Consider the following 51166-nt stretch of genomic DNA (forward strand, 5'->3'; position numbering starts at 1 on the left):
CCTGCTTGTAAGGCAGATGCTCTCCCAACTGAGCTAATCCTCCAAAAGTGACCCGTGCGGGATTTGAACCCACGATACCAGCGTGAAAGGCTGGTGTCTTAACCACTTGACTAACGGGCCATATTAAATTAATTAAAAGCGGGTAACGAGAATCGAACTCGCGACAACAGCTTGGAAGGCTGTGGTTTTACCACTGAACTATACCCGCATATCAGCGACGAATATTATATTATCAAGTTATCCTATAAAAAGCAATACTTTTTTTAAAAAAGTTTATTTTATTTCAAAAAACTAATTAATGGCTGCGTTAGTACTGCTTGTTACAAAATAAAAATCAAATTTTGACTATAAAAAAACAGCTAAGAAGATTAGCTCTTAGCTGTTTAGCCAGATCGGGAAAACAGGATTCGAACCTGCGACCCCCTGGTCCCAAACCAGGTGCTCTACCAAGCTGAGCTATTTCCCGAAATAGTGCCGAGGACCGGGATCGAACCGGTACGGTTATCACTAACCGCAGGATTTTAAGTCCTGTGCGTCTGCCAATTCCGCCACCCCGGCATAATAGAACTGACTAAGCGGAAGACGGGATTCGAACCCGCGACCCCCACCATGGCAAGGTGATGTTCTACCACTGAACTACTTCCGCAAAAGTGACCCGTGCGGGATTTGAACCCACGATACCAGCGTGAAAGGCTGGTGTCTTAACCACTTGACTAACGGGCCATTTTTAAATATATCAAACAATTTTTCTCAAAATTGTTAACTCGTCTTTCACAACGTTATTAATAATAACAACTGATCTATAAAATAGCAAGAACTTTTTTTGATTTTTTCTAAAAAGTTCTTGCTTTTGTTATGTTTTCCTTCTAAAAGACAGCAAAAAGACTGAAAAAATTTCATTTCTCAGTCTTTAAAATTTATATTTTTAAATCAAATGCACCCCCTTATCAACATAAATAGTATCGCCAGTGATTCCGGTTGATAAATTGCTCATTAAGAATGCACACACATTCCCAATTTCGCTAATAGTCACATCTTCTCCGTCAACAGTTCTTGCTTGAGACATCTTTAAAAGTTCATCATGACCTTTAATACCTGTAACTGCTAATGTCTTAACCGCTCCAGCAGAGATTGCATTAACACGGATTCGTTTTTGTCCTAAATCCCGTGCTAAATAGCGAACACTAGCTTCAAGGGCAGCTTTAGCAATTCCCATTACATTATAGTTAGGAATAGCACGTTCAGAGCCAAAATAGGTTAAGGTAACAATACTTGCAGGAGTATTTAATAGATTTAACTGATTAGCAATCTTAGCGACAGCAATAAGGGAATAAGACGAAATATCTTGCGCGATTGCATAACCTTTGCGACTAGCACCAAGAATTGAGCCAGCTAATTCTTCTTTTTTGGCAAAAGCAATTGCATGTACGATCCCATCTACTTTTGTAAAACGTTCCTTGATAGTTGTAAAGGCTTGTTCAATACTTTCGTCATCCGCTACATCACATTCAATTAATTGATCTTCATCATCTACTAACCGTTGTAGGCTTTTTTTCATTCTGGAATTCTGATAAGTATAGATAATTTGGGCACCTTGTTCAGCCATCATTTGTGCACATCCCCATGCAATAGAACGCTTATTAGCTACTCCCATAACAACGATCTTTTTTCCTGTTAATATATTTCCCATATTATCCTCCTTAAAACTTTCGATAACGTTTTTTTCTATTTGCTAGAAGTTGATTTGGCGGTAATTCTTGCAGTTTGTTTAATCGGTTTAGTAAAACCTGCTCGATATTTTTGCAAGTTTTACGATGCTCTTCGCTTTCTGGAATAATTCCTTCGATAATCCCTTGTTTTAATAAAGCTTGCGGCACCATTTGCATTAATTCTGCCGCTTTATCTGCCTTCGTACTATCTTTCCACATAATGGAGGCAAACCCTTCAGGAGATAATATAGAATAAGTACTATTTTCTAACATCCATACTTCATCTCCACATGCTAATGCTAAAGCTCCCCCACTACCTCCTTCACCATAAATAATCGTGATAATTGGAATAGCAAGCTGACTTATTTGTAAAATGTTTTGGGCAATCGCACTTCCTTGCCCTTTTTCTTCGGCTTCCTTGCTAGGAAATGCTCCTGCGGTATTAACAAAACAGAATACAGGTCGCTTAAATTTAGCTGCTTGCTTAATTAAACGGAGCGCCTTGCGATAACCACTAGGCATTGGTGAGCCAAAATGCTTTATGATTTTCTCTTCTGTTGTTTTTCCTCGATCAGTGGTAATGACGGTAACTGTTTGCTGATGGAAAGTAGCAATTCCACCGATGATTGCAGGATCATCCCCGCCTGCCCGGTCGCCATGTAACTCAACAAAATCTGGGAAAACATTTTGAATAATCTCCATCCCCGTAATTTTATTGGCACTGCGAGCACGTTTAACAATCTCGCTTGCTGATAATTGTTCATTCATTAGCAACGCTCCCTGTTTTTAATAGCCATTCAAGCAGCTGTTTTTCATCTTGACGTTTTACAATTCGATCAATAAACCCATGATTCAGGATGTTTTCAGCTGATTGAAGATCAACAGGAATTTGCTGATGAATCGTCTGTTCAATAACTCGACGGCCTGCAAAGCCAACAAGTGCATGGGGCTCAGCAAGAATAATATCTCCATCCATTGCAAAACTAGCTGTTACTCCACCAGTTGTTGGATCGGTTAAGACCACAATGTATAAAAGGCCGGCAGCAGCATGCTCATTTATTGCTTGTGAAATCTTAGCCATCTGCATTAGCGACATAATTCCTTCTTGCATCCGTGCCCCGCCTGAAGCAGTGAATAGTACTACTGCTTGACGATGGGTAGTTGCATATTCAAATAAGCGCGTTATCTTTTCACCTGTAACAGTTCCGAGGGATCCCATAATAAATGTTGGATCCATAATGCCTAGTGAAAATAGCTGATTATTAATTGAAGCTTCACCAGTTAGGACTGAATCATTCAGTTGAGTTTGTCTTTGAAGTTTGCTGATTTTTTCTTGATATCTAGGAAATTGTAACGGATTCTTTGTTTGGAGATCCTTATCGAATTCCTTAAACGAATCCACTAACCATGAAAGTCGATGACGGGCAGGTATTCGCAATCCGTAGTCACAGTTAGGACAAACAGCATATGGGGTTAGTTGCTTAGCAAATAGTAATTGATGACAATGTGGACATTTCAGCCACATTTGATCCGGGACCCTTTCATCAGCATTTTTATCTGCTTTGATGTGCCTTTCACTTAAAGTATTATTTTGATCATATAATTTCACGCTGTCAGCTCCTTTTTCTATTGTGGCAAGAAGGAGTCTTCAAGAAACGTTGTTGAAGCTGTTCCTGCCAGAAATTTAGAATTATTTAGGATTGCTAAATGGAAATTCTGATTGGTTGTTACGCCCGTAATTACCATTTCATTTAAAAGTCGTTTGATTTTTTCAATGGCTTCTTGGCGATCTTGACCAAGGGCAATTACCTTAGCGATCATTGAATCATAATAAGGAGTGATCTTACTGCCAGGATAAATAGCAGTATCAATTCGCATCCCCAAATTACCGACTGGAAGATACAAGTAATTAATCGTCCCAGTCACTGGCATAAAGTTTTGCTTAGGATTTTCGGCATTTATCCGACACTCAATCGCGTGTCCATGAACTTGAATATCCTGTTGGGTAAAGGGAAGTGGTTCATTTGCAGCGACAATAACCTGTGCCTTCACTAAATCAATCCCGGTTACCATCTCCGTCACTGTATGTTCAACTTGAATACGAGTGTTCATTTCCATAAAGTAAAAGTGATGGTCCTTGTCCATTAGAAATTCTATTGTCCCCGTATTATGGTAGTTAATCGCATTAATGGCTCGCATTGCAATTTGCCCTAGCTTTTTTCGCTCTTGTTCATTTACTAGGACACAAGGACTTTCTTCAATCAATTTTTGTTTATTCCGTTGAATCGAGCAGTCACGTTCAGGAAAGAAAACGGCATTGCCAAAATTATCACGAAATACTTGAACCTCAATATGTTTAACATTCTCCATAATCTTTTCAAGATACATTCGGTCATCATTAAACGAAAGACGGGCTTCGTTTTGGGCCTCGCTAAATATTTGCCGCATCTGGTTATGATCGTTAATTCGTCGGATCCCTTTACCGCCACCACCAGCAGCTGCTTTTAACAAAATTGGATACCCAATCTTGTTTGCAACATCAACAGCGTCATTAACATTGGTAATATAGTCATCGCTTCCAGGAATCACAGGCACCCCTGATTTTTTCATTTGTTCCCGTGCGTGCTCCTTATTTCCCATTAAGTCAATAACTGAGGCTTGGGGACCGATAAAAGTAATTCCGCATTCTTCACACATTGTCGCAAATTCAGCATTTTCTGATAGAAAGCCAAAGCCGGGGTGGATCGCCTGGGCACCTGTACCAAGAGCAGCTTCCAAAATGTTTTTCGCATTCAAATATGAATCTTGGGCACGGGCGGTTCCAACACATACAGCTTCATCCGCTAGTTGAACATGAAGACTTTCGCGGTCTGCAGTTGAATAGATAGCTACTGTCTTAATTCCTAGCTCCCGTAATGACCGTATTATCCTGACAGCAATTTCACCACGATTAGCCACTAGTACTTTGGAAAACATTAAACCACCTACCCAATCATAAAAGTTAATTCGGCTGTACAGGCTTTTTTACCATCGACTGTTGCAATTCCCTTACCAATTCCAATATTTTTGTGAACTTTTTCTAGGCTGACTTCTAACCTTAACGTATCACCCGGACGCACTACCTTACGAAATTCTGCTGACCGAATTCCACCAAAATAGGCTGTTTTCCCTTGGAACTCTTCTTGAGATAAGAGAGCGACGGCACCTGTTTGCGCCAATGATTCAACAATCAATGCTCCTGGTAAAACTGGATTTTCGGGGAAATGACCATTAAAAACCTCTTCATTAATTGTGACATTACGCCGTGCAATGGCCTTCTTACCAGGAATTAATTCATCAACTTGGTCAATTAGTAACATTGGGTAACGATGCGGAAGGATTTTTTGAATTTCAGTTATATCTAAAATTTTATTAGTCATTATTTTTATCCTCCTGAACTGAGAAAAGCGGTTGTTCTACTTCAACTAATTCTTCATTGCTTACACAAATTGAAGTAATGATTCCGTTAAAAGGACTTTTTATCTCTGTCATCATTTTCATTGCTTCAATCACACAAACAACATCCCCCTTTTTTACATGGTCGCCACTTCTAACATAGGGATCTGCATCGGGGGTTGGTTGGAGATAGACAGTTCCGACTAGGGGCGCAGTTATATTTTGCGAAGGTAAAGTTGGTTGTTCGTTTGCTTTTTTCTTAACTGAAGTCGTTTGCTCTGTTTTTTCGGTTGTTATAGTATCTTCATGCTTGTGAGTTTGCTTATTTTTGCTTAAATAGAGTTGAAAGGAAGCTTGATTTATTTCTAATTCACGAATATCAGAATCTTCAAAATTTTGCATTAATGTTTGAATTTCTTTAAATTCCAAGATAGATCACTCCCATTTCTTAAAGGCTAAAACAGCATTATGCCCACCAAAACCAAAAGAATTGCTTATTGCGTAACGGGCGTTTGATGCGTTCCTATTTTCTGCCGTCACAAGGTTAACTGAGCACTTCGGATCTTGATTAAAACAACCTATATTCAACGGTAATTGTCCCTTTTGCAAAGCGGCTACTGTTAAGACTGCCTCAATTGCGCCCGCAGCCCCAAGCAAATGTCCGGTCATTCCCTTCGTTGAACTAACGCGAACATTGCTATCAGAACCAAATATCTGATTGATTGCTTTAGATTCGCCTTCATCATTAGCATGAGTAGCGGTTCCGTGGGCATTAATATAGGAAATTTCGCTAGGACTAATTCCAGCTTCTTTAATTGCCATTTCCATTGCTCTTGCCGCCCCTGCACCAGTTGGATCAGGGGATGTAATATGGTAAGCGTCCGAGGTAGCACCATAACCGACAATCTCACCAAGAATGTTAGCACCGCGTTTTTGCGCATGCTCAAGATCCTCTAAAACAAGTGTTGCACCGCCTTCACCCAAAACAAATCCTTGACGTGCCTTATCAAATGGCAAAGAAGCTTTAAGCGGATCAGTTGCTTGTGATAATGCTGTTAATGCCGCAAAACCAGCAATCCCGATTTCATTCACCGAAGCCTCTGATCCACCGGCAATCATTACTTTGGCGCGTCCTTCTTTAACTTGACGAAAGGCTTCTCCAATTGCATTAGTTCCAGTGGCGCAAGCAGTCACAATCGATGTACAAATATTTTGCGCATTAAAGTGAATGGAAATATTACCGGCTGCCATGTTAGCAATTGACATTGGAACAAACATTGGTGATACCCGTCTAGGACCCTTATCATGCATTTTGATAATTTGCTCTTGAATAGTTGTCAAACCGCCAATTCCAGATCCATAAATAACACCCATGTCGACTGGCTTAGTATTTGTTTCATTAATCTCTGCCATTTCCATTGCTTCAATAGCACTTTGTAAGGCATATTGAGAATAAAGATCCATTCGACGCGCGGCTTTTTTCCCGATGACATCATTAGGGTCAAAATCGTCAATTTCACCTGCGACGGTAATTCCTGTCGGCTTGGCATCAAATTTCTTGATCGCTTTAATTCCAACTTTGCCTGCAAAACTATTACTTATAAATTCTTGAATACCATTACCATTAGGAGTAACAGCACCCATTCCTGTTATTACAACTCTTCTCATTTAGTTCCTCCTAAATTGTCATCCCACCGTCAACTACAATGGTTTGACCGGTCAAATAATCATTTTCTGCTAAAAATTTTGCGGTCTTAGCAACTTCTTCTGGCTGCCCTAAGCGGTTGAGGGGGATGCGACTGAGAATTTGTTCTTTTACTCGCTCAGATAATTTTTCAGTCATATCACTAGAAATCATTCCGGGAGCAATCGCATTGCAACGAATTCCGCGGCGTGCTCCTTCTTGGGCAATAGATTTAGTAAGGCCGATTATACCTGCCTTGCTTGCCGCATAATTAGCTTGTCCCGTATTGCCATGGAGACCCACAATACTAGCAAGGTTAATAATGCAACCGGCTCTTTTTTTGAGCATCTTCTTAAAAATAGGTTGTGTTAACATAAATGTTCCGCGTAAATTAACATTGATGACCTGGTCAAAATCGCTTGCTTTCATTCCCATCATTAACTTATCATTCGTGATTCCAGCATTATTGATAAGAATGTCGACCTTATCGTATATTTGCCAAGCCGCGGCTGCTAATTCACTAACTGATTCTTCATTTGCAATATCGCCCTTAAGATAGTGATATTCTGTCCCTAGTGGATCTAGCTTTTCTTTAAGCGCTTTTGGTAAGTTATCTTGGCGCCCATTGAGAATTAGCCGACTACCAGCCTTAGCAAACTCTAATGCAGTAGCTGCTCCAATTCCGCGTGTGCTTCCGCTTATAAAAACGACTTTATCTGTCAGTTCCATCTTTTTGCTCCTTTATAAATTTTTCATAATCAGCAAGATTTTCAATGTGTTGGGTATTTAACTGCTGGTCAACCTGGTGAGCGAAGCGAGATAACGTCTTTCCAGGACCTATTTCTAATGTTGTGTCAATTTTCGCGTGCTTGACTAATTCCTTAACATTAGCTCCAAAGTGTGTTGGAACAGCTAATTGTTTTTCAAGAATTCCTGGAAGATCCTCACAATGAAACAAGCTGTTAGTAGTATTGCTAATAACTTCAATCTGTGGCTCATGGAAGTCGACTGTTTGTAACCGGTTATGCATCTGTTGACGTGCACCGTTAAAGAAGGGAGTATGAAATGCACCATTAACTTTGAGCAGGATCGTTCTTTTAGCAAGCTTGTCTTCTTCAATCTTTTTAAGGGTAGCCTTTAAAGCGGTTAATGCCCCGCCCACTACGATTTGTCGTGAGGAATTATAGTTGGCGATATAAACCCGCTGACCATTTTCTTGTTGAGCAGTGATTAGTTCTTTTATCTCTTGAAGTTGAGGGTCAAGGACAGCTGCTAATGTACTTATTTCCCTATCCGCGTCTTGTTGCATAAAGCGAGCACGGTCCGTGACTAGTTTGATTCCTTCTTCAAACGAAAGTGAATTACTAGCAATTAAGGCAGCGTACTCGCCTAAAGATAGGCCGATCATCCCCTTAATTGGTAGTTGAGGTAAATCCCGTTTTAACATTTGGTAGATTCCATAACTAACTGTTACAATTGCTGGCTGAACATATGCTGTTTTATTCAACTCGTTATGCTCGTTTTTCATAATTTTGAGCAAATCAAGTTCACAAACAGCACTTGCCTGACTAACAATCCTTGAAAAAAGGGAGTCGGCCATAAGCTCGACTCCCATTCCCGATCGCTGTGCACCTTGACCGCTAAATAATATTCCGTAGTACATTATTTTTCATCCAATTGTTTCTTTACGAAATCAACAACATCGCTAATAGTCTCTATTCCTTCATCGGCATCTAACTCAATCTCAAACTTATCTTCAAGTTCATTCATAATTTCGAAAACATCAAGACTGTCAGCATCTAGATCATCTTTAATTCGCGCGTTCATTGTTACACGATCTTCGTCAACATCTAATTCATCAACAGTAATAGTTTTTACAGTATCAAAAATTTCTTCTTTAGTCATATTCATTCTTCTTTCTCTATTAATAATTTAAAATTATTGTTCCTGTACTTAAACCGCCGCCAAAACCACTCATTGCAATAATGTTACCTGGTTTAATCAATCCGTGAGCAACCGCTTGAGTCAATAAAATTGGTTCACTAGCGGCAGCTGTATTCCCATATTCACTAATATTCATTGGAAACTTTGTAATTGGTTGTGCCAGTCTCTTTGCAATTTGGGTAATTATCCGTTTATTTGCTTGATGTAATAAAAAATAATCGATATCGTCTAATTTTAAATTAGCTTGTTGAACGGCAGAAGTGATTGATCGTGGCACTTCATGAGTGGCAAAACGATATACATCACGGCCGGCCATTGCAAAAGGTGAAAGGGATGTTAGTTGCTTAGGGAAGTCAGCTTTAGGCGTTGTTTTTCCGGCAATAATTTTATCTCCCAACTCACCAAATGTATGAAGATCACGGCCGAGGATTAAAGGAGTTGCCGTAGTTGACTTTTGAAGTAACACTCCGCCAGCCCCATCGCCGAACAATACGGCAGTACTTCGATCTTTCCAGTCAATCAGTTTTGATAATACTTCTGCACCAATTACCATTGCATTTTTCCAATGAGAGCTTTTCAACATTAATTCAGCTGTATTCATGGCATAGATAAAACCAGTACAAGCTGCTGAGATATCAAACGCAATTGCATTTTTCGCACCTAATCTTCCTTGAACAATAGCAGCAGTTGAAGGAGTATAGGCATCAGGAGACATCGTTGCAATAATAATTAAATCAAGTTCCGTTGCCTTTATATTGGCATTAGTCAATAACTGGGTACCAACATTGACAGCCAAGTCTGAAGTATTTTCAGTGTTGCTGATATAACGTTGATGAATTCCAGTCCGCGTCTTAATCCACTCATCTGAAGTATTCATAATAGTTGATAATTGCTGGTTAGTAATTTTAAGGGGTGGATGATAACTCGCAGTACTAGTAATTCTTAAATTTTGCAATATTTGTCAATCCTTATCTCTAAGCATGCTCATCCACAAAATCTTCTAAGTTTTGCAAGGCTTTTTTAACAACCTTCATTTCTTCATCATTCATTCCTTTAAGAAAACGTTCAACCATCATGTTATGAAAGGCCCGGTGCGCGCGATATAGTACCCGGCCTCTTTTTGTTAAACGTAATCGAACAATGCGGCGATCATCTTTATCACGAATTCTTTCCACATATCCTTTTCGAATTAAACGATCAGCCATTGAAGTCATTGTTCCTGGAGTTAGATGAAGCTTTTCTGCTACTTGAGAAATTGTTTGATGGTTATACATCGTAATTGCATCAATTGCATGCATCTCTTTAATTGTTAAATCATTGAATGTACTTTTCCGCAATTCATTTTCTTCAATCCATAGAATTCCGGAATAAACTTTGATTAATCCTTTATTAATTTTTTCGTAATCATTATCTTTACTCATAATATATTTCTTCCCTTCAATTTTATTCTATAACCCCGAATAATTTGATTATCAAAATATATTATAAATGATAATGATTCACCGTGCTAAATCTTTTCTTCTCGTTCAGCAACGATAAAGACAAGCTCTGCATTACAAGCTATTTTGTCGTTCACGAGCGCTTGTGTTTCCACAATTCCCATTGATGATCGAACTTTTTTCATAACAACATTTAGTTTTAATACATCACCAGGACGGACCATTTGTCGAAACCTCGCTTTATGAATTGCGCCAAGATAAGCTGTTTTCTTATAAAAATGCGGTGATTTTAATATCAAAATTGAAGCAGCTTGGGCCAATGTTTCGATAATTAAAACTCCAGGCATAACAGGATTATTAGGAAAATGACCGCGAAAAAATGATTCGTTAATTGTGACATTTTTTGTTGCGGTAATCTTTTCTTCAGGAACTAATTCATCTACATAATCGATATAGCAAATCGGATATCGATTAGGAATTAATTCCATAATCTCCTGCGCATTCATTATTGCCAAAAAGATTCACCTGCCTCCAAAAAAATATTTCGAGTATCAAAATATTCGATGATCAAATTATATTCAAAAGTATTTTGAATGTCAAATTATTTTTTGGAAAGGTATCTTTTATAACTAGTCGAAAATAAAATTATTTATCATCTTCATTAGATGTTAGAAAAGAATTTCGGTTAATCATGATTTTTTTGTAATTAATAAGAATTTTACTATTATGTCATTTAATCATTAACTATTAATCACTTTAAATTAAAATATTCCTTTACTAATTAATTGAGAATTGGTAGAATAATATTTGTTCGTTATTAACGGGAAATAGCTCAGCTTGGTAGAGCACCTGGTTTGGGACCAGGGGGTCGCAGGTTCGAATCCTGTTTTCCCGATAGGTTTAGAGAGTCGTTGAAAGTTTTCTTTCAAGCGACTCTTTTTAGTATCAAGGAGGATATAAAAATGGAAGCAGATAAATATTTAAAGCTAATTCAAGAGGAGCTTCAGAGCCTTCCTGATTATGTTAACGAGTATTATTTAGGGACCAACCATGCAGTTACAACAACCTATCAGTACTTAACTGAAATCCGCCGATTCTTTGATTGGTTACGGTCAAGTGGACTCGTCTCTGTTAACTCTAATAAGGACTTACCAATTGATACACTGGCTAATTTACGGCGTAGTGATGTAATGTTGTATATCGATTATTTGCAACATACTACCAATGCACAAGGACGGTTAAATTCTCCTACCTCAATCAATCGCTCTATTAATGCATTAAGGTCATTGTATAAATTTTTAACAGTTACCGCAGATAACAATAATGGTGAATCTTATTTTGACCGTAATGTAATGCTGAAAATTGACTCCCTTAATGATACAAAAACATTAAATTATCGGGCCCATACACTGGCTTCACACATGTACCGGGGACAAATGAAGTTTGATTTTATTACTTTCATTGAAAAAGAATACCCTAATAAATGTGACAAAAGAGCTCTCCCCTCTTATAAAGTCAATAAGGAACGAGATATTGCAATTATTGCTCTTATTTTAGGAACAGGCGTCCGGGTATCCGAGGCGGCAAATGTAAACCTTGGTGATTTAAACTTAAAACAATCGCTGCTAGATGTAACAAGAAAAGGTGGCCAGAGGGATTCTGTACCAATTGCACCTTGGGCTATTACTTATATCCAAACTTACCAAGCGATTCGTGCGCAACGATACCACGCTTTAAAAAAAGATACTGCTTTCTTCCTAACCATTTATCACAAGCAAACTCGACGGATGACAGCTAATGCAATTGAAAAAATGGTCAAAAAGTATTCAACCGCATTTGGACATCCCCTTACTCCCCATAAATTACGGCACACCCTTGCTTCTGAAATGTATGAGGTAACGAAAGATCAAGTATTAGTGGCCCAACAGTTGGGACAAAAAGGAACATCTGCTACCGATTTATATACTCACGTTGACCAGAAACAGCAGCGTGATGCTCTTAAAGAAATTAGTGAAACTTCATATAAAAAAACAAATGAATAAAACCCTTTTCTATAAAGATAATCTTCGCTATAATGTTAAGCGGTGTATAAATTTTTTATGGAGGAGAAAATTTTGGGCTTTATTACCTCACTATTTGGGAAAAAGCAATATGTTTGTCCATTTTGTCATGAGCACTATACTTTTTCTGCAATGCATGCACGGAAGTTAGCTGACAAAGATGGGCAAATCCACTGTTATTACTGTCGCAAGGTTTTACAACAATTGCATTAAAGGATTAACGAGGATTTGTTTTTTCGATAATAAAAACTTTCAAAATAAAAAACCGTTAAGCTGCATTTAAGGCTTAGCGGTTTTATTTTTTAAAGTATTTAGTTGAATCGACGCTTGTTAATTCCTGCAAGGCCAAACATACTAAGCAATGTTCCCACACCTAGGCCAATTACGGCTTTATTAGCGTTATTTCCAGTTTGTGGCAAACGACTATTGGTTTGGGTTTCAGGTTGCTTAGGATTTTCTGGAGTTAAAGGCACTTCTGGAGTGTTAGGTGTCTCTGGGGTTTGAGGTGTCCCAGGATTTTCTGGAGTCTTTGGTGTTTCTGGAGTATTAGGCGTCTCAGGTGTTTCTGGCGTTTCTGGAGTAGTTGGCGTTTCAGGATTCTTTGGTGTAGCAGGATCATGCGGCTTTAATTCATAACCAATTAAGTCCCAATCAACAGGCTTATCACGTTCACCAGGTAAGGCAGCAGAATCTAGATCACCAATCATATCAAGATTTTCACTTGAATCATCCCAAATCCAATCCCCTTGATTAGTCATTTTAGCTAAAACAGTAGTTGTGTTATCCGGGTTAATTTGTAGTAAGAAACTCGGTGCCCAGGTTGAATCCATTCCTTTACCCGCTACTCCATTTCGATTAGTCATATATGAAGTAACTAACAATTGATCGTCTTTTCCAGCAACAGGAACAGCATAGTATGAATAAGTTGCTGTTCGCCAGTTTGCAGGAACAGAAGCAGTTAAGACTACTCCAGAATCATTTAATGGCTTATAAGGGCCAGTTAGACTATCAGCAACATATCCAACCATTGCCACATTATCACCAACCGTATAATTGGCATTCATCCAAGCATCGTCATTACTTCCTCGATTTAAACGGGTAGCGGCAAACAAGTAATACTTATTACCTAATTTAACCACATTTGGTCGTTCAATTTCATCACTTACCATTGGTGCAGAAATTAATGGTGAGTATAATTCTGCCACTTTAGGATTCTTTTCGTCCTTGTTTAGTTTAAGGATACCAATAGCTGCATTAGCCCAAGTTGCCCGGCTTTTAATATCATCGTTGGAAAGAATTCTAAATAAGCTCTTGATATTAAAGGCGTCATCTCCGCCATAATTTAACCAGTTATAAATCTGGTTCTCGCCTTGATAGTTTTCTAAACCAGTACTTGCTTCAAAAACAAGGTACCGATCACCATTATCATCTTCAATTACATGAGCATCACGCATTGCAATATTATCAGCACCCTTGTTAGTAGCTTTCCATTGATCATAGGTTTGGTAGTAATAGCCATCACCTTCAAATACAATATGATCATTTGCTACCTGAGCGAGCGATATATTTCCATTATTATCAGTTAAATAAAGAGTAGCACTAGCAATTTTTTGATGATTGGTATTGTTATCAGATGTGTCTACCCTTGTATAAAATAATTGGATAGAGTTATCACTGTTCAAAACAGCTGATCCTGACCATTCTTGAGAAAGCGGAGTTGCGTTATATCCAAAAATTGGGCCAGCATTCTTCCAGTGACTTAATTCGTTATCTCCGTACTTATTATATAGAAGGTAAATATGATTATCGTTTTGGCCTGGAACACCCATCATTGCGATAACAAGTTGGTAACCATTCCAATTAGCAACTTGTCCTGTTCGAACATCTTGAACTGGCCAAGAATCCCAAACATCTAATGGTTCAATAATGTTTGTTTGAGCATCCTTGGTTATAGCGGCAGGCATATTTTTGATTTCACTTGCCTTAAAGAATGGAACAGTATACCGACCATCTTGTTTGATTAGCGTATCGGCAATCTTTTGGAAATCATTATAAGTCATCTGTGTGCCTGACTTTGCAGTTTTTGAGAAGTTAATCTTATTTAATGCTTTAACCTGATCATCAGTTAAACTGTTAGGATCAATTCCTGCATTTTTTACAACGTTTTCAGCATCCTTGTTTAACTTAGCAGCAGTATTCTTTTTATCGGATTGTTGGTCATCATTTTTTGCAGCTGAAGAATCGTTAGTGTTTGCAGCTGGTTCTTTTTTGGTTTCAGAAGATTCGTTAGCTGGTGCAGCTTTTTGTGTATCATCATTTTTGGCTACATTAGTATTTTCTTTAGCTGCTTTACTATCTGTGTTAGTTGATGAAGATGCTGAACTTGTAGATGAAGTTGTGGCAGCAGAACTTGCTACTTGACTGTTAGAATTTTGTGTATTAGCGGCAGAAGAAGCACTATTTGCATTAGTAGAACTTTTAATAGCCGCATCACTAGCTGCACTAACTTGACCGCTACCGAGTGTCACACTTTTAACAGCAATATCATTATCCCCTGTTGTAACCTGTACAGTAGAAGAATCATTGTTTTCAGTATTAGTGTCCGCGGATGCGTTTATAGTTGTTGCACCAAACACTAGTGCAGCAGTAGAGAGTGTAACGACTGCCCAATTTTTACCGCTTTTATACATTTTCTTATGTTCCTTGCGTTCTAGCATAGAAATAACCCCGTTTCTTTACCTTTTTTGCTAAACGTTTAACAATTAACTGTGCACTATTTTATTATGATTATCTTAAATTATCAATAGTTTCTTCATAAAAAGTTCATAGTTAAATATTTACTGCCTATTTACTCATTTTTTTGATAGCAATGCTTATTTTCCCTCTGAGACGAATAGTAATGACCTACTACTCATCAAAATAAATTTCAGTTCGTCTGAGAGGGGAAAGCTGTTTTTTGACTCTATTTTTGCATTATTTTAAAACAAGTAAGACTCTTTTGATAAAAGAGTCTTACGTTAACCGAGAATAAACGTTGATATAACAGGCTTTTAAAATCCTATATTTTCATGTAAGACTGTTGTATAATTTTATTGAAAAAGTGTCTCGCTAAAAATTAGGCTATTTTAACTAACTTTAGTGAGCAAAAAGGAGTTATTTCAGTTTATGTTATATAATGCAGCATTAGTTTTAGAAGGTGGCGCATTCCGCGGACAATACACTGCCGGAATTGTTGATACATTTCTCGCTCACCATATTGAATTTCGAAGTGTAATTGGCGTTTCTGCTGGTTCGCTTTGTGGAGTTAATTTCGTCTCTAAGCAATATGGACGCGCTGCTAATATCAATATCAATCATCGGCACGATCGTCAATATATCTCGATGGCTCGTGTATTTAAAAAGCAAATAATTAATCTTGATTACCTTTTTGAGGACCACGGATATTCTTGGCAGAATTTTAATGAAGCAGCCTATCGACGGTCAGCATCTCATTTCACGGCAGTCGCTACTTCTGTAAAAACAGGAAAAACAGTTTTATTTACGGATCCTGTTGATGAGGAGCTAACCAATGCCCTCAAAGCTTCCTCATCAATGCCATTTCTTTCAGATCCACAGGAAACTTCTCAAGGGCCTTGCCTTGATGGTGGGATCACAGATTCAATTCCATTTGATATTGCACAACAACAAGGTTATGACAAGATTGTTGTTGTCCGAACCAGGGATGTTAACTACCGAAAGAAGCCGTCCAGTTCTGCTGTAAAGAAGTTATACGACATGGTATATAAAGATTATCCCGAATTTGCTAAAGCGGGGATTAATCGTCCCCTTCTCTACAACCAACAGATTGCTGAAATTAATCGTTTGTCTCGTGAAGGAAAGATCTTTAATATTGCTCCCTCTAAACCAATTAAAATTAAACGGATTGAAGGAAATATTAAGAAAATTCGAGCACTTTATGAAACTGGGCGGAAAGAAGGAGAGGAAATCGTCCCTGCTTTAGTTGATTACCTCGCAAATTAACAAAGGAAGAAATATTATGTCAACTAAAAAACGAGTTTATATTCCCAAAAATAAGACTAATGGTCAAATCAAGGGTAAACGGAAAATATGGGTAGAAAATGTTAAATTCTTGACTCTCGAAGAATATGATCAGTTACGTGAGACAATTAAGCTGCATTCGCGTCCTGAATTGGTTAACCGAAACCTATTACTAATTGCAATTGCCCTTAATAACGGATTGCGAGCATCAGACGTTGTAACGTTAAGAGTTGGTCATGTTCTAAATAAAACTAAAACCCGTGTTATTGAGCAAAAAACAGGTAAGGCTAAAACGCTCTTTTGGAATAATTGTCTTGCCGAGATTATTGATTACCTTAATGACTTGAATTATAAAGACGAGAATGATTATCTTTTCCCTGGGAAACAAGAAGGTCATTTTTCAGTACATGGCTTTTACGAGATGTTGCAACGAATGGCTAGAAAAACGGAAAATAATAAAATCGTTGCTAAGATTGGAACGCACTCTTTTAGAAAAACTTTTGGTCGACAACTCTATAAGAAAGGCGTTAATGTTGAAATCATTTCGCAGTTATTTAATCACTCCTCTGAACGAAATACGCGCCACTACCTAGGGATTGAACAAGAAGACCTTGATAAAGTTGTTCAAAATTTCAAATTTGAATAGTTATTATTCTGAATATTATGTAAACTAAAATATTTAGTCATTTTCCTAATAGACTTAGGAATATAATTCATTAGGATTAAAGTAATAAAAAGTATTGGATGTGACTAAATGAATATAAAAAGCGTTCCAAAGAAGCAACTATGGGGAATTGAATTAAATCTGATTTCTCTCCTATTTAGTAGTATTAGTCCGGTTCTTAATAAATTTTCACTTACTAGCTTGAGTCCGGTTGTTGGGGGAATTTTCACTAGTGTGTTTGCTGCAATTTTTACTTTTGCAACAATCCTCATTACTCGTCAGCATGTTTCTTTAACTAATCTTAAGAGCCTGTGGTTATGGCTTTTGGGTGGAACAAATGCAATCGGAATTATTCTTCAATATATTGCTCTCTCAACCTTAAGTCCAATCACAGTTACTCTTATCGCTCGGATGTATTTAGTTTACGTTTTCTTCCTATCTTATATCTTCTTAAAGGAAAAGATTACAAAGTGGGATTACTTAGCAATTATTCTTTGCATTCTCGGTTCTTTCTTTATTTCAGGAAGCCGACTTCAATTTAGTGATAACCTTCTTGGATTGATTTGTGCATTTATCTACCCACTAATGTATGCCGCCAACAATATCGTGGCTAAGTATCTAGTCAGTGATGAAGAGCCAAATAATGTCTTATTCTTTAACCATTTTACTTCGGCTCTTTTACTTTTCTGCTATGCTCTCATAACAGGAACGTCATTTAGCCATATTTCTAGTCAAGCAGTTGCATTTAACTTTGGTGGGGCCTTCTTTAATGGTTTCATGTCACTACTTCTTTTCTATACTAGCTTGCAGTTTATTACAGCTGGTAAAGCAAATATTGTTCGTGCACTTGGGCCAGTAATTGTTATTATTTACTCTTCATTTTTCTTTCCTGTTCAGGTAACTCCTTCCCTAGTTTTAGGAGCTATTTTAGTAATTTTGGCTAGTACAATTGTTACCTTTACAAGAACAAATCACGAATAATCGCAATATAAAAGCATCAGAATTTCCCTGTAAAGAAATCTGATGCTTTTATTATATCTTCTTATATACTAATAAACCCTTGCACGGCGCCGATAGACAATAAAACGACGGAAAATATATTGCCAAGGTAGTGTTAAAGCGTGAACCAACCGGGTGTATGGGAAGTAACCAAAAATTGCTAATCCACAAAGAACATGAATTTTATAAATTAATGGCACTGAACGCATCAATTGCCATTGAGGATTAAGAACAAATAGACTTCTTGCCCATGGACTAATTGTTGTCCGATAATTGTAATCAATAAATGCACCCGTAATAGTACATGCTAGACCTAATGCAATTGTAACCAATAAAGCCCAGTCGACAATAATATCATTGATATCACTTGTCTTATAAACACGAGAACAAGTCATTCGCCGATAAGTCAAAATTGCAATTCCCACAAATGCAAGGATCCCTGCTGGAATTCCCATCATTAATGAACCAAAGATGTGGTACATATGGTCAGTAATACCAAAGTAAGCTGTCCAACTTGCTGGGATAAACATTCCTAAGCAGTGACCAAAGAAAGCTAAAATAATTCCAATGTGGAAAGTAACGCTTCCGATCATTAGCCATTTCTTTTCAAAAAGTTCACTTGATTTGGCAGTAATTGATGGATGAAAATATTTAAATCTAACAAATGTTCCAATGAAAAATGATGCCAACATTATATATGGATAAATAACCCATAAGAAAATTGACCAGCCATTATGCATCTTCTCGCACCTCCATTTTAATACACGAACCAATTAATGAACGTGTAAGCCTGATTAACTGAATATAGGGATTATCACTATCTGTCACTGCATTTTTTAAAAGGGTATAAGTTCCATCTTCAATCACACTTAATGCTAATTGGATATCCTGACGACGCGGATCATTAGTATAATCGCCATATGCTAGAAATTCTAACAATAGGGGCAAATAATCAGAAAGTTCACTGGTCGCTTCTGATATACCAAACATCTCATATAGCATTTTCAACCGTGCTAAAATGGTCCCTCGTTCACGGGAATCGGTCATCTTATAGTATGACATATAAAGAGTATAACGTCGGTTCATTTCAAAAAGGTGAGCATACATCTCTTGGACTTCGATTGAAGATAGTGCGGCTAATTCATCAAAAAGGCTTAATAATTCTCCACGCGTTGCTGTTGATAATGCGTTATCTGTAAGTAATAATTGACGAATCTCTGGTGAAAACGTTTCTGTATCAGGATAGTCAATCAAACGGGAAAGAACGGCAAATGTATCCTTTAAATCTGTCAATCGTCTAAAATCAATCACGCCAAATCCCTCCATAGAAACTATCAGCATAAATCTGATTAGTTGATTTGCCAGCTTCTGCCTTCTTAAACATACTCTTGTGTTGGGGAGCTAATGCACAGCCTTCACATTCATCATAGCCAAGACTACCTTGTTCGGTTTGTGCATCTTCCATTTCTGCCTTTTGGCTACTTGGAATAACAAAGCGGTCTTCATATTTAGCAATTGCCAGTAAACGATAAAGTGATGTTGCCCGTTTTTCTGTTAAATCAACTCGTTCTAGTTTACTGCTATCAAAATCCCGACCACTAGTCTTAGCACGCATGTATAGCCGCATCATTGCAAGTTTGTATAAGGCTTTCTTGATGACAGGAACGTTTCCAGCAGTTAATAGACTTGCCAAGTATTGAACAGGCACCCGCATTTGATCAATTCCTGGGAAGATCATTTCAGGATTCTTTATTGAGTCTCGTCCCTCAAAGTAACTCATAACTGGTGATAGCGGCGGAATGTACCAAACCATTGGCATTGTCCGGTATTCTGGGTGAAGTGGGAAGGCAATCTTTTCTTTTACTGCCATTTTATAGATCGGTGACTTTTGTGCAGCTTCAATCATCTCTTCAGAAATGCCATCCTTAAGTGCTTGCTTGACAACTTCAGGATCGTTGGGATCGAGGAATAAACCAAGTTGTGCTTCATACAGCTTACTCTCATCAGGAGTTGATGCTGCCTCTTCTACTCGATCAGCATCGTATAGAATAGCACCAATATATCGAATTCGACCGACACAGGTTTCGGCGCAAACTGTTGGTTGACCTTCTTCAATTCGTGGATAACAAAAAGTACATTTTTCAGCCTTATGAGTCTTCCAGTTAAAGTAGACCTTCTTATACGGACATCCAGTCATGCAAAAACGCCATCCTCGACAGCGTTCTTGGTCTACTAAAACAATCCCATCTTCATCTCGTTTGTACATTGCACCTGATGGACAAGAGGCTACACAAGGCGCATTTAAACAGTGCTCACATAATCGGGGAAGATACATCATAAATGCCTGCTCAAAGTTATTTTTGATATCCCCTTCAATTTTTTGCATGTTAGGATCCTGTTGGACATATTCAGTTGATCCTGCTAAGTCATCATCCCAGTTAGGACCAGTGGTTAATTCCATTCCTTCGCCAGTAATTTGTGACTTAGGACGAGCAACCGGTTGATGCTTTTGTTCAGGGCCAAATAACGTCTTATAATCATAGGTCCATGGTTCGTAGTAGTTATCTAACTCTGGCATATCATTATTGTAAAAAATCTTACCAAGAGCGATTTTATTTAATTTGCTTCCAGCACGTAATTTTAATTTACCTTTTGAATTAAGAGTCCACCCTCCATGGTATTGATCTTCATCTTCCCAGCATTTTGGATAACCGACACCTGGCTTAGTTTCAACATTATTAAACCACATGTATTCAGCGCCTGGACGATTTGTCCATGTATTCTTACAAGTTACTGAACAGGTATGACAACCAATACACTTATCGAGGTTTAAGACCATGCTGATTTGTGCTTTAATCTTCACTCCAGTTCACCTTCTTCAGTTTTCTTACATTTGCATAAAGATCACGTTGGTTTCCAGTTGGTCCATAGTAATTCCAACCGTAACTCAATTGGCCATATCCTCCAACCATGTGTGTTGGCTTAACGTGGATCTGCGTTGGTGCATTATGTGATCCTCCACGATTACCGGTAATGGTGGAAAGAGGTTCGTAAATTTCGTTATCTTGGGCGTGGTACATGTACATTGACCCCTTAGGCATCCGAACAGAAACAACCGCCCGCGCAGTAACAACCCCATTACGGTTATAAACTTCGATCCAGTCGTTATCTTTTACCTTAATCTTGTCAGCATCTTGGGGACTAATCCAAATAGTTGGACCACCCCGGAATAATGTCAACATTTCAAGGTTATCGTAGTACATCGTATGAATATTCCATTTACCATGAGGAGTCATATATTTAAGTGTAACTTCATCTTTTACTGGCGGAACATCAACATCTCCTGGAGCCATTACAACCGGTGGCAAAGATGGTTTATAAGTTGCCATATTTTCACCAAATTCACGGAAAATTTCATGATCAAGGTAGTAATGCTGACGTCCTGTAAGAGTAAATGTAGGAACATTTCGTTCAGTCATTAATGAAAATGGTGTGTAGCGAGCTCCACCATGTTTAGCAGAAGTTCCGATTGGTGTTGGATAGGCTTCTTGTGGTTGAGCAGTGATTTGCTTAAACGACATTGAATCATCAGCATGACCACGACCAATATCTGTCAAATGTTCACCAGTCCGTTCTTGCTTCTTTTCCCAAGCTCGATCAGCGAGTTTACCATTGGAAGCAGTTGACATCCGTAAGATTGCATCACATACTTTTTCGTCTTCATCAAGTAATGGACAGCCTGCACCAATGCCTTCACTAGCAATTCCATTCATGTCTTTGAGATAATCATATTGATCATCAACTTTATAGTTATAATTATTTACTATATTAGGGCCAAGAGTGATGTATTTGTCATAAATCTTAGTATAATCACGGGTAACTAATTTTAAAGAAGGCATGGTTTTCCCAGGGATTGGTTCTGTTTCACCGTTCTTCCAATCTTTAATTTCCCCGTATGGTTGAGCGATTTCCCCTTGAGTATTATGTCCTAGTGGTGCGCTCTTAAGATCATAGAAGGTTCCCGGCATGTATTTCTTTGCCATTTCAGAAACAGTCTTAGCCAAGAGCTTGAATTGTTGCCAGTCAGACTTTGATTCCCACATTGGACTAACTGCTGCATTAAATGGGTGAATAAATGGATGCATATCAGTTGATGAAAGGTCCTTCTTTTCATACCAAGTAGCAGCTGGTAGGACAACATCGGAGTACATTGGTGTTGAAACCATTCGGAAGTCCATATCAACAACAAGATCTAGCTTACCAATTGCTCCTTTGTCACGCCAAATCATATTCTGGGGCTTAACTCGATCATTAGGTTTAGCAAGCAATCCATTTTCAGCGCCTAATAAATGTTTCATAAAGTATTCGGCACCTTTGCCAGAAGAAGCAAATAAGTTTGAACGCCATAAGAAGAACGCTTTAGGTTGATTTTGGTTAGCATCAGGATCTTCAGCAGCAAAATGTAAAGAGCCCTTCTTCAATTCATCGACAACTTTCTTTGAAATTTCATTAATATCAGTTGTATTGTAATCTTTTGCAAAAGATAACGGATTACGATCAAATTGTGGGTATGATGGTAACCATCCTAAACGAATTGCCATTTGATTATAATCAGCATTATGTAAGTAGGAATGTTTACTCTTCCAAACAGGTGATTTTTGAGCTTGGTTATCAATTTCTTCATAACGCCATTGATCAGTTGCAAAGTAATACCAAGTAGTACCTTGCATTTGACGGGCACCACCTTTTTCCCAGTCATTAGCAAAAGTAATATTTGCCCAACCTTCTTGTGGACGGAGCTTTTCTTGACCAACGTAGTGAGCCCAACCACCACCAGTCATACCAACACAACCACACAACATCAGCATATTAATAATGTTTCGATAGTTCATATCGGCATTGAACCAGTGGTTGACCCCACCACCCATGATTACCATACTCCGACCTTCATTTTCAGCCGCGTTTTGGGCAAATTCACGAGCAATTTGAATAACTTGCTCCGCTTTTACTCCCGAACGGCTTTCCTGCCAAGCAGGAGTAAAGTAGCTCTCAGCATCCATTGCATCTTTAGCAGCAAGTTCATCATTACCAGTCCGATTAATTCCCATTTGAGCCATCATCAAATCATAAACATTAGTTACCAAGTGTTCTTTGCCATCTGTGAATTTGAGCTTTTTAACTGGTAAATGACGTTGCACAACGCTGTTTCCGTCATTACTAAATGCTGGAAAATCAGCAATAATTTGTTCAGTTTCGCCATCTTGATCATTAATAGAGAGTGCCGGATCAATCTTATTACCATTTTGGTCTAATAATTCAAGATTCCATTTTTCCTTAGCATTATATTCTTGTCCCATCGTTCCATTTGGAACAACAATCTTGTGGTTATTTTGGTCATAAACAACTGTCTTCCATGCTGGATTGACAATCGTATCATCATCAACTAAGTCACTAATCCGGACGAAGCGACCTGGTGTATAGTGATCACCATTTGCTGCACTTGGTTCCAATTCAACCATGAATGGTAAATCAGTAAATCGCTTGGAATAATCAATGAAACGTTTAACTGGGTGCTTTTGGTAGAATTCATCTAAAATTACATAGGTCATAGCTTGAGCAACCGCAGAATCACTACCTGGTTCTGGTGCAAGCCAGTCATCAGCAAATTTTACATTTTCAGCATAATCAGGGCTAACTGCCACAATCTTTGTTCCTTTGTACCTAACTTCTGTCATGAAGTGTGCATCCGGCGTCCGTGTTAATGGGACGTTTGATCCCCACATAATAATGTAGGAACTGTTATACCATTCTGCAGATTCTGGAACATCAGTCTGTTCACCCCAAACTTGGGGAGATGCAGGTGGTAGATCAGCATACCAATCATAGAAACTCATTTGTTCCCCACCCATTAAGGCAATGAACCGTGCTCCAGCACTAAAACTCATCATTGACATTGCAGGAATTGGGGTAAAACCACCAATGCGGTCAGGCCCATACTTCTTAATTGTGTATAAGCAAGCAGCTGAAATCATTTCTAATGCTTCATAACGATGAACACGAATTAAGCCACCGTGTCCTCGGACCTTCTTATATTTTTTAGACTTTTCTGGATCTTCGACAATACTTGCCCACGCATCTAAGGGATTTTCATGTTCTTCCTTGGCAGCAGTCCAAAGCTCCCATAATTTGCCACGAATATATGGATACTTAATTCGAACGGGACTGTATTCATACCAAGAGAAACTAGCTCCCCGAGGACATCCCCGTGGTTCATATCCTGGAATATTAGGGCCGCATGATGGATAATCTGTGGCTTGGTGTTCCCAAGTAATAATTCCTTGTTTGACATAAACATTCCAAGAACATGAGCCTGTACAGTTAACTCCATGAGTTGTTCGGACAACTTTGTCATGCGCCCATCGCTGGCGATAAAGCTTTTCCCAACGACGACTATTTTCTTCAAGTTGTGTAAAGGTTCCATTAAACTTATCAACCTTGTTAAAGAACCGTGACTTCATCGTTGATTGACCTCCTTTATGAATGGCTTACCAATATTAAAAATAAAGTAAGTCTTTTCCCTAATGTAAAGATTAGCACCATAACTGCTATACTACGACTAGGGAAATACCTATATTTTGAACTAAATGAGGTGCTAATATCCATGAATCGTTATGATCGTCAAGAAAGGGTACATCAAATTGGTAGTATTGGTCAGCAAAAAATTAGCCATGCAACTATTATGATTGTTGGTGTAGGGGCATTGGGAAGTTATACAGCCGAGCAACTTGTCCGTGCTGGAGTTAAAAGACTTGTCTTGATTGATCCTGACACTGTTGACGTAACTAATCTTCAACGTCAATCGCTTTTCACCGAAGAAGATGCTAGCCAACAACGGCTTAAGGTCGAAGCAGCTAAAGAACATTTACATAAAATTAATTCAGCATGTCAAATTACTGCGATCCCAGCGCCGATTACTGCTGACCTTATTGACGAATATCAGTTTACCCTTTGTTTAGACTGTCTTGATAATTATCAAGCACGGGACCTATTAAACAAATTAGCAATCATCAAAAATTTTGATTATCTGTTTGCCAGCTGTGCAGGAACCTATGGGAACGTAATGGCGATTTCGCCACAAAATCATCCCTGCTTGAACTGTCTTTTTCCTAATATTAATGAATTAAAACAAAACGATTGTGATTTAATTGGGGTTAATACTGCTTTAATTCCTATTGTAGCGGGACTACAGGTATCTTTAGCGCTTCATTATCTGGTTGACAAAACACAGGTTAATTTTAATGAATTGATCACTGTTGACAATTGGTCAATGCAATTTAGTAAGTTTGCTATTAATAAAAATCACCATTGTCCCGCCTGTGCTAAGCCTAGCAGTATTTCTTTAGAAGAAGAATCAGCACCAGAATTACATATGTTATGTGGGGAAAATGCATATTATACAGTCAAAGAGAAACCTATTAATTTTGGCAGACTTAAAGAATTTTTAGCTAAAAAAGAGCTCTTAATTAACGCAAATCGATTGTTTCTTCATTTTAAATGGGAAAATCGTCCAGTAAGTATATTCAAGAATGGTAAGATTGTTATGTATGACTTACCTACTTCGGCGATTGCCCAGAAACAGTTTAAGTCGTTAAATATTTTGATGAAAGAAGACCTATTATGAAAAAAATCGCAATTTTAACGGTTAGCGATAGCCGAACATTAGATAGCGATACTTCTGGAAAATTAATTGCTATGAAGATGGCTAACGCGGGCTTATCAGTAGTTGATCGGGTAATCGTTAATGATGATGTTGTCAATATTCAAACTGCCTACCTTCAACTAGAACAACAAGCTCTTGATATCATCATTACTAATGGTGGAACAGGAATTGCTCAGCGTGATGTTACTATTCCGGCTATTCGTCCACTCCTCAAACGCCTAATTCCGGGTTTTGGGGAAGCGTTTCGCCAGATATCTTTTGATGAAATTGGTACTCGTGCGCTTGCATCACAAGCCCTAGCAGGATTTAATTTCCGCAATCAGCTTACCTATTGTTTACCTGGTTCTCAGAATGCCTGTCAAACGGCTCTAAACAAACTAATTTTGCCAGAATATGAACATTTATTATTTGAAAGCAGTTCTCAACGAAAGGAAGTTCATCACCATGCTCACTAGAAGAATTCCAATCTCAGTTGCCGAGGCACAGAAAAAAATTAACGAAATTCCCCTTAAAACAGCTACAGAGACAATCCCGTTATCAGAAGCTAACCACCGTGTTTTAGCTAAAGATGTTCATGCCAATTATGATTATCCTCATTTTCGACGGGCTGGAATGGATGGTTATGCCATTTTAGCCAGCGATGATCATGATTTTCCTCGCGAATTTAACGTCCGAGGAGAGATTCAAGCTGGAGCAACTTGGGATCAACCATTACAATCGGGGGATGCGGTCCGAATTATGACTGGTGCATATGTCCCTTCTGATGTAGGAAAAGTAATTCGAATTGAAAAAACACGGCCCGCTAAAGATGAAAATAAGGTTCAAATTATTACGACTGAAAGCAAAACTAACATTACGGAAGCTGGTACTGATGTAAAAAGCGGTGATATCGTTTTAGCAAAAGACCAGGAAATAAATCCCGGTGGCCTAGCAGTTTTAACGGCTTTTGGTGTTCAAAAAGTAACAGTTTATAAAAAACCACGGATTGCAATTATCGCCACTGGAACTGAATTATTAGGACCTAATGCCACGATTGAACCGGGAAAGATCTTTAATAGTAATGGTATTATGTTAAAAAATCTTGTAGAAGAAACTGGTGGGATTGTTGATTTTGAAACCCAATTACCAGATGATGCTGATCTTATCAAGCAGACTCTTGAAGAACAAATAGCAACTCATGAAATTGTAATTACTGATGGTGGTGTTTCAGTTGGTGATTTTGATTTTATTGGAGATGAAGCACGTAAAGCTGATGAATTGCTTTTTAATAAGATTAAACAACGACCAGGAAGCGTTACGACTGCCTTTGTTCAAAATGATACGTTAATAATGGCCCTTTCTGGGAATCCAGGAGCTTGTTTTACTGGTTTTTACCTTTATATGGAACCGCTGATTCGCCGTTATCAACACCAAGCCAGCCGAATTAAGCAAGTACGGGCAATATTAGCGGCCCCATATAATAAAACAAATGGGTTCGATCGGTATCTTCGTTGTACTTATGAATTCAAAGATAATCAATTTTATGTTTATCCAAATGGAATCAACAGATCTGGTTCATTGGCTAACCTCCAGACGACAACCTGTTTAGCACTGATTCCGCATAGTACTACTCCAATGAAGGTCGGAACGGAGACAGACGCATGGCTATTACCCTTCAAATAATCGGTCGTAAAAAAAGTGGCAAGACTCTTATCACTACGACTTTAATCGAAAGGCTCTCAAAAGAAGGATATCGAGTAGCTGCTCTTAAACATGATGCCCATAATGCCGCAATGGATGTGCCAACTACTGACAGTGCTAGAATGAGTAGCGCTGGAGCTAAACAGGTTATTTTACAATCTGCGACTGAATTTTTCTTTCATCAAAAAAGTAATGTCCCGTCTTTAACGGAAATGGTTGAATTATTAAGTACCGACAATGATTTTGTCTTGATTGAAGGTCATAAGGAAGCCACTCAATATCCGCAAATTTTATTATTAAAGCCTGGCGAAGATCCTACCAATGTTGCTCATACTCCCCCTCTTAAAATAGGTAGTATCTTTAATGGAACAACCGCTGACTTATTAGGAAAAGATGCAATTGTAAATTGGTGCTATGACTACTTAAAACAAGTAAAGGGGGATGCAGGATGATTGGATTAGTATATGCTGGTGGTAAATCTACCCGTTTTGGGAAAGATAAAGCTACTTATCATGTTCCAGGATTACCAGCTACCAATATAGAGCTAGCAGTCGAGAAATTAACACCCTTTTGTCAGCAGATCGTTGTTTGTGCTAATGAAATAAATCGAGCGCATATATTAAAGTTGGTTGGTCAAGAACCGGCTGTGCAGATTATCTGTGATATTCCCCCTTATGATCATCATGGTCCCCTCTCAGCAATTATTGCTTGTACTAGTCATTTTTCAACTCTTCAGGACTATTTAACTCTGGCTGTTGATTATCCTTATCTCACAAAAGATTCACTTGCTGTTCTTGCTCGTACGTCCAACTCTTATATTGCAACAAGCCAGCATAGCCATTATTCATTAGCTCATTTTTCAATTAGCAATGAACAAGTTACTACTTGGGTCGCTGATAATGATGACTGGCGATTACGTAGTTTCATCATTAATAAATGTGTCTCTCACCCCCTCGTATATCGCTCAAGTGCCGAATTTTCAAATTTAAACTATCGTGAGGTCGATTTAAATGAAAAGTAAAGATTCAATGACAAATCCTGATTTTCAAAAACTCATTTCCCTTGTCTTAAATGACTTAACAATCAGACGAACAATGTTAGAAAATCGGGAACAAGAAGTAACCCAACAAATGAGTTCACTGGAAAAAGATGCTGAATTAGAGCAATTGGATGACCAAATTCAACAAATTCAAGCTGATTTTGACCATTACCGCGAATTCCAGGATCCGGAATTTGATTTTAGTGCAACCAAGTATTTCCAGGGACCATCGATGGGGTTACCACGACATCCTTAAAAGCTAGATGGCAGGGCTAAAGAAGCAGAGCTTTTCTTAGCCCTGCCTTTTAAGTTGTCTATCGTTGCTTCTAACCAAAGAAAGCGTTATTATATAAAATAGGAATATTATGATAACAATTGGGGAATTTTATTGGGGAGGAAGCAGATCGTGCTTGAAACAGCTAATTGGATACAAAAATATTTTAATCAATCACCAGATGCAATCTTCTTATTTAAAAATGATGATCTTTTAGTCAGTAATGAGCCGGCACAACGGTTAGTTACTATGCTTAATTTAGATGTCAATTACCTATTACAAATTGGAAAGAACGCTTGGTCACAACTGGAAAATGATGACTGTGCGTCATGTCTGATTAAAAAGCGGTTAAAAGGAGCTGCAGTTCCGATAACATTTCATTCCAATGCTACTCATCCCTTTCACTTTTCGATGGTTTACCGTCCTCTTGATGATAAAGAAAATGTCTTTGCCCTAACTCTTGAAAATCGTGAGCAACAGCAGCGTCTTTCTCAGGTTGAAGAGCACCGAATTCTTAATCAATACGTAAATGAAGCGCACGAAAAGGAACGGCAAAAAATTTCACAAGATCTTCACGATAGTGTTGCACAGGGAATCTATGCAGCAATAATGGGCATTCAAAGATTAGCAACGGTGCAAAATCAAAGAAACACTGAGCAGTTTCAATCAATGAGTGCTGCAATCGAAAAGCAGTTACAAACGACCCTTAAAGAGATTAAAGGGCTCGCACTTGATATTCGCCCCTCGGTTCTTGATAATTTTGGCTTAATTCCAGCAATCAAAGCTTTAGCAAAACGTCTTCAAAATAGTACGGGAATCACGATTAATGTTATAGCCCTTACCTCTGCTGAAAAATTACAAAAAAACATCCAAAACGTTCTTTACCGTATTACACAAGAGGCAATTAATAACGCAATTAAACATGCTCATTCAACAGAAATAAGTATTATTGTTACGGATCACAATAGTTACCTTCAGTTAGAGATTCTTGATAATGGTATCGGATTTGATATTGATCAGCATAGTGGATTTAATGGGCATTCACTTGGATTAATGAATATGAATGAACGCGTTAAGGCATATAACGGGGCCTTTACAATTACATCAAAAATTAATAAGGGAACGACAGTCAAAGTGAAGTTTCCTTATAATAATACTTTGAATAAGGATATGGTGAGAACAAATGTATAACGTTTTAGTTGCAGACGACCACGCAATTGTTCGCTCAGGAATTTCATACTTAGTCGATCTTCAGCCGAATTTTACGGTGATTGATGGGACAGCGAGTGGAACTGATACATATATTCGAGTTGAACAAGGTGGAATTGATATCTTAATTATGGATCTAAGTATGCCCCCTGGCGAAAATGGTCTGATTACGACTCGGCGAATCCATGACAAGTTTCCAAAAGTTAAAATTATCATTCTCTCGATGCACGAAGAACAGGAGTATATCAACAAGGCAATGGCAAATGGCGCAATGTCTTATATTTTGAAGAGTTCACCAGATAGCGAAATTGTTAATGCGCTAAAACATGTTATAAATGGCGAGAAGTACCTTGATGCAAATATCATCGTCAGTAAGAAAGATATTAGAGAAATAAACGCATCTGGTAATACCTTAAAACTAAAGGGCTACAATAGTCTTTCAAAAAGGGAGAAAGAAGTCTTTCCGCTTATTGCTTTAGGATATTCAAATAAAGAGATCTCACAAAAGATGTTTATTTCAACAAAGACAGTAGAAGCACATAAAGCAAATATTTCACGCAAACTCCATTTACACGGACGGGTTGAACTAGTACAATATGCTATTCATCACCATTTAATTGACCTTTAACTAGGCGGGGATTCTTAATTAGGAAGAATCCCCGATTTTATTTACTTCGATGTTTTTCTACAATAAAGAAAATATGATTAAAGGAGTGGATTTTTAATGGCTACGAATCTCAGTCGAGAAGATGAATTACGAGGAATTCTTAGTGATATTGCTCGTAAACGCTTTACTAATAGTCGACAAGTTAATCCTGTTTCTAACTTATTTTTAACAACTAAATACGCCATTGAAAAACAATATATTTCTGGAGCAGTTATCGACGCATCATTTAGTTCAACATTAGCAGAGATAAATTTAAAAAATGCTGTTTTAACTGATCGCGGTCGTAATAAGCTTGCACAACTTCTTGCTCAATCAACAAAGGAGAATTAATTAAGATGGATATCCAAGATAAGTTAAAACGAGATTACGAAAATAAATCGATCTATACTGCAGGCTTTTACGCAGACCCAGATAATGAACTTGCAAATCGTAAAAAATTATTTGATGCCTTAAAATCATTAGTCAAGAATCAAGAAGCAACAACCCCGTTTGCCTTACAAATCATGCTTACAAATGGTGAAATTAATGTAATGCCCCTCGGACTTGTTGACCTTGAAGAACTTAAAAAATATGAAAGTGAACAACGATCCAAGCACGGTTTAGATGCACATAACGATGATATTCCTCTGCTAATCCAATATGCCCCTCATGCAGAAAAAAAAGAAGTGGTTAAAGAAAGAATAGGCACCGTGCAAGATCTTTTTACAAACTTTAACGAGCAAATTGAGAAAATATGGCAAACTGTTAAGAAATTTATGCAGGATAATTTTGCTTTATTAACGACTATCGAAAAGGATTTGATTGCAGATAGTCAGAATGTGATGCAAGAGTATCAGATCACTTTTTCTAAGATGACTGAGGCGGAACGAAAAGAAAAGCTGGGATTTAGTGTTCCAGAAAATGAAATCAACCAATTCTGCCGCTACATGGCTGATATGCATGAAGTTCAAGCAATCGTATTATCTGCGGGAGCCTTTGCTAACCATGAGCTTCTTGGTAAAAATTCCTTTACTGAAATGATAAGCGATAATATTCGACGGAGTACCCTCTTTTGGGTTCTTGATAATACCTTCTATGAAATTTACTATTATTTCTACATGAGTAATGACAATAATAAACTACATAAGCGACTTAAACATCAACGAGAAGCTCTCATCGTTAATATGCGTAATGATGCTTTTCATCGTGCACAAGAATTTACTGAAAAACAAATTAAAAATGTTGATTTTAATGAGTATTTCAGTGATATCTTCATCCCCGTTGCTGAACAAATAATTGCTGAAGTAAATAAATTTAAGGACTGATATTGTGAATTTAACACCAGATGAACGGTTGGTAGATGCATTAGCAACCATTATTTATCAATATCCTCCCATAGTTCGCGAAATGATTAACTTGAGTACTGGTGAAGAAGAACGTCGGCTAAGGTTGTCGCTTTTTGAGGCTTTTAGTTATTTCAACGAAAAAGAACTCACAATTGATCAAATCACAGCTGCTCAACTACCAGAACTATTGGCATTAGCAACTCATTTGAATCCTCCTTCTTTTCAGCCAAATAACCTAACTCCTGGGGAATTCGCTAGTCAAAAAGCTTATTCATATGTTGCGAGCTACTTAATGAATCGCTTTGTCCGTTCCCTAAGTACTGTGGGTAATCCTCCACAAGTAATTGAGGAGTTGACAACTGACGCTGGAGATGTGATGCTTGCACAGATTCAACGGCTACAGTTTAACTATAATCAGCAATTTAAGGTAGCTGACTATTTAGCAGATGTTAAAGCACGATGGGGATTACTTGGAGCAATGACTGCAAAACAAAGTGCCGTCCTTAGTGGAGCAGGAAAGGAAGTTGTTTCACTGGCGGGACAGATTGGTCAAGCCTTAGGTACTGCTAGTTATATTACACATGAGTTTCAACAGCTTAGTAATGATCTCAACTCGTTTACAAAGATGATAACGAGTGGTCAGTATCCCTTGGCGCTTTTATTCGCTCGCCAACAAAATCCACAATGGTTTAGTAATTTCTTCTCGTCAGATCATCGTCCTTCACAAGCAATGTTTAAGCAAGCCCATCAATTAGCACTTGAACGAATTGATGATGTCAAACAACTAATTGCTGATATCTTCTCCCAGCTAATCCTTGATATTAAAGTGTTACCAGCTGGCCAAACTCAGGATGAATTGTTTCGATTAGTTGAAAAATTAAAAAAAGAATAATTTAAAACTAAAAATGGAGATTAGGGAAAAATTACCCTCATCTCCATTTTTTCAATGTATTATTTAACGATGTGAACATCACCATGAATGTAATGTTTCCATAGAGCAAACCAACAAATTACACCGGTTAACCCTAAGAGTGCAATTCCAAGCTCATAACTGCCTGTCCATTGGTAGATATAACCAATAATTAGTGGCGGAAAGAAACCTCCTAAGCCACCAACTGCTCCAACGAAACCAGTAACCGCTCCCGTATTACCTTGGGATACATATGGAACCATTTTGAAGACAACCCCGTTACCAATTCCTGCAGAAAGACCAACCAAAACAATCCCTGCGATAAACATGAATTGATTGTGAAAACTAAGCATAATCCAAATAGCAAAAATAACGATTGCTACAAAGACCCATTGTAATAATGCCATGGGGCGTTTTCTATCAGCAAGGTAACCACCAAATGGACGAACTAACGTACATACGAAAGCAAATAATGCTGAATAAAGGCCGGCAGTAACAGGAGTATAATGAAACATCCCTGTCAAGAATGTTGGCGTTAAGTTTGTAAATGCAACAAATAAACCAAAAGTCAAGAAGTAAAATAGTGATAGATACCATGTTCCACTGTCCGCGGCAACAGACAATGCGCCCTTAATCGTTTTACTTTTATCAACTGGCATTTCCTTACAAAAGACTGCGAAAAGAACACCAAAGATTACTGTAAGAATAATCAAAAAGTAGTAAACACTATCAAATCCCGCTGCCTTGGAAATGTAAGGCAAAGTCATAGCAGCCACAGCATTTCCCATGTTCCCCATCGAGACGATTCCTAGGGCTAGTCCTTGCTGTTCTGGTGGAAACCAAACTGAAGCATAAGAAACCCCAACAGCAAATGATGTTCCTGACATCCCAACAAGCAATGCGGCAAAGAGCAACATTCCAAATGAATGAACATGTGGAATCATAATTAGTGGAATCAAAATAAAGGCCATTAAGATCAAATAAACCTTTTTCCCGCCGTAACGATCACTTAAGATCCCTACTGGAATTCGCATAATTGATCCCAAAAGTACTGGTGTCGCTAATAACAACGTTCGCTGCGATACATCCAAATTGAACATCTCAGCAATTTGGGATGCAAGTGGCGCAAAGTTAGACCACGACATAAAACAAACAATCATTGCAAGCGTGGAGAGGATCAATGCAGTATAAGCATTTCGCCTACTCCCATGAGCAACATCTTTAACACTTGACATAATCAAGTCCTCCTCCTATGTAATTCTAACTATCTTCTAGAGTAATCTAGCCACCACTAACCGGCGGAATGATTGCGATTTCATCATTGGCCTCTAAGGTAATTATATCTGTGTTAACAAATTCTTGATTAATTGCTATCCGCGAATTTGCTAAAGTTGACGTCAGTTGTGGTGCCTGCTGGCTAATTTGCTTAAGAAGGTCATCTACTCGAATAGGATTAGCAACATCAAGAGTAATAGATGGTCCTAACTGATCTTGTAAAAACGCAAATAATTTAACGTTAATTTCCATTAGTTTCCCCACCTTACCTTATCTGTATCATATTCCTTTTTCCAGATTGGTACTTCATGCTTAAGTGTATCAATCACATGTTGGCACCATTTGAATGCTTCTGCACGATGCGGAGCCGCCACACCTACAAATACCGCGATATCAGTAAGCGTCAATTCACCAGTCCGATGAGCGACAACAACGCGTCCTCCTTGTTCTTCAATCGGTGTTGCAATTTTTTCTAATTGTTTTTCCGCCATGGGATGATAAGCTGAATACTCAATCTTAGTAGTCTCGATCTCGCCAGTCCATTGACGAACAGTGCCGACAAACATATCAATTCCTCCGTATTCTGGAGCAACAAGCTGTTTATACATCTCACTTACATCAATGGGTTCATCGCTTATTCGTAAATAATGCAACAATAATCACCCGCCTTTATCATGCTTATTATTACACAAGATAATAGTTCTTTAGAATTAGTCAAATCCCTAATAATAGGATTTTAAGAGACTTGTTATACTAGCACCTGAATGAAAGGACGATTAATCAATGAATACTTTAATTCTCTACGATACACTCTACGGTCATAACTTCGAATTGGGAAACTTTATTTATCAAACTATACTTCCGTCTGCCATTTTTCTTTCTTTTAAGGAGGCTCTCCAAGTAAAATTAGATAGTATTGACTTACTTATCCTCTGTCCCTGTACTTATGGGGAAGGACAATTCACAGCCTCTGAAGAAAAGTTCTATAATTATCTTTGTCAGTTTTCTTTCCCAAGGCTGGTTTATTATATTGCAGGTGTAGGAGATAAAAATTTTGGCCCAGCAAAATTTGCTAACGCAGTAAATATTTTTGATCACCAATTGCGTCAACATGGTGCCTCACCATTAGCATCTTCATTAAAAATCGACTATGAAGACCTGCCAACCGCTCAGCAAACAGTTACTGATGAAATCACTAATTTCTTAAGAAAAGGAAGAGATTCTAATTACTAAGCATCATTATCATCTAACACTTTTTACTGCAATTTTATTGGTTATTGTTACAATCGTTCTCGCTCTTTCTTGTGGACGGATCTATTATTCACCAATCATAATCTTTCAAACGTTACTTCATCCCCAAAGTAATCCAGCCGCAGCAAACATTATTTTTAACCTTCGTCTTCCTAGAATCATCGGTGCGCTGTTAATTGGTGCTGGTCTAGCAATGGCTGGTTGTTCTTTCCAGAGTGTTTTTCATAATCCTTTGGTCTCACCTGATATTTTAGGGGTGTCGTATGGTTCGGCCGCCGGGGCTGCTAGTGCAATTCTCTTAGGCTATGGCATTGGACTTACTCAGCTTTTTGCTTTTGTTGGTGGAATTATTGCGGTCAGTTTAACTTTATTGATTGCCCAAATCCTTCATCAGCGCGGAACCTTAATTCTAGTATTAGCCGGAATTGTGATTTCTGGTTTTATGCAGGCATTAGTTGGATTATTAAAGTACATTGCTGATCCAGATTCACAATTACAAAGTATTGTCTACTGGCAACTAGGTAGTTTAGCAAAAGTTGATTTTTCGAATATTATTGCTGTTCTTCCCTTTTTGATTATAGGTACAATAATTCTACTCGTTCTTCGCTGGCATATGACAATTCTTTCACTTGGCAACCAACAAGCACGTTTAGAAGGAATTAATGTGGATATGGAGCAACTACTGATAATTACCGCCAGCACGTTTTTAACCGCTGCAACAGTTTGTCTTAGCGGAAATATTGGCTGGATTGGACTTGTAATTCCGCATATTGCTCGACTTTTAGTTGGGGATAATACAAAAGAAACTCTTCCCCTTGCAGCAGTTATTGGTGCGCTATTTTTGTTAATTGTCGATACAATGGCTCGATCCCTATCGGCAGGGGAAATTCCATTAAGTATCCTAACTGGCTTCATCGGCGCACCCTTATTTGTTTATATTCTAATGAAGAAGAAGGTGCAATTAAATTGAAAGTCCTCGAAGTTAATAACCTTAGTTTTGCCTATTCAAAAACACATCCGGTCTTTCACAACGTTAACTTTAGTCTCGAAGCTGGAGAGGTATTTACTATCCTTGGCCCTAACGGTGTTGGAAAATCAACTCTTCTCCACTGTTTAGTCGGACTTTTGACACCAAATGAAGGAACCGTAATAGTTAACGGAAAAGAGCTTGGAAATTTGAAGCACAAAACGCTTGCACAACAAGTTGCCTATGTTCCTCAGGATTATCATATTAATTCCAATCTCACAGTAGTTGATTATCTATTAACTGGTCGTGCACCTTACCTTTCTTTTCTCCAAACTCCGCATCAGAAAGACGTTCAACTTGCTGAAACCTATTTACAACGTTTTCATCTTTCACCTTTTCGTGATCATCCCTTTATCTCATTAAGCGGTGGTCAACAGCAACTAATTACGATTATTCGAGCCCTACTTCAACAACCGCGCTTGTTAATTCTCGATGAACCTATGGCTGCCCTTGATTTAAGTCGACAGTACGAAATATTAAAACTAATTCAAGACTTAGCTCAACAAAAAATCACCATTATTCTTACTACCCACCTTCCAGACCATGCTTTAATGCTACCAACTACAATCGGCCTTCTTGATTCAAAAGGTTCCATGCTTACTGGATCGTGTGAGGAGTTAATGACAACTGAACAGCTAGAAAGGATCTATCAGGTTCCACTAACTCTTACTTACCTCCCCCGATTACAACGATATACTTGTCAAATTAAGCTCTAGTTAAAAACATCCCCTTGCTTTGGATAATTAATATCCAGTTTAGGGGATGCTTTTTTTATGCTAATTTTCACCAGCTAAAATTTGCTTTGCCTGTTTAACTGTTAAATTGTAGTGGTAGTATTTTTGGTAAAATTTTTGAACTTCAGAGACCATGTTAATATTCTTCATTTCTTGGGGATGAAGAGTCTTAGCTGCCCATAAGACTTGAAGTGCTTCTTCCGCACTATAACGATCCCATGGGAAGGTCCCTTGAGGATTTCCGTATACTTTGTTTTCGCGCACAGCCTTCAATTGACTTAGCTGACTGTTAGCACGTAACGCTTTTCGCGCTTGGGCAGTAGATGTACTACCAACGATAATTACATCTGGATTCGCTTTAATCAATTCTTCAGGCGTAACTGAAATTTGATTTCCCTTTTTAGAAATAGCATTCTTTCCACCTGCTAGTTTAATCCATTCGTTAACAATTGTTTTTTGTCCGTCAACCTTGGTAAGATCTGTTGCATTAACAATATGAAGAACCGTTGGCGTTGATTTTCGGCTCTTCAAATGCTGCTTAACAAGATTAATGTTGTTTGTTAATTCTTTATTGTATTGCCGAGCAATCTTTGGAGAATTTCCCCCTAAAATCTCTGCAGTTAATGTGACCGATTTCTTTAACCCAGCAAAATCAGTATACATTGCGTTAACTGTTGGTAGTTTTGCTTGACGGGATTCCTTTATTTGAGCTTGATCGGAAGCAATTACAACGTCCGGTTTTATTTTTACCAATTCTTCAACTTGAATTTGATTGCCTGCTAATGGCGCAGCAACTTTAGCAATTTTTGGATCTACCACTGTGAACCAATGTTGTTTCTTAACAAGAGGAGTAGTGGCAACTAGTTTGTTTTGTCCCCCTAATAACAGCACAACCTGATTATTAGCATGCCATAAGTCAGCAACACGGTTAACTTTCTTTGGGATCTTTATTTTCTCCCCTGTCATATCTGTTACGGTTCTTGTTGAACTAGCCATCGCCGAACTGCTAATAATACTACTAAACAGTAAAAAGATTGCTAAAAGTTTCAATAATTTTTTCATTATGGTCTCCTCTATTTTATTTATATTTAATTATAGGCGAGTTAAATACAAATAAAATAAGGGTTTTTATCTAATTCCCTAATATTTTCTTACTCTTTTTCGTATTAAAATCAAAGAAAATGGAGGAATATTTTATGAAGCGAAATCTTAAATCAGCAGTATATAAACACCTAAACTTTGCTAATGATTTTCAAAATTTCTTTGATTTTCCGGATTTTCGTGAAATGAGACCAATCATCCGTGAAGCAGTTCAGCAGCTTGCTAAAGATAGCTTTTCGCAACCAGTCTTACCTGTTAAAATTGAGCATCAGGCACTTGCAATTGAGCAACAATTGGAACGGGAAACTAGAAAATATCAGCAACAAGACGGTTTCTACCCTAATCAGCAGTCTGAACTCCATAATTTAATCCGGCTCTACACAAACCTCTTACAAACGATTAGTAAACGTGAAATAATTGATCAAGAGATTGAAGATGTTATTTATGCCGTCAGCCAAACTCGTGAAAGTCTCCGTAAACTAAAAAAGCTTGAAGGTTCCGGAGATTTATATGAGGATAGTCAAGATAAGGAACTTGTGCCAGGAACCTTTTATGATATTGTAACGCGACAGCTAATCCGACCTTACTTGTTAAATCCACAAGGAAAGATGATTCCGAAAAACGTTAATTACGAGGGACGACAATTAGTAATTCAAATGATTACTTATTGCTATCGTGACTGGGATTCTTATCTTACCCACCAATACGATGAGCAATACAACATCAAAAATGAACGTGGCCTGACAAGCAGGGAGTATTACGATAAATTAGAGGAAAACGAACTAAAATATGCTGACCATGCCTATGCTGAGGTGATTGCAGATACGTTTAACGAATTTAAGAAAATTCTTGTCCCCAAATATCTTGCCGCTCTTGATATTATGTCAACTAACATTGAGAAAATACTCATCCAATATCCTCGTCTCCGCTTGCAGTTCAATCAGGTAATCGCAAACAATTTTAAGCTCGATACCCATGGGAAAATGCACGTGATGGACGCCCCACTCCAAGATATAAGAAATAAGTATAACTACTACCGTGAAAACTTTAGTTAGGAGATTTTAGATGATATGAAGCCCAAAATTACACCGGAAATGAAATTAGGGATGAGAGAGTTTGAAAATACCATGTTTATGCTCAAAACAATCCCTTGTGAAGGAAATATCAATCGTTTTGCGCTTCAAGGTAACCTCAACCCAGAACGATTAGATAACATTGCCTGGTTCTTACCGGCATATCTTTCAGCCGATTTCAACCTCTTCTTTATTTTTGCTCCAAACGTCAATAATCGTTGGGCAATTAGTTGCTCACAAGTTCATATTGAGAATGATAACCAAATTACAGCAATGAGCGAAACTGTTCCCACTGGTCTTGGTTTGAATGCAGTAAACGAATTGAGTCCTAGTTCCGCAATTGAATTGGTAGCTTATCTAAAAACACTCGAAGTAAATGGATTAGGTTATTTTGACGAAGAAGTTGGTAAAGAAGAAAATGTCCGTCTTCAATAAACAATATATGATCGATAATTATTAGAGAGCCGATTTTTTATATACTTATTATTAAAAGACACCCTTCACATTTGTGTGAGGGGTGTCATCATCTATACAACTCTCTATATTCGAACTTTTACTAAAAAACCACCCATAAATTCAAATCATATGATGATTCGAATCCCTAATAACGAGCTTTATTATAAATAATCAAATAAAACAAGTATTCACGAAGTAATTTTTGATGGAGCACCTTCAAATCCATTAAAAAACTTCCCTAATGAAATTTAGACCTCTTGTTATCAACTATAAATAAAAATCAATTTAGAATGTAACTTTACCGAAAGTAATTTTGTTAATGTAGCGCTATTAATCATAAACTACTTTATATTAAAACTAACAATTATTTTATACGCATATTACAAGTTATTTAGTACGGTCGAAGGAGTATATGAACTGTATTCAAATACTCTAAATTTATTTTTGGGGTAAACGTATTATCATTTAAGAATGGAGTTAACATTTTAACTAAATTGGTTATTTTATAGCATTCTCTAAGAATATATGATGTCAAAAAAGCCTATATCAATTCATTTTCCCCGTAGGTTTTCTAATAAAAATACTTAGTAAATATTAATCAACTCCTCTTAATTATTTTTAATTTTTTATTGCATTTTCCATTCTATTATCGCATAATTGCTATACATAGCTGTTTGAAACATACAATTTTATATCCTGTGATAATTATAATTCATTAATAAATTCAAAAAAATGATGAACATCAACTTTTGAAATTTTAATAAAGGAATAATAGCTATGAAAAATAAAGATTATATACATCGTGTCCCACTATTTAATGATTTATCTAATGAGGGTAAGGAGTATCTTAAAAGTTTACTACATCACAAAGCTTTTAACAAAGGAGATCTTATTTTTTCACCGAATTCACAAGATGAACTAATTATTGTTGTTTTAGGCCAAATGAAAGTTTATAAGTTGAATAAAGATGGAAAAGAACATATTATCCGAATTATTGGCGCTGGAGATTACGGGGGAGAAAATTATTTGTTCGATCTGCACAATACAACAGTTTATGGTATTGCTCTAACCAAGACTGAAGTGTGTATCCTCTATAAAGCAGATTTTCACAAACTACTAAAAATAGACCATCAAGTTGGACAAAATCTTTTAAAATTAAACGCTAAAAAATCAGTTGAATTAGAAAGACAGGCACAATTACTATCTTTTTATCGCGTTGATGTCAGATTAGTAGCCTACTTAGAAGATCTTTATAATGTTGCTTATAACGAAGAAGAAAATTCTATTACCCTCCCAATGTCGTTAAAAAACCTTGCAAGTTATTTAGGAACTAGTGCTGAAAGTCTCTCCCGTTATTTTAGGGATTTTGAAGCAAAGGGCTGGATAGAACGACATCACAGAAAAATTATTATAAAGCCAGCTTTTTGGGAGGAGTTTAAGTAGGCCTTATGCATATAACATAATTTTAATAGCTATTTATATCCTGAACGTTGATATTAACTAAATTAACATGGAAATAAAATGAATTTTGAAGATTTTTATCATCCAATTGATTTTAATTTCTTCATAAGTAAAAAGATGGTGACCGTCGAGAAAAATATCTCGCGTCACCATCTTTTTATATTTCTTCTGCTTGTTTGTATAGCTTTGAGATCACTTTTGGCGGTAAATTACTATTTTCAAGAAAATCTAGCAACTCATCACGGTTAATGCTGCCTGCTTGAATTCCACTAATAATCTCACTTGACAGTTTAGGTTCTTCTAAATTAATTTCCATTTCAGATACTAATTTAGCAATATCTTTGGTCCTTAACAATTCATAATTAGACCATCCCCGGTTCCATGGACGCCGGATATTTGTAGCAATTAATGCTAAGATTTTAATCAATGGTTCATTAGCTTTATCCTGTTTAACACTCAGGCCATGCTCCTCGTTTAAGAATGCAACAACCTTATTGATTGCATCATTTACACTTGATAATTTAAGCCCATAATCACTCATTTTCAATTGATAAAGTGATAGGAAAGCAGCGCCTTTAAGGTCGTCTCCAGATAATCCATATTGGTTTGCAAGCAGTTCTTCTAATTCTTGTTGATAGTTGCTGATATTTGCAAATGGATTAAAGTTGCTATCACTTAAGACTTCTTTTTCTGGAATATAGTATATCATTCCCTGTTGATGTTTATAAAATGAAGGAAGCCTATTTTCATCTTTAATAAGAAGTGGACTAAAGATGAAAATTTCAGGAGCAATGTCAACATTCGTAAATTCTTTTTTAAAATCAATGATACAGTATTCCATGGTAATTTCGTCGAATTTATTTTGAATGTATTGATCAAATCGCTCTTTATCAATTGCGGGATTTTGCGAATGAATAATTTGGTAAGCTTGTTGGGCAGAAATAAGGCCATACAAAGCAATGAATGATTTAAGATATTCGTCCAGCATTTTATCAGTTTGTGGATTGAATACTACTGGAAGCTTCTCTGATTCACTAAATAATGAAGCGAGAAAATCCTCTATTACTTGATCATCATCTTCATCTCCGTACTCTTCCCCAAGATCGACAGAGTCTTTTTGTGTATATACGAGAATGTCATCATATTCATTATCACTAAGGATATTTTGATCTTTCAAGTACTTCGCTAGTTTTTTCAAAGAAGCCTTGATATTCGTGCGTTCTGTTTTGCCTACTCCGTGAAATTCTAGTTCATCGACACTAGTCTGAATATCAAGATTAAAAATAGTGCTTAAACGATAGGCAACCCATTCATTAAGATAAAATTGCAAGTTATCTCGATAGCGGCGAATAGTTTTAGTACTATAATTATGTTTAGCATCAGCAAGGAAAAGGTCTAAGAGTCGATTATTTGCATCTTGAATTTGTTGGATTGCATTATCAACCCCATCGGCAGTAAGTTTTTCTCCATCTACCTGACTTAATCTTCTTAACTTATTAGTAATTTCTTTTAAGTACAATTCTTCTAAATTTACGTGTTTAATGTTAAACGGTTGAGCCATTTCGATTATCCTAACCGTCTCGTCTTCACCAACATAAATCCTACCCTTTTGTTGTACCCTTTTAACCAATGATTTTGCTAAGTCTACTTCATTGACTAAGTTTTTGGCTTGTGGCCTTATGACATCTTGATAAAAATTAGTTATAGTTTTTATTTGTAAAGGGTGAATCGTTTTACCGATCTGCCAATCCCCACCTGTGGCTAGGTAATCTGCCAATGAGTCGGCAGACAACCCTAATTCTTGCCAAATTATTGCTAGTTGTTTCTCAAAGCGATCTTTAATCGTCTGTTTATTTTTAGCATTTACATCAAATAAGACAATTGCCATCGTAGTAGCATCATTTAAGAAAATCATGTTCTTTTTACGTTTAGCAGTATAGTAAGTAGCATGCCATGAAAAAAGCGGATTAGCTAAGACCATTGCCATATTCTCTTTGTTTGTTGCTTTTTGATAAGTATTAAATAGCTTCTGTGCTTTCTTTTCGACGTTAATAAACACTTAGTTTCCCCCATCTCTTTCCGTAATCATTACATTTCCATCTTCTGGATTTCCATAGACTTCATAAGCACCATTCAACTTAATTTCCCGATAGTCTTGACCAGCATAGTTTCCTTTAATCGTATACTTTCCATCTGGTAAGGTGCCAACAGGTTGGAAGAGCTCTGGTACCGGCTTTTTATCTGTGACGATAATCTCAAATTCGCCGTCTACTCCCCCGTTGCTAAATGTCAATTTTTGACTAGTATCATCATTAATAATGACAACCTCAGCTTTATCAGTAGTTTGACGTATTTCTTCTTCCATTCTAAATTCTCCTACCTTTTTATTTATTACATTTTACAATTATCATTCCCATTTTGCCAATTATCTTTATTAATATTCATAAAGAATAATTTGCGGTATACTATTAATAGACAATTTATTGCATTAGGGGTGCCCATAGTGCTGGGCTGAGATATGCAGTGATGCATGGACTCTAGAACCTGTAAGTTAACGCTTGCGTAGGAAAATGCACCGAACTTTAATACTCAAAGTAGGTGTATCTCCTACCTTGAGTATTTTTTATTTAAGGAGCTAATTTTATGGTACAACGTCAAATTGACTGGTCACTGATCGATCGAGTTCGTACTAAAAACCCGATTGTCCTTAATCTCGCCAATTTAATAACAATTGATAAAGTTGCCGATGCCGTTAGTGCTGTCGGCGCGTCGCCGATTATGTCTGTTGAGCCCACTGAAGCAGATGAGATGGTGGCACTGGCGAATGCCCTTTCTATCAATCTCGGAACAATCAATGAGCATCAGGCGACACAAATTAAGACGGTTTTGCGAGCTGCCACGCCACTCACCCCCCTCGTTTTAGATCCGGTAGCGGTAAGTGCGATTCCATCTCGCTTAGAGTTTGCCCACTCATTGCTAAATGATTTTCATTTTGATGTTATTCGTGGTAACGCCAGTGAAATTGCTGCTTTAGTAGAAGCTGACAATACTAGTCATGGAATCGACGCTGGCAAAGTTCCTAATCAGGTTCAAATTGCCGAAACGTGTGCTCGACGTTACCATTCAATTGTAGTCTTAACTGGTGAAACTGACATAATAACTGATGGGCAAGTTATCTATGAAAATCCCTTTTCTGCCGAGATGTTAACGATGAATGTGGGTAGTGGCGACATGCTTTCTAGTATCATCGCTGCATTTTTAGGGACTACTACTAATACTTGGGATGCTTGTATTGTTGCAACGGTTTTGGTATCTGCTGCTGGAGTATTAGCTAACCGTTATTCAGTTGGACTCGGTTCGTGGCAAGTACAATTTTTTGACCAACTTTCGATTATGGATACGAAATCATTACTAGAATTCTTTGAGGAAAGTGAGGAAGATTACCTTGATTAATGATTATCCCCAGGCTCTAACAATTGCTGGAACTGATAGTGGCGGTGGTGCTGGTATTCCAGCAGATGTAAAAACGATGCAAATGCGCGGCGTATACTCAGCGATGGTAGTTGTAGCAGTCACAGCTCAAAATACATTGGGAGTGCAAGATGCCCTGCGAATGCCTGAAAAATTAATTGATGAGCAATTTGCTTCAATCGCTAATGATTTGAAAATTAGGGCTTGTAAAACGGGGATGCTGGCTGACCCTATCCGCGTAAGAGCGGTTGTACGAAATTTAAAAAAATATGATTTAGGGCCGCTTATTGTTGATCCGGTCATGGTAGCAAAGGGTGGCGCAAAGTTGCTTAGTGATGATGCGATTTCAATTGTAAGGGATGAACTTATCCCCCTCGCCTCTCTGGTTACGCCAAACATTCCAGAAGCTTGTGAGTTGACGGGAATCGCAATAAGGGATAAAAATGATATTAAAAAGGCTGCCCGCGAATTGCAAATGCGTGGAGCAAAAAATATTCTCATAAAAGGTGGCCATGCAGAATCTTCAGACAAGGCTGATGATTATATTTTATTTGAAGATGGTAATGATATGTGGTTAACTGCTCCCCGTGTTAATACTAAAAATACTCACGGAACTGGTGATACAATTTCTGCATGTATTACTGCGGAAATTGCTAAGGGTCACTCCATGGAACAGGCGATTATGATTGGGAAGACATATGTTGAAAAGACGATTAGCAAGGGTATTAATGTTGGTCATGGTCATGGCCCACTTAATCACTGGGTTAAAATTGAAGGAGACGATCTAAAATGATGTTTGATCCAAAAATGTTACAAGTATACTTAGTTGGTGGAACACAAGATGTCCATAATGACGTTGTTAAATTTCTTGAAAAAGTGGAGCTAGCAATGGAGAGCGGTATCACTGCCTTTCAATATCGAGAAAAGGGAAATTCGAAGTTACGGCCTAATGAACGAGTAGACTTAGGACTAGAATTACGGACTTTATGTACGCGCTATGGAATTCCATTGATTGTTGATGACGATTATGAATTGGCTCAGCAAATAAACGCTGATGGAGTTCACGTTGGACAAAATGATACTAAAATTGAACAAGTATCTGTCGCTGTAGGTCATCAGATGTTCATCGGCTATTCCTGTAATACACCAGAACAAGTTGAACGTGCTAATACAATGGACTTTGTTGATTATATTGGTTGTGGTCCCGTTTTCCCTACAAAATCAAAGCCTGACGCTGATGCTGCTATTGGTATCAATCGTCTTGAACGTTTAAACATGATTAGCGAACGTCCTGTAGTTGCAATTGGGGGCATCGATGAAGAAAATATGAAAGTTGTTCATGACACTGGCGTTGCAGGGCTAGCTGTTATTTCCTTAGTCTTTGATAGCAAGGATCTCGCAGCAACTGTAAAGAAAATGAAAAATTTGTATAAATAAAAAATAGCAAGGTTGGAAGTAATTTCAGCCTTGCTATTTTATTAGGGAATATTTTTACTAAAGGTTAGTTTGTCCTTGCTTTTGCTTCCTGCATCCACTTTGAAATTCCAATTGAAATTGCGACTCCAATCCCCAACGGAAGAAAAGCTGTAAAGTTAAGGTGACAAACTTCAAATAACATAAATAATGCTATTAACGGTGCCTGCTGTGACGCTGCTAAAAACAATGAGGCCCCGATAACTGCACACTGAGTTAAGGTAACAACCGGGAAGAAGTGCATATAAGGAATACCGAGAAATACTCCAATAACTGCTCCAGCGGCAATCGATGGCGTCAGTGTTCCTCCATAGCCTCCACATTTGATTGTAAATAAGGTAACTACTACTTTAGCAACTAGACCAAACAAGAGCGCTCCTAGGACCTGAGAATTGACGGTGGTCGTATTCATGGCTAATTGAGCAAGTCCCCGCCCGTTTCCCATAATTTGTGGATAAAAAGCTGCAATTGCTCCTGCTGAGAATGATAAAAGTGGTAATTGCCAAAAAATATTTTCACCCGTTGCCCGTTTACTAGAAGCTGCTTTAACTCCTTGTTTAAACCAGGTTCCGGTTACTCCAAGGATTAATCCTAGCACAATTGCTAATGGAACAGATAGCAAAGAGAAATCTCGACTCCCGACAATATAATATGGCTCGAATCCTTTTAAAATCGAACCAATCATTGTCGCAATTACTGACATAATTAAGCTAACGGAAACTGAACGAGCATTAATGCGCCGGTATAAAATTTCTAAACAGAAAACAGTTCCTGTAATAGGTGCAATATAGACCCCCGCAAAGCCAGCTCCAGCAGCAGCGGCGATTAATAAACGTTTATCTTCGTCATTAAGGTGCAACCACCGATAAGAATCAAGCACTCGAGACCATTTCTGAGCGATAGCAGCCCCTGCTTCTCGTGGGGCTAATTCACGACCGATGGAATTCCCAGTCCCTACGAAAAAGATCTGGGTAACCACGTGAATAAATGTTTTTCTTAACGGCATCTCTTTACCATTCAGGGCATTCTTAATACTAACCGGATGATAATGACGTTGAAGAAAGTACCAAATAATTGTAGCAATTATCCCCCCTATTAGCACTGAGGCAAATCGATGAAGAGGAAAAATATTAATATTAACTGGAATCTTATTTGTCTCGTTAAAGTTTAAAAAATAGTGCTCTGTTAAATCTAGAATAGCGCTAAGGATCAATGAGCTAAAACCAACAACTATTCCAAGAACAACCGTTGCAATAGCTAATGGAATGTTCTCTTGCGTTTCTTTCATCTTCTCGTCTCCTATAAAAATAAATCAACTTCCAGTTTATCACGGATGAATGTAAAAAGATAACAACAATCTCTCACTATGTTGAATATTATGTAAACTAAAATAAGACCGAAGAATACGCGCTAAACTTCTTCCTCGGTCTTATCTTCTATCTCAGATTATTGTTGGACATATGTTTGTGTTTGGGGATTAAATTCAAATGTTAATTTTTGATCAGTTAATTCTACAAAGATCTTCCGGTAATTTTTATCATAACCATTATGAGACATATCTATTGTTACTCTATTTTGAGAAGCCTTGATTTGATAAAGGTTGTATTCACCACTTTGATAAGCAAAGTCAAGGCCGTTATCTTGGTAATGAATATATGAGGCATGTTGTCCATATAAGCGGAAGGTCATTGTTTCGTTAGGTTCATCACTAATATGACTTACTTCAGGTCCCCATGGAATAATCGTATTCTTTTTAACGAATAATGGTAACTTATCAATTGGCGCTTCTACTAAAATTGACCGCTTACCTGCATATTCAACACCGTTCCAAAAGTCAATCCACTCTCCTGCTGGTAAGTATACTGCTCGTGTATTTTGGCCTTCTTGAACTACGGGAGCAACTAGTAATTCATCGCCAACCATATATTCATCGTTCATTGTCCGAACAGTAGGATCCTGATCGTAGTTTAATACTAACGGACGCATTATTCCGAGCCCATTCTTTGTCTCCTTGTAACAAAGATCGTATAAGAATGGAATAAAACGATATCTTAACTTTAAATACTTCCGGTAGATTGAGAGCGTTGGTTCACCGAATACCCAAGGTTCTTGTGCACGGGTTCCCATTGAAGCGTGATTACGATAGAGAGGACTAAATAAGGCTGCCTCAATCCACCGTGTTAGCATTTCGGCCGTGGCATCTGCACCAAATCCACCAATATCAGTTCCCGCAAAGGTAAAGCCACTCATTCCTAAATTACATAATTGAGGAATCATCATTTGTAGATGAGGCCACAAACTTTGGTTATCACCTGTCCAGACGGTTGAATACTTTTGCGTTCCCGCATAAGCAGCCCGAGTAATGACATAAGGTCGTTTATGGCTGTATTTCTTTAATCCATTGTAAGTGGCCTTTGCCATATTATGTCCATAAACATTATGCAATTTCTTATGGGTAGAAGGGTATTTTCCGTCACTAAAGACAATATTATCAGGGATTTCACCTTCAAATGATGCTGGTTCGTTCATATCGTCCCAAATCCCTGCTGTTCCGGTATCAACAAGGTATTTGCAGTTATCAGCCCACCATTGCTGTACTTCTTCTCGGCCGAAATCAGGAAAAACAGCATCACCAGGCCAAACCTTATTAACATAAACGGTCCCATCTGGATTCTTAACAAAGTATCCTTTCTTAACTCCTTCTTTATAAATTTTATACTTTTTATCTTGCTTAACACCGGGATCAATAATCGGCATTACTCTAAATCCTTGGTCTCTCAACTTTGAAACAAATGCTTGAGGATCAGTAAACTTTTCGTTGTTCCAAGTAAATACTCGGTAACCATCCATATAGTCAATGTCAAAATGGATCACATCACAAGGAAGATCATTTTCTCGCAGTTTAGTCGCAATTTCTTGAACTTTTTCAGGACTTACACTGTACCCCCAACGCGATTGCTGATAACCAAGTACCCATTTTTGTGGCAATGGAACACGCCCAGTAAGGTAAGTATAATTTGTAACAATATCGCTCAAGTGCGGACCACCGATAATGTAATAATCAAGATTACCAGCAACTGCGGAATAAAAGTAGTAATTAGCATTTTCTTTTCCCAAATCAAGATGACTCCGATAAGGATTATCAAAGAAAAGGCCGTATGGATGACCGTTCTTCAAGCCTAACATGAAAGGAATAGATTTATAAAGCCGGGTAAAACTTTCTACTTGAGGTGCTGGATTATCAGTGTTCCAGTTATCGTATTCGTAGCCACGTTTATTCAAGTACCCAGTTTTATCACCAAGACCATATATCTGTTCATCAGTGGCTAAAGATTTAATTACCTCAAAATATGTCTTATCTTGGTCACTTCCACCAGCAATATCATGCCCTTCGGCGGCAACTAATTTTGCATGAGCCTCATCTAGTCCACGGTCAATCGGTGTTCGCTTACCCTGATAATCAATGACTAATGGATGACCTTCCTTGTCATATACATCCATTTTCTCGTTGTCGTATATTTTTACAATTAACGCTGCCGTAGTTAATTCAAGATGGTCACCATGATCTAAAACTGTAAATTTAGTTTTAATTGTCTTATCGCCTTCAATGGCATATGATGCTCCTTTTTCACCGTGATCTTGAAATACTCGAATGATTTCAGGCGTAATAACTGATAAAATAATTGAACTGTTTTGATAATTAATCGTAACCCTTTGATCAACAATTGCATATCCACGTAATTGGTTATTCATTAATATCGTCCTTCCACTTTTTTACTTTTATTGTATCGCATTTATTTTAAATGTAAACGTTTTCGTAGAGGGAGGATAACTTTTTAAGAATAAATGGGATATAATTAATTGTAATAATGAAAATGAATGAGGCTTATAAATAATGCATAAAAAAGCACAAATTGGATTCGGACTTTTTTGTTGGATTCTATTCGGAGTATTACTCTTCAATGTTTTAACTAAATCTTTATTTATTCGTTCAATTGATGCGGGTGGCTTTGCCCTAACCACTCCAGTATCTGAGATCAAAACTAATATTCTAACCGAATTAACTTTTATGGGTGACCCAGTTACAGTTGGCATTATAACAATCGGCTTAATGCTTCTATTATGGCGTCGCGGAAGAGCAACCGATAGCGTTTGGTATGGTATGTTACAATTTATCGGTTACTGTTTAGTAATATTAATCAAGTATAGCGTTACTCGTCTTCGTCCTCCCTATCGGTTAATTGATGTTAGTGGATATAGTTTTCCAAGTGGACATACCTTTTCAACAGTTATTTTTACTTTTACGATCTTAGCTCTTCTTTTACCCTATTGTAAAGTTAAATGGCAGAAGGTATTATTAGAAATCCTCGGCGCACTATGGATTATTATTATTATGTATTCGCGAGTTTATTTACGGGCTCATTTTACTTCCGATGTAATTGGGGCCTTCTTCTTAGCTACCGGATGGTGGTTATTAGCTAATAGTCAGCGCGCTATTTTCTTTCATTGGTTACAAAAACCAGTCAATAAAGTCTAATTAGTAAAGCACTGAGCTATAATTGATGTAAAAGTTATAGTTTGGTGTTTTATTTTTCAGATAAACGAATCGCTATATAATTCTAATCCATAACATCCTTTTGTATGTCTGTTTTCCGTAACGATATCTGGAGCTAAAATAGAATTAAGTTTCCTAAAAAAATAATTAAGCGGTAGAATGTGCTGTAAAAAAACTGTTTCTTAAAATTACGTGGGTTATTTTTGAAAACGGGAGTGATAATTTTATGTTGTTCTGCCATAAATAAAAAATCTCCTTATAAGTTATAAGAGATCTTGGGTAGCACCGGCTAGACGTATTGATATTTACTACTTACCTTTTACTGCCTAGCTAGATTCAAGGCGTATAAAAAAGGACATGCATTGTTTAATACAGTGCATGTCCTTTTGCTATAGCGTGGCAACGTCCTATCCTCGCAGGGAGCGATCCCCCAACTACTTTCGGCGTGTTGAAGCTTAACTTCTGTGTTCGGCATGGGTACAGGTGTATCCTT

52 protein-coding genes, 7 tRNA genes, 1 rRNA gene and 1 riboswitch are annotated in these 51166 nt (G+C 37.6%); of the genes, 27 read left to right on the forward strand and 33 right to left on the reverse strand.

All coding sequences use genetic code 11. The features are described 5' to 3' along the window. Positions 1-48: 48 nt before the first annotated feature. The 19 genes from LMC10_RS00390 to fabZ (LMC10_RS00480) all read right to left on the reverse strand — a co-directional run bounded on the left by LMC10_RS00390 (position 49) and on the right by fabZ (LMC10_RS00480) (position 10726). A tRNA-Glu gene (locus LMC10_RS00390) sits at positions 49-120 on the reverse strand. 17 nt (positions 121-137) lie between these two features. Continuing rightward, positions 138-208, reverse strand: a tRNA-Gly gene (locus tag LMC10_RS00395). Between the two features lie 184 nt (positions 209-392). Continuing rightward, positions 393-466: transfer RNA gene (locus LMC10_RS00400), tRNA-Pro, on the reverse strand. A gap of 6 nt (positions 467-472) precedes the next feature. Then, a tRNA-Leu gene (locus LMC10_RS00405) sits at positions 473-558 on the reverse strand. Between the two features lie 16 nt (positions 559-574). Continuing rightward, a tRNA-Gly gene (locus LMC10_RS00410) sits at positions 575-646 on the reverse strand. A gap of 5 nt (positions 647-651) precedes the next feature. After that, positions 652-723, reverse strand: a tRNA-Glu gene (locus LMC10_RS00415). A 202-nt stretch (positions 724-925) separates the two neighbouring features. Continuing rightward, entirely contained in the window at positions 926-1690 is a 765-nt protein-coding gene (gene fabI, locus LMC10_RS00420) for an enoyl-ACP reductase FabI (RefSeq protein ID WP_229268610.1), read from the reverse strand. A 10-nt stretch (positions 1691-1700) separates the two neighbouring features. After that, positions 1701-2477 (reverse strand): acetyl-CoA carboxylase carboxyltransferase subunit alpha, encoded by a 777-nt coding sequence (gene accA / locus LMC10_RS00425; RefSeq protein ID WP_229268611.1) that lies wholly within the window; start codon positions 2475-2477, stop codon positions 1701-1703. Next, positions 2470-3318: an acetyl-CoA carboxylase, carboxyltransferase subunit beta gene (gene accD / locus LMC10_RS00430; RefSeq protein WP_229268612.1), complete on the reverse strand. Its 849-nt coding sequence runs from the start codon at positions 3316-3318 to the stop codon at positions 2470-2472. Before accD ends, accA begins: the two co-directional genes overlap by 8 nt. A gap of 17 nt (positions 3319-3335) precedes the next feature. Beyond that, positions 3336-4685 (reverse strand): acetyl-CoA carboxylase biotin carboxylase subunit, encoded by a 1350-nt coding sequence (gene accC / locus LMC10_RS00435; protein WP_229268613.1) that lies wholly within the window; start codon positions 4683-4685, stop codon positions 3336-3338. Positions 4686-4693: 8 nt separating this feature from the next. Next, the gene (fabZ, locus tag LMC10_RS00440; RefSeq protein ID WP_229268614.1) at positions 4694-5128 is read right to left on the reverse strand and encodes a 3-hydroxyacyl-ACP dehydratase FabZ; all 435 of its coding nucleotides are present in this window, start codon (positions 5126-5128) and stop codon (positions 4694-4696) included. Further along, complete coding sequence (locus LMC10_RS00445) at positions 5121-5573, reverse strand: acetyl-CoA carboxylase biotin carboxyl carrier protein (RefSeq protein ID WP_229268615.1); 453 nt, start codon at positions 5571-5573, stop codon at positions 5121-5123. Before LMC10_RS00445 ends, fabZ (LMC10_RS00440) begins: the two co-directional genes overlap by 8 nt. A 6-nt stretch (positions 5574-5579) precedes the next feature. Then, positions 5580-6812 carry a beta-ketoacyl-ACP synthase II gene (gene fabF, locus LMC10_RS00450; protein ID WP_229268616.1) on the reverse strand — a complete coding sequence of 411 codons (1233 nt, stop codon included), beginning with the start codon at positions 6810-6812 and terminating at the stop codon, positions 5580-5582. A 10-nt stretch (positions 6813-6822) separates the two neighbouring features. Beyond that, positions 6823-7557, reverse strand: a complete 735-nt coding sequence (gene fabG, locus LMC10_RS00455) for a 3-oxoacyl-[acyl-carrier-protein] reductase (RefSeq protein ID WP_229268617.1) — start codon at positions 7555-7557, stop codon at positions 6823-6825. Continuing rightward, complete coding sequence (locus tag LMC10_RS00460; protein WP_229268618.1) at positions 7541-8491, reverse strand: ACP S-malonyltransferase; 951 nt, start codon at positions 8489-8491, stop codon at positions 7541-7543. The genes fabG and LMC10_RS00460 overlap by 17 nt, the downstream gene beginning before the upstream one ends. Then, complete coding sequence (locus LMC10_RS00465; protein WP_003674025.1) at positions 8491-8733, reverse strand: acyl carrier protein; 243 nt, start codon at positions 8731-8733, stop codon at positions 8491-8493. The genes LMC10_RS00460 and LMC10_RS00465 overlap by 1 nt, the downstream gene beginning before the upstream one ends. A 19-nt stretch (positions 8734-8752) precedes the next feature. Then, entirely contained in the window at positions 8753-9727 is a 975-nt protein-coding gene (locus tag LMC10_RS00470) for a beta-ketoacyl-ACP synthase III (RefSeq protein ID WP_229268619.1), read from the reverse strand. A gap of 19 nt (positions 9728-9746) precedes the next feature. Then, a complete protein-coding gene (locus LMC10_RS00475) occupies positions 9747-10193 on the reverse strand; it encodes a MarR family winged helix-turn-helix transcriptional regulator (RefSeq protein ID WP_003663667.1) in 447 nt (148 codons plus the stop codon). Positions 10194-10279: 86 nt separating this feature from the next. Continuing rightward, a complete protein-coding gene (fabZ, locus tag LMC10_RS00480) occupies positions 10280-10726 on the reverse strand; it encodes a 3-hydroxyacyl-ACP dehydratase FabZ (protein WP_003667749.1) in 447 nt (148 codons plus the stop codon). Positions 10727-11032: 306 nt separating this feature from the next. On the opposite strand from fabZ (LMC10_RS00480), the gene LMC10_RS00485 reads away from it, so the two are divergent. The 3 genes from LMC10_RS00485 (at position 11033) to LMC10_RS00495 (ending at position 12484) form a co-directional block, all read left to right on the forward strand. Then, positions 11033-11106, forward strand: a tRNA-Pro gene (locus LMC10_RS00485). A gap of 67 nt (positions 11107-11173) precedes the next feature. Beyond that, positions 11174-12253 (forward strand): tyrosine recombinase XerS, encoded by a 1080-nt coding sequence (xerS, locus tag LMC10_RS00490; RefSeq protein ID WP_229268620.1) that lies wholly within the window; start codon positions 11174-11176, stop codon positions 12251-12253. 72 nt (positions 12254-12325) lie between these two features. After that, positions 12326-12484: a hypothetical protein gene (locus tag LMC10_RS00495; protein WP_003674018.1), complete on the forward strand. Its 159-nt coding sequence runs from the start codon at positions 12326-12328 to the stop codon at positions 12482-12484. A 98-nt stretch (positions 12485-12582) separates the two neighbouring features. Here LMC10_RS00495 and LMC10_RS00500 read toward each other — a convergent pair whose 3' ends face one another. After that, positions 12583-14988 carry a glycoside hydrolase family 68 protein gene (locus LMC10_RS00500; protein WP_229268621.1) on the reverse strand — a complete coding sequence of 802 codons (2406 nt, stop codon included), beginning with the start codon at positions 14986-14988 and terminating at the stop codon, positions 12583-12585. A gap of 448 nt (positions 14989-15436) precedes the next feature. Between LMC10_RS00500 and LMC10_RS00505 the strand changes: the two genes are divergently transcribed. From LMC10_RS00505 to LMC10_RS00515, 3 genes are all read left to right on the forward strand, one after another. Then, positions 15437-16291 (forward strand): patatin-like phospholipase family protein, encoded by an 855-nt coding sequence (locus LMC10_RS00505; protein ID WP_229268622.1) that lies wholly within the window; start codon positions 15437-15439, stop codon positions 16289-16291. Between the two features lie 16 nt (positions 16292-16307). Then, complete coding sequence (locus LMC10_RS00510; RefSeq protein ID WP_003671859.1) at positions 16308-16955, forward strand: site-specific integrase; 648 nt, start codon at positions 16308-16310, stop codon at positions 16953-16955. Between the two features lie 108 nt (positions 16956-17063). Further along, the gene (locus tag LMC10_RS00515; protein ID WP_229268623.1) at positions 17064-17954 is read left to right on the forward strand and encodes a DMT family transporter; all 891 of its coding nucleotides are present in this window, start codon (positions 17064-17066) and stop codon (positions 17952-17954) included. A 68-nt stretch (positions 17955-18022) separates the two neighbouring features. Here LMC10_RS00515 and narI read toward each other — a convergent pair whose 3' ends face one another. Genes narI through LMC10_RS00535 form a run of 4 tightly spaced genes read right to left on the reverse strand, consistent with a single transcriptional unit; the run spans position 18023 to position 24490 of the window. Beyond that, positions 18023-18712 carry a respiratory nitrate reductase subunit gamma gene (narI, locus tag LMC10_RS00520; protein WP_035156375.1) on the reverse strand — a complete coding sequence of 230 codons (690 nt, stop codon included), beginning with the start codon at positions 18710-18712 and terminating at the stop codon, positions 18023-18025. Continuing rightward, positions 18705-19283, reverse strand: a complete 579-nt coding sequence (narJ, locus tag LMC10_RS00525; protein ID WP_003663647.1) for a nitrate reductase molybdenum cofactor assembly chaperone — start codon at positions 19281-19283, stop codon at positions 18705-18707. The genes narI and narJ overlap by 8 nt, the downstream gene beginning before the upstream one ends. Next, positions 19276-20835, reverse strand: coding sequence for a nitrate reductase subunit beta (gene narH / locus LMC10_RS00530; RefSeq protein WP_229268624.1), 1560 nt, complete (start codon positions 20833-20835; stop codon positions 19276-19278). The genes narJ and narH overlap by 8 nt, the downstream gene beginning before the upstream one ends. Beyond that, positions 20825-24490: a nitrate reductase subunit alpha gene (locus LMC10_RS00535; RefSeq protein WP_229268625.1), complete on the reverse strand. Its 3666-nt coding sequence runs from the start codon at positions 24488-24490 to the stop codon at positions 20825-20827. The genes narH and LMC10_RS00535 overlap by 11 nt, the downstream gene beginning before the upstream one ends. A 143-nt stretch (positions 24491-24633) precedes the next feature. Between LMC10_RS00535 and LMC10_RS00540 the strand changes: the two genes are divergently transcribed. The 11 genes from LMC10_RS00540 to LMC10_RS00590 all read left to right on the forward strand — a co-directional run bounded on the left by LMC10_RS00540 (position 24634) and on the right by LMC10_RS00590 (position 32778). Then, positions 24634-25653 (forward strand): HesA/MoeB/ThiF family protein, encoded by a 1020-nt coding sequence (locus LMC10_RS00540; RefSeq protein ID WP_229268626.1) that lies wholly within the window; start codon positions 24634-24636, stop codon positions 25651-25653. Further along, complete coding sequence (locus tag LMC10_RS00545; protein WP_229268627.1) at positions 25650-26147, forward strand: MogA/MoaB family molybdenum cofactor biosynthesis protein; 498 nt, start codon at positions 25650-25652, stop codon at positions 26145-26147. Before LMC10_RS00540 ends, LMC10_RS00545 begins: the two co-directional genes overlap by 4 nt. Next, positions 26137-27354 carry a molybdopterin molybdotransferase MoeA gene (locus LMC10_RS00550; RefSeq protein WP_229268628.1) on the forward strand — a complete coding sequence of 406 codons (1218 nt, stop codon included), beginning with the start codon at positions 26137-26139 and terminating at the stop codon, positions 27352-27354. Before LMC10_RS00545 ends, LMC10_RS00550 begins: the two co-directional genes overlap by 11 nt. After that, the gene (gene mobB, locus LMC10_RS00555; protein WP_229268629.1) at positions 27333-27824 is read left to right on the forward strand and encodes a molybdopterin-guanine dinucleotide biosynthesis protein B; all 492 of its coding nucleotides are present in this window, start codon (positions 27333-27335) and stop codon (positions 27822-27824) included. Before LMC10_RS00550 ends, mobB begins: the two co-directional genes overlap by 22 nt. After that, the gene (locus LMC10_RS00560; RefSeq protein ID WP_229268630.1) at positions 27821-28393 is read left to right on the forward strand and encodes an NTP transferase domain-containing protein; all 573 of its coding nucleotides are present in this window, start codon (positions 27821-27823) and stop codon (positions 28391-28393) included. The genes mobB and LMC10_RS00560 overlap by 4 nt, the downstream gene beginning before the upstream one ends. Next, positions 28383-28667, forward strand: a complete 285-nt coding sequence (locus LMC10_RS00565; RefSeq protein WP_229268631.1) for a hypothetical protein — start codon at positions 28383-28385, stop codon at positions 28665-28667. The genes LMC10_RS00560 and LMC10_RS00565 overlap by 11 nt, the downstream gene beginning before the upstream one ends. A 150-nt stretch (positions 28668-28817) precedes the next feature. Beyond that, on the forward strand, positions 28818-29876 hold the full coding sequence (locus tag LMC10_RS00570; RefSeq protein ID WP_229268632.1) for a sensor histidine kinase: 1059 nt from the start codon (positions 28818-28820) through the stop codon (positions 29874-29876). Further along, positions 29869-30522, forward strand: coding sequence for a response regulator (locus tag LMC10_RS00575; protein WP_229268633.1), 654 nt, complete (start codon positions 29869-29871; stop codon positions 30520-30522). Before LMC10_RS00570 ends, LMC10_RS00575 begins: the two co-directional genes overlap by 8 nt. A 96-nt stretch (positions 30523-30618) precedes the next feature. Beyond that, the gene (locus tag LMC10_RS00580; RefSeq protein ID WP_019253233.1) at positions 30619-30891 is read left to right on the forward strand and encodes a hypothetical protein; all 273 of its coding nucleotides are present in this window, start codon (positions 30619-30621) and stop codon (positions 30889-30891) included. Between the two features lie 5 nt (positions 30892-30896). Beyond that, positions 30897-31865 carry a hypothetical protein gene (locus tag LMC10_RS00585; protein ID WP_229268634.1) on the forward strand — a complete coding sequence of 323 codons (969 nt, stop codon included), beginning with the start codon at positions 30897-30899 and terminating at the stop codon, positions 31863-31865. 4 nt (positions 31866-31869) lie between these two features. After that, a complete protein-coding gene (locus LMC10_RS00590) occupies positions 31870-32778 on the forward strand; it encodes a polyprenyl synthetase family protein (RefSeq protein ID WP_229268635.1) in 909 nt (302 codons plus the stop codon). A 59-nt stretch (positions 32779-32837) separates the two neighbouring features. Here the strand turns inward: LMC10_RS00590 and LMC10_RS00595 are convergent, their stop codons facing one another. The 3 genes from LMC10_RS00595 to LMC10_RS00605 are packed head-to-tail and all read right to left on the reverse strand — an operon-like array spanning position 32838 to position 34724. Next, positions 32838-34031, reverse strand: a complete 1194-nt coding sequence (locus LMC10_RS00595; protein WP_229268636.1) for a nitrate/nitrite transporter — start codon at positions 34029-34031, stop codon at positions 32838-32840. Between the two features lie 46 nt (positions 34032-34077). Then, on the reverse strand, positions 34078-34323 hold the full coding sequence (locus LMC10_RS00600) for a MoaD/ThiS family protein (protein WP_229268637.1): 246 nt from the start codon (positions 34321-34323) through the stop codon (positions 34078-34080). Beyond that, a complete protein-coding gene (locus LMC10_RS00605; RefSeq protein WP_267866667.1) occupies positions 34323-34724 on the reverse strand; it encodes a molybdenum cofactor biosynthesis protein MoaE in 402 nt (133 codons plus the stop codon). The genes LMC10_RS00600 and LMC10_RS00605 overlap by 1 nt, the downstream gene beginning before the upstream one ends. Positions 34725-34854: 130 nt before the next feature. Here LMC10_RS00605 and LMC10_RS00610 point away from each other — a divergent pair, with 130 nt between their 5' ends. Genes LMC10_RS00610 through LMC10_RS00620 form a run of 3 tightly spaced genes read left to right on the forward strand, consistent with a single transcriptional unit; the run spans position 34855 to position 37065 of the window. Continuing rightward, positions 34855-35304 carry a flavodoxin domain-containing protein gene (locus tag LMC10_RS00610; protein WP_229268638.1) on the forward strand — a complete coding sequence of 150 codons (450 nt, stop codon included), beginning with the start codon at positions 34855-34857 and terminating at the stop codon, positions 35302-35304. Next, positions 35297-36292: a FecCD family ABC transporter permease gene (locus LMC10_RS00615; RefSeq protein WP_411377797.1), complete on the forward strand. Its 996-nt coding sequence runs from the start codon at positions 35297-35299 to the stop codon at positions 36290-36292. The genes LMC10_RS00610 and LMC10_RS00615 overlap by 8 nt, the downstream gene beginning before the upstream one ends. Further along, on the forward strand, positions 36289-37065 hold the full coding sequence (locus tag LMC10_RS00620; RefSeq protein WP_229268640.1) for an ABC transporter ATP-binding protein: 777 nt from the start codon (positions 36289-36291) through the stop codon (positions 37063-37065). Before LMC10_RS00615 ends, LMC10_RS00620 begins: the two co-directional genes overlap by 4 nt. A gap of 60 nt (positions 37066-37125) precedes the next feature. Here the strand turns inward: LMC10_RS00620 and LMC10_RS00625 are convergent, their stop codons facing one another. Then, the gene (locus LMC10_RS00625; protein WP_229268641.1) at positions 37126-38145 is read right to left on the reverse strand and encodes an ABC transporter substrate-binding protein; all 1020 of its coding nucleotides are present in this window, start codon (positions 38143-38145) and stop codon (positions 37126-37128) included. A 134-nt stretch (positions 38146-38279) separates the two neighbouring features. Between LMC10_RS00625 and LMC10_RS00630 the strand changes: the two genes are divergently transcribed. The 3 genes from LMC10_RS00630 to LMC10_RS00640 all read left to right on the forward strand — a co-directional run bounded on the left by LMC10_RS00630 (position 38280) and on the right by LMC10_RS00640 (position 41156). Next, positions 38280-39239, forward strand: coding sequence for a hypothetical protein (locus tag LMC10_RS00630; protein ID WP_229268642.1), 960 nt, complete (start codon positions 38280-38282; stop codon positions 39237-39239). A gap of 15 nt (positions 39240-39254) precedes the next feature. Next, positions 39255-39692, forward strand: a complete 438-nt coding sequence (locus tag LMC10_RS00635; protein ID WP_229268643.1) for a hypothetical protein — start codon at positions 39255-39257, stop codon at positions 39690-39692. 798 nt (positions 39693-40490) lie between these two features. Then, the gene (locus LMC10_RS00640; protein ID WP_065532979.1) at positions 40491-41156 is read left to right on the forward strand and encodes a Crp/Fnr family transcriptional regulator; all 666 of its coding nucleotides are present in this window, start codon (positions 40491-40493) and stop codon (positions 41154-41156) included. Positions 41157-41331: 175 nt separating this feature from the next. Here LMC10_RS00640 and LMC10_RS00645 read toward each other — a convergent pair whose 3' ends face one another. Further along, positions 41332-43233 carry a DUF6933 domain-containing protein gene (locus LMC10_RS00645; RefSeq protein WP_229268644.1) on the reverse strand — a complete coding sequence of 634 codons (1902 nt, stop codon included), beginning with the start codon at positions 43231-43233 and terminating at the stop codon, positions 41332-41334. After that, positions 43234-43539, reverse strand: a complete 306-nt coding sequence (locus LMC10_RS00650; RefSeq protein WP_035156433.1) for a hypothetical protein — start codon at positions 43537-43539, stop codon at positions 43234-43236. It lies immediately after the preceding gene. A 115-nt stretch (positions 43540-43654) separates the two neighbouring features. Next, positions 43655-43760, forward strand: a riboswitch (TPP riboswitch). 57 nt (positions 43761-43817) lie between these two features. On the opposite strand from LMC10_RS00650, the gene thiM reads away from it, so the two are divergent. The 3 genes from thiM to thiE are packed head-to-tail and all read left to right on the forward strand — an operon-like array spanning position 43818 to position 46082. Next, on the forward strand, positions 43818-44627 hold the full coding sequence (gene thiM, locus LMC10_RS00655; protein WP_229268645.1) for a hydroxyethylthiazole kinase: 810 nt from the start codon (positions 43818-43820) through the stop codon (positions 44625-44627). After that, positions 44620-45438: a bifunctional hydroxymethylpyrimidine kinase/phosphomethylpyrimidine kinase gene (thiD, locus tag LMC10_RS00660; protein ID WP_229268646.1), complete on the forward strand. Its 819-nt coding sequence runs from the start codon at positions 44620-44622 to the stop codon at positions 45436-45438. Before thiM ends, thiD begins: the two co-directional genes overlap by 8 nt. Beyond that, entirely contained in the window at positions 45435-46082 is a 648-nt protein-coding gene (thiE, locus tag LMC10_RS00665; RefSeq protein ID WP_229268647.1) for a thiamine phosphate synthase, read from the forward strand. Before thiD ends, thiE begins: the two co-directional genes overlap by 4 nt. Before the next feature lie 64 nt (positions 46083-46146). On the opposite strand, the gene LMC10_RS00670 is transcribed toward thiE, so the two are convergent. Both LMC10_RS00670 and LMC10_RS00675 read right to left on the reverse strand, forming a co-directional pair. Then, positions 46147-47406, reverse strand: a complete 1260-nt coding sequence (locus LMC10_RS00670) for a chloride channel protein (RefSeq protein ID WP_229268648.1) — start codon at positions 47404-47406, stop codon at positions 46147-46149. 158 nt (positions 47407-47564) lie between these two features. Next, positions 47565-49871, reverse strand: coding sequence for a glycoside hydrolase family 31 protein (locus tag LMC10_RS00675; RefSeq protein ID WP_229268649.1), 2307 nt, complete (start codon positions 49869-49871; stop codon positions 47565-47567). A 142-nt stretch (positions 49872-50013) separates the two neighbouring features. On the opposite strand from LMC10_RS00675, the gene LMC10_RS00680 reads away from it, so the two are divergent. Continuing rightward, complete coding sequence (locus tag LMC10_RS00680) at positions 50014-50655, forward strand: phosphatase PAP2 family protein (protein WP_229268650.1); 642 nt, start codon at positions 50014-50016, stop codon at positions 50653-50655. A 412-nt stretch (positions 50656-51067) separates the two neighbouring features. On the opposite strand, the gene rrf is transcribed toward LMC10_RS00680, so the two are convergent. Beyond that, positions 51068-51166, reverse strand: a 5S ribosomal RNA gene (gene rrf, locus LMC10_RS00685); the annotation flags it as partial.

Source organism: Limosilactobacillus reuteri subsp. simiae (assembly GCF_020784875.1).
Taxonomy (GTDB): domain Bacteria; phylum Bacillota; class Bacilli; order Lactobacillales; family Lactobacillaceae; genus Limosilactobacillus; species Limosilactobacillus reuteri_H.

What these genes read in the sequence shown, in the direction of transcription:
- fabI (WP_229268610.1), bottom strand. Translation starts at nt 1,690, where the DNA reads ATGGGAAATATATTAACAGGAAAAAAGATCGTTGTTATGGGAGTAGCT.
- accA (WP_229268611.1), bottom strand. Translation starts at nt 2,477, where the DNA reads ATGAATGAACAATTATCAGCAAGCGAGATTGTTAAACGTGCTCGCAGT.
- accC (WP_229268613.1), bottom strand. Translation starts at nt 4,685, where the DNA reads ATGTTTTCCAAAGTACTAGTGGCTAATCGTGGTGAAATTGCTGTCAGG.
- fabZ (WP_229268614.1), bottom strand. Translation starts at nt 5,128, where the DNA reads ATGACTAATAAAATTTTAGATATAACTGAAATTCAAAAAATCCTTCCG.
- fabF (WP_229268616.1), bottom strand. Translation starts at nt 6,812, where the DNA reads ATGAGAAGAGTTGTAATAACAGGAATGGGTGCTGTTACTCCTAATGGT.
- fabG (WP_229268617.1), bottom strand. Translation starts at nt 7,557, where the DNA reads ATGGAACTGACAGATAAAGTCGTTTTTATAAGCGGAAGCACACGCGGA.
- LMC10_RS00460 (WP_229268618.1), bottom strand. Translation starts at nt 8,491, where the DNA reads ATGTACTACGGAATATTATTTAGCGGTCAAGGTGCACAGCGATCGGGA.
- LMC10_RS00465 (WP_003674025.1), bottom strand. Translation starts at nt 8,733, where the DNA reads ATGACTAAAGAAGAAATTTTTGATACTGTAAAAACTATTACTGTTGAT.
- LMC10_RS00475 (WP_003663667.1), bottom strand. Translation starts at nt 10,193, where the DNA reads ATGAGTAAAGATAATGATTACGAAAAAATTAATAAAGGATTAATCAAA.
- xerS (WP_229268620.1), top strand. Translation starts at nt 11,174, where the DNA reads ATGGAAGCAGATAAATATTTAAAGCTAATTCAAGAGGAGCTTCAGAGC.
- LMC10_RS00500 (WP_229268621.1), bottom strand. Translation starts at nt 14,988, where the DNA reads ATGCTAGAACGCAAGGAACATAAGAAAATGTATAAAAGCGGTAAAAAT.
- LMC10_RS00505 (WP_229268622.1), top strand. Translation starts at nt 15,437, where the DNA reads ATGTTATATAATGCAGCATTAGTTTTAGAAGGTGGCGCATTCCGCGGA.
- LMC10_RS00510 (WP_003671859.1), top strand. Translation starts at nt 16,308, where the DNA reads ATGTCAACTAAAAAACGAGTTTATATTCCCAAAAATAAGACTAATGGT.
- LMC10_RS00515 (WP_229268623.1), top strand. Translation starts at nt 17,064, where the DNA reads ATGAATATAAAAAGCGTTCCAAAGAAGCAACTATGGGGAATTGAATTA.
- narI (WP_035156375.1), bottom strand. Translation starts at nt 18,712, where the DNA reads ATGCATAATGGCTGGTCAATTTTCTTATGGGTTATTTATCCATATATA.
- LMC10_RS00535 (WP_229268625.1), bottom strand. Translation starts at nt 24,490, where the DNA reads ATGAAGTCACGGTTCTTTAACAAGGTTGATAAGTTTAATGGAACCTTT.
- LMC10_RS00540 (WP_229268626.1), top strand. Translation starts at nt 24,634, where the DNA reads ATGAATCGTTATGATCGTCAAGAAAGGGTACATCAAATTGGTAGTATT.
- LMC10_RS00545 (WP_229268627.1), top strand. Translation starts at nt 25,650, where the DNA reads ATGAAAAAAATCGCAATTTTAACGGTTAGCGATAGCCGAACATTAGAT.
- LMC10_RS00550 (WP_229268628.1), top strand. Translation starts at nt 26,137, where the DNA reads ATGCTCACTAGAAGAATTCCAATCTCAGTTGCCGAGGCACAGAAAAAA.
- mobB (WP_229268629.1), top strand. Translation starts at nt 27,333, where the DNA reads ATGGCTATTACCCTTCAAATAATCGGTCGTAAAAAAAGTGGCAAGACT.
- LMC10_RS00560 (WP_229268630.1), top strand. Translation starts at nt 27,821, where the DNA reads ATGATTGGATTAGTATATGCTGGTGGTAAATCTACCCGTTTTGGGAAA.
- LMC10_RS00565 (WP_229268631.1), top strand. Translation starts at nt 28,383, where the DNA reads ATGAAAAGTAAAGATTCAATGACAAATCCTGATTTTCAAAAACTCATT.
- LMC10_RS00575 (WP_229268633.1), top strand. Translation starts at nt 29,869, where the DNA reads ATGTATAACGTTTTAGTTGCAGACGACCACGCAATTGTTCGCTCAGGA.
- LMC10_RS00580 (WP_019253233.1), top strand. Translation starts at nt 30,619, where the DNA reads ATGGCTACGAATCTCAGTCGAGAAGATGAATTACGAGGAATTCTTAGT.
- LMC10_RS00585 (WP_229268634.1), top strand. Translation starts at nt 30,897, where the DNA reads ATGGATATCCAAGATAAGTTAAAACGAGATTACGAAAATAAATCGATC.
- LMC10_RS00595 (WP_229268636.1), bottom strand. Translation starts at nt 34,031, where the DNA reads ATGTCAAGTGTTAAAGATGTTGCTCATGGGAGTAGGCGAAATGCTTAT.
- LMC10_RS00600 (WP_229268637.1), bottom strand. Translation starts at nt 34,323, where the DNA reads ATGGAAATTAACGTTAAATTATTTGCGTTTTTACAAGATCAGTTAGGA.
- LMC10_RS00610 (WP_229268638.1), top strand. Translation starts at nt 34,855, where the DNA reads ATGAATACTTTAATTCTCTACGATACACTCTACGGTCATAACTTCGAA.
- LMC10_RS00625 (WP_229268641.1), bottom strand. Translation starts at nt 38,145, where the DNA reads ATGAAAAAATTATTGAAACTTTTAGCAATCTTTTTACTGTTTAGTAGT.
- LMC10_RS00630 (WP_229268642.1), top strand. Translation starts at nt 38,280, where the DNA reads ATGAAGCGAAATCTTAAATCAGCAGTATATAAACACCTAAACTTTGCT.
- LMC10_RS00635 (WP_229268643.1), top strand. Translation starts at nt 39,255, where the DNA reads ATGAAGCCCAAAATTACACCGGAAATGAAATTAGGGATGAGAGAGTTT.
- LMC10_RS00640 (WP_065532979.1), top strand. Translation starts at nt 40,491, where the DNA reads ATGAAAAATAAAGATTATATACATCGTGTCCCACTATTTAATGATTTA.
- LMC10_RS00650 (WP_035156433.1), bottom strand. Translation starts at nt 43,539, where the DNA reads ATGGAAGAAGAAATACGTCAAACTACTGATAAAGCTGAGGTTGTCATT.
- thiM (WP_229268645.1), top strand. Translation starts at nt 43,818, where the DNA reads ATGGTACAACGTCAAATTGACTGGTCACTGATCGATCGAGTTCGTACT.
- thiE (WP_229268647.1), top strand. Translation starts at nt 45,435, where the DNA reads ATGATGTTTGATCCAAAAATGTTACAAGTATACTTAGTTGGTGGAACA.
- LMC10_RS00670 (WP_229268648.1), bottom strand. Translation starts at nt 47,406, where the DNA reads ATGAAAGAAACGCAAGAGAACATTCCATTAGCTATTGCAACGGTTGTT.
- LMC10_RS00675 (WP_229268649.1), bottom strand. Translation starts at nt 49,871, where the DNA reads ATGAATAACCAATTACGTGGATATGCAATTGTTGATCAAAGGGTTACG.
- LMC10_RS00680 (WP_229268650.1), top strand. Translation starts at nt 50,014, where the DNA reads ATGCATAAAAAAGCACAAATTGGATTCGGACTTTTTTGTTGGATTCTA.